This is a genomic window from Pseudomonas sp. AP19 (assembly GCF_001728855.1).
In the GTDB taxonomy this organism is placed as follows: Bacteria; Pseudomonadota; Gammaproteobacteria; order Pseudomonadales; family Pseudomonadaceae; genus Aquipseudomonas; species Aquipseudomonas fluorescens.
The window spans coordinates 283,495-339,844 of record NZ_LXJP01000002.1 but is presented as its reverse complement, the minus strand read 5'-3'; the positions used below and the strand labels follow the sequence as shown (position 1 = coordinate 339,844).

54 protein-coding genes (2 of these 54 running past the window's edge) are annotated in these 56,350 nt (G+C 60.8%); 41 read left to right on the top strand and 13 right to left on the bottom strand.

Features of this window, described 5'->3' with window-relative positions; translation table 11 throughout:
* The 14 genes from cobO to A7D21_RS03455 form a co-directional block, all read left to right on the top strand.
* Positions 1-511, top strand: the 3' portion of a protein-coding gene (gene cobO, locus A7D21_RS03515) for a cob(I)yrinic acid a,c-diamide adenosyltransferase (RefSeq protein ID WP_053257354.1). The gene continues 101 nt to the left of window position 1, outside the view; the window shows 511 of its 612 coding nt (coding positions 102-612); its start codon lies beyond the left edge, outside the window; the stop codon is at positions 509-511.
* Positions 508-1,911, top strand: coding sequence for a cobyrinate a,c-diamide synthase (locus A7D21_RS03510; RefSeq protein ID WP_069551075.1), 1,404 nt, complete (start codon positions 508-510; stop codon positions 1,909-1,911). The genes cobO and A7D21_RS03510 overlap by 4 nt, the downstream gene beginning before the upstream one ends.
* Positions 1,908-2,558, top strand: a complete 651-nt coding sequence (bluB, locus tag A7D21_RS03505) for a 5,6-dimethylbenzimidazole synthase (RefSeq protein WP_069551074.1) — start codon at positions 1,908-1,910, stop codon at positions 2,556-2,558. Before A7D21_RS03510 ends, bluB begins: the two co-directional genes overlap by 4 nt.
* Positions 2,555-3,463 carry an adenosylcobinamide-phosphate synthase CbiB gene (gene cbiB, locus A7D21_RS03500; protein ID WP_069551073.1) on the top strand — a complete coding sequence of 303 codons (909 nt, stop codon included), beginning with the start codon at positions 2,555-2,557 and terminating at the stop codon, positions 3,461-3,463. The genes bluB and cbiB overlap by 4 nt, the downstream gene beginning before the upstream one ends.
* Positions 3,456-4,445 carry a threonine-phosphate decarboxylase CobD gene (gene cobD / locus A7D21_RS03495; protein WP_069551072.1) on the top strand — a complete coding sequence of 330 codons (990 nt, stop codon included), beginning with the start codon at positions 3,456-3,458 and terminating at the stop codon, positions 4,443-4,445. The genes cbiB and cobD overlap by 8 nt, the downstream gene beginning before the upstream one ends.
* Positions 4,442-5,893: a cobyric acid synthase gene (locus A7D21_RS03490; RefSeq protein WP_069551071.1), complete on the top strand. Its 1,452-nt coding sequence runs from the start codon at positions 4,442-4,444 to the stop codon at positions 5,891-5,893. The genes cobD and A7D21_RS03490 overlap by 4 nt, the downstream gene beginning before the upstream one ends.
* Positions 5,894-5,966: 73 nt before the next feature.
* The gene (gene cobU, locus A7D21_RS03485) at positions 5,967-6,488 is read left to right on the top strand and encodes a bifunctional adenosylcobinamide kinase/adenosylcobinamide-phosphate guanylyltransferase (protein ID WP_069551070.1); all 522 of its coding nucleotides are present in this window, start codon (positions 5,967-5,969) and stop codon (positions 6,486-6,488) included.
* A complete protein-coding gene (cobT, locus tag A7D21_RS03480) occupies positions 6,485-7,540 on the top strand; it encodes a nicotinate-nucleotide--dimethylbenzimidazole phosphoribosyltransferase (protein WP_069551069.1) in 1,056 nt (351 codons plus the stop codon). Before cobU ends, cobT begins: the two co-directional genes overlap by 4 nt.
* Positions 7,537-8,112: an alpha-ribazole phosphatase family protein gene (gene cobC / locus A7D21_RS03475; protein ID WP_069551068.1), complete on the top strand. Its 576-nt coding sequence runs from the start codon at positions 7,537-7,539 to the stop codon at positions 8,110-8,112. The genes cobT and cobC overlap by 4 nt, the downstream gene beginning before the upstream one ends.
* A 2-nt stretch (positions 8,113-8,114) precedes the next feature.
* Positions 8,115-8,843, top strand: a complete 729-nt coding sequence (locus A7D21_RS03470; protein ID WP_053257345.1) for an adenosylcobinamide-GDP ribazoletransferase — start codon at positions 8,115-8,117, stop codon at positions 8,841-8,843.
* Between the two features lie 42 nt (positions 8,844-8,885).
* A complete protein-coding gene (locus A7D21_RS03465) occupies positions 8,886-9,290 on the top strand; it encodes a MarR family winged helix-turn-helix transcriptional regulator (protein WP_053257344.1) in 405 nt (134 codons plus the stop codon).
* 54 nt (positions 9,291-9,344) lie between these two features.
* Positions 9,345-10,553 (top strand): MFS transporter, encoded by a 1,209-nt coding sequence (locus A7D21_RS03460; RefSeq protein ID WP_053257343.1) that lies wholly within the window; start codon positions 9,345-9,347, stop codon positions 10,551-10,553.
* Positions 10,550-10,672, top strand: a complete 123-nt coding sequence (locus A7D21_RS36115) for a hypothetical protein (RefSeq protein ID WP_255311474.1) — start codon at positions 10,550-10,552, stop codon at positions 10,670-10,672. The genes A7D21_RS03460 and A7D21_RS36115 overlap by 4 nt, the downstream gene beginning before the upstream one ends.
* A gap of 33 nt (positions 10,673-10,705) precedes the next feature.
* Positions 10,706-11,254 (top strand): glutathione peroxidase, encoded by a 549-nt coding sequence (locus A7D21_RS03455; RefSeq protein ID WP_053257342.1) that lies wholly within the window; start codon positions 10,706-10,708, stop codon positions 11,252-11,254.
* A 62-nt stretch (positions 11,255-11,316) separates the two neighbouring features.
* On the opposite strand, the gene A7D21_RS03450 is transcribed toward A7D21_RS03455, so the two are convergent.
* The 4 genes from A7D21_RS03450 to A7D21_RS03435 all read right to left on the bottom strand — a co-directional run bounded on the left by A7D21_RS03450 (position 11,317) and on the right by A7D21_RS03435 (position 14,497).
* Positions 11,317-12,618 (bottom strand): OmpP1/FadL family transporter, encoded by a 1,302-nt coding sequence (locus A7D21_RS03450; RefSeq protein ID WP_053257341.1) that lies wholly within the window; start codon positions 12,616-12,618, stop codon positions 11,317-11,319.
* 146 nt (positions 12,619-12,764) lie between these two features.
* On the bottom strand, positions 12,765-13,247 hold the full coding sequence (locus A7D21_RS03445; protein ID WP_053257340.1) for a hypothetical protein: 483 nt from the start codon (positions 13,245-13,247) through the stop codon (positions 12,765-12,767).
* Between the two features lie 276 nt (positions 13,248-13,523).
* A complete protein-coding gene (locus A7D21_RS03440) occupies positions 13,524-13,748 on the bottom strand; it encodes a hypothetical protein (RefSeq protein WP_007898912.1) in 225 nt (74 codons plus the stop codon).
* Positions 13,749-14,191: 443 nt separating this feature from the next.
* Entirely contained in the window at positions 14,192-14,497 is a 306-nt protein-coding gene (locus A7D21_RS03435) for a hypothetical protein (protein WP_053257339.1), read from the bottom strand.
* A 461-nt stretch (positions 14,498-14,958) separates the two neighbouring features.
* On the opposite strand from A7D21_RS03435, the gene A7D21_RS03430 reads away from it, so the two are divergent.
* Both A7D21_RS03430 and rmuC read left to right on the top strand, forming a co-directional pair.
* Positions 14,959-15,282, top strand: a complete 324-nt coding sequence (locus A7D21_RS03430; RefSeq protein WP_069551067.1) for a hypothetical protein — start codon at positions 14,959-14,961, stop codon at positions 15,280-15,282.
* 175 nt (positions 15,283-15,457) lie between these two features.
* A complete protein-coding gene (gene rmuC, locus A7D21_RS03425) occupies positions 15,458-16,822 on the top strand; it encodes a DNA recombination protein RmuC (RefSeq protein WP_169875352.1) in 1,365 nt (454 codons plus the stop codon).
* 102 nt (positions 16,823-16,924) lie between these two features.
* On the opposite strand, the gene A7D21_RS03420 is transcribed toward rmuC, so the two are convergent.
* From A7D21_RS03420 to A7D21_RS03410, 3 genes are all read right to left on the bottom strand, one after another.
* The gene (locus A7D21_RS03420) at positions 16,925-20,395 is read right to left on the bottom strand and encodes a PAS domain-containing hybrid sensor histidine kinase/response regulator (RefSeq protein WP_053257336.1); all 3,471 of its coding nucleotides are present in this window, start codon (positions 20,393-20,395) and stop codon (positions 16,925-16,927) included.
* A 144-nt stretch (positions 20,396-20,539) separates the two neighbouring features.
* Positions 20,540-20,923 carry a YbaN family protein gene (locus tag A7D21_RS03415; protein WP_053257335.1) on the bottom strand — a complete coding sequence of 128 codons (384 nt, stop codon included), beginning with the start codon at positions 20,921-20,923 and terminating at the stop codon, positions 20,540-20,542.
* Positions 20,924-20,943: 20 nt separating this feature from the next.
* Positions 20,944-21,531 (bottom strand): YecA family protein, encoded by a 588-nt coding sequence (locus A7D21_RS03410; protein WP_053257334.1) that lies wholly within the window; start codon positions 21,529-21,531, stop codon positions 20,944-20,946.
* Between the two features lie 276 nt (positions 21,532-21,807).
* Between A7D21_RS03410 and recQ the strand changes: the two genes are divergently transcribed.
* Complete coding sequence (gene recQ / locus A7D21_RS03405; RefSeq protein ID WP_053258024.1) at positions 21,808-23,934, top strand: DNA helicase RecQ; 2,127 nt, start codon at positions 21,808-21,810, stop codon at positions 23,932-23,934.
* A 121-nt stretch (positions 23,935-24,055) separates the two neighbouring features.
* A complete protein-coding gene (locus A7D21_RS03400; RefSeq protein ID WP_053257333.1) occupies positions 24,056-24,490 on the top strand; it encodes a MarR family transcriptional regulator in 435 nt (144 codons plus the stop codon).
* A gap of 87 nt (positions 24,491-24,577) precedes the next feature.
* Here A7D21_RS03400 and A7D21_RS03395 read toward each other — a convergent pair whose 3' ends face one another.
* Positions 24,578-26,767: a patatin-like phospholipase family protein gene (locus A7D21_RS03395; protein WP_069551066.1), complete on the bottom strand. Its 2,190-nt coding sequence runs from the start codon at positions 26,765-26,767 to the stop codon at positions 24,578-24,580.
* Between the two features lie 83 nt (positions 26,768-26,850).
* Between A7D21_RS03395 and A7D21_RS03390 the strand changes: the two genes are divergently transcribed.
* Positions 26,851-27,138, top strand: coding sequence for a SelT/SelW/SelH family protein (locus A7D21_RS03390; protein WP_053257331.1), 288 nt, complete (start codon positions 26,851-26,853; stop codon positions 27,136-27,138).
* Between the two features lie 3 nt (positions 27,139-27,141).
* Here A7D21_RS03390 and A7D21_RS03385 read toward each other — a convergent pair whose 3' ends face one another.
* Together A7D21_RS03385 and A7D21_RS03380 are read right to left on the bottom strand one after the other, a co-directional pair.
* A complete protein-coding gene (locus A7D21_RS03385; RefSeq protein ID WP_069551065.1) occupies positions 27,142-28,026 on the bottom strand; it encodes a DMT family transporter in 885 nt (294 codons plus the stop codon).
* A gap of 99 nt (positions 28,027-28,125) precedes the next feature.
* Positions 28,126-28,875, bottom strand: coding sequence for an AraC family transcriptional regulator (locus A7D21_RS03380; protein ID WP_069551064.1), 750 nt, complete (start codon positions 28,873-28,875; stop codon positions 28,126-28,128).
* 137 nt (positions 28,876-29,012) lie between these two features.
* On the opposite strand from A7D21_RS03380, the gene A7D21_RS03375 reads away from it, so the two are divergent.
* Entirely contained in the window at positions 29,013-29,822 is an 810-nt protein-coding gene (locus A7D21_RS03375) for a UDP-2,3-diacylglucosamine diphosphatase (protein WP_053257328.1), read from the top strand.
* Positions 29,823-29,946: 124 nt separating this feature from the next.
* On the opposite strand, the gene A7D21_RS03370 is transcribed toward A7D21_RS03375, so the two are convergent.
* From A7D21_RS03370 to phhA, 3 genes are all read right to left on the bottom strand, one after another.
* Positions 29,947-31,140, bottom strand: a complete 1,194-nt coding sequence (locus tag A7D21_RS03370) for an amino acid aminotransferase (protein ID WP_069551063.1) — start codon at positions 31,138-31,140, stop codon at positions 29,947-29,949.
* Entirely contained in the window at positions 31,140-31,496 is a 357-nt protein-coding gene (locus tag A7D21_RS03365; protein ID WP_017134918.1) for a 4a-hydroxytetrahydrobiopterin dehydratase, read from the bottom strand. The genes A7D21_RS03370 and A7D21_RS03365 overlap by 1 nt, the downstream gene beginning before the upstream one ends.
* Positions 31,497-31,600: 104 nt before the next feature.
* A complete protein-coding gene (phhA, locus tag A7D21_RS03360) occupies positions 31,601-32,392 on the bottom strand; it encodes a phenylalanine 4-monooxygenase (protein ID WP_069551062.1) in 792 nt (263 codons plus the stop codon).
* A gap of 258 nt (positions 32,393-32,650) precedes the next feature.
* On the opposite strand from phhA, the gene A7D21_RS03355 reads away from it, so the two are divergent.
* The 21 genes from A7D21_RS03355 to fliH form a co-directional block, all read left to right on the top strand.
* Positions 32,651-34,213 (top strand): sigma-54-dependent transcriptional regulator, encoded by a 1,563-nt coding sequence (locus A7D21_RS03355; RefSeq protein ID WP_053257325.1) that lies wholly within the window; start codon positions 32,651-32,653, stop codon positions 34,211-34,213.
* A 269-nt stretch (positions 34,214-34,482) separates the two neighbouring features.
* Positions 34,483-35,223: a flagellar basal body rod protein FlgF gene (locus tag A7D21_RS03350; RefSeq protein WP_053257324.1), complete on the top strand. Its 741-nt coding sequence runs from the start codon at positions 34,483-34,485 to the stop codon at positions 35,221-35,223.
* A gap of 69 nt (positions 35,224-35,292) precedes the next feature.
* A complete protein-coding gene (gene flgG, locus A7D21_RS03345) occupies positions 35,293-36,078 on the top strand; it encodes a flagellar basal-body rod protein FlgG (RefSeq protein ID WP_053257323.1) in 786 nt (261 codons plus the stop codon).
* A gap of 53 nt (positions 36,079-36,131) precedes the next feature.
* A complete protein-coding gene (flgH, locus tag A7D21_RS03340; RefSeq protein WP_053257322.1) occupies positions 36,132-36,827 on the top strand; it encodes a flagellar basal body L-ring protein FlgH in 696 nt (231 codons plus the stop codon).
* A gap of 27 nt (positions 36,828-36,854) precedes the next feature.
* Positions 36,855-37,943, top strand: a complete 1,089-nt coding sequence (locus A7D21_RS03335; protein ID WP_162232029.1) for a flagellar basal body P-ring protein FlgI — start codon at positions 36,855-36,857, stop codon at positions 37,941-37,943.
* Between the two features lie 10 nt (positions 37,944-37,953).
* Positions 37,954-39,213: a flagellar assembly peptidoglycan hydrolase FlgJ gene (gene flgJ / locus A7D21_RS03330; protein WP_053257320.1), complete on the top strand. Its 1,260-nt coding sequence runs from the start codon at positions 37,954-37,956 to the stop codon at positions 39,211-39,213.
* Positions 39,214-39,223: 10 nt separating this feature from the next.
* Entirely contained in the window at positions 39,224-41,260 is a 2,037-nt protein-coding gene (gene flgK, locus A7D21_RS03325) for a flagellar hook-associated protein FlgK (protein WP_053257319.1), read from the top strand.
* Positions 41,261-41,274: 14 nt separating this feature from the next.
* Complete coding sequence (locus tag A7D21_RS03320; RefSeq protein WP_069551061.1) at positions 41,275-42,858, top strand: flagellar hook-associated protein 3; 1,584 nt, start codon at positions 41,275-41,277, stop codon at positions 42,856-42,858.
* 276 nt (positions 42,859-43,134) lie between these two features.
* Positions 43,135-44,064: a ketoacyl-ACP synthase III gene (locus A7D21_RS03315; RefSeq protein ID WP_053257317.1), complete on the top strand. Its 930-nt coding sequence runs from the start codon at positions 43,135-43,137 to the stop codon at positions 44,062-44,064.
* A 265-nt stretch (positions 44,065-44,329) separates the two neighbouring features.
* The gene (locus A7D21_RS03310; protein ID WP_053257316.1) at positions 44,330-45,775 is read left to right on the top strand and encodes a flagellin; all 1,446 of its coding nucleotides are present in this window, start codon (positions 44,330-44,332) and stop codon (positions 45,773-45,775) included.
* A 75-nt stretch (positions 45,776-45,850) separates the two neighbouring features.
* Positions 45,851-46,210, top strand: a complete 360-nt coding sequence (locus tag A7D21_RS03305) for a flagellar protein FlaG (RefSeq protein ID WP_069551060.1) — start codon at positions 45,851-45,853, stop codon at positions 46,208-46,210.
* Between the two features lie 80 nt (positions 46,211-46,290).
* Positions 46,291-47,703: a flagellar filament capping protein FliD gene (gene fliD, locus A7D21_RS03300; RefSeq protein ID WP_053257314.1), complete on the top strand. Its 1,413-nt coding sequence runs from the start codon at positions 46,291-46,293 to the stop codon at positions 47,701-47,703.
* 144 nt (positions 47,704-47,847) lie between these two features.
* Complete coding sequence (gene fliS / locus A7D21_RS03295) at positions 47,848-48,237, top strand: flagellar export chaperone FliS (RefSeq protein WP_053257313.1); 390 nt, start codon at positions 47,848-47,850, stop codon at positions 48,235-48,237.
* A gap of 24 nt (positions 48,238-48,261) precedes the next feature.
* A complete protein-coding gene (locus A7D21_RS03290) occupies positions 48,262-48,558 on the top strand; it encodes a hypothetical protein (RefSeq protein ID WP_053257312.1) in 297 nt (98 codons plus the stop codon).
* A gap of 170 nt (positions 48,559-48,728) precedes the next feature.
* On the top strand, positions 48,729-50,204 hold the full coding sequence (locus A7D21_RS03285) for a sigma-54 dependent transcriptional regulator (RefSeq protein WP_069551059.1): 1,476 nt from the start codon (positions 48,729-48,731) through the stop codon (positions 50,202-50,204).
* Between the two features lie 110 nt (positions 50,205-50,314).
* The gene (locus tag A7D21_RS03280) at positions 50,315-51,526 is read left to right on the top strand and encodes a PAS domain-containing sensor histidine kinase (RefSeq protein ID WP_053258023.1); all 1,212 of its coding nucleotides are present in this window, start codon (positions 50,315-50,317) and stop codon (positions 51,524-51,526) included.
* Between the two features lie 7 nt (positions 51,527-51,533).
* Positions 51,534-52,913, top strand: coding sequence for a sigma-54 dependent transcriptional regulator (locus tag A7D21_RS03275; RefSeq protein WP_069551058.1), 1,380 nt, complete (start codon positions 51,534-51,536; stop codon positions 52,911-52,913).
* 145 nt (positions 52,914-53,058) lie between these two features.
* Entirely contained in the window at positions 53,059-53,388 is a 330-nt protein-coding gene (gene fliE / locus A7D21_RS03270; protein ID WP_016972029.1) for a flagellar hook-basal body complex protein FliE, read from the top strand.
* 16 nt (positions 53,389-53,404) lie between these two features.
* Positions 53,405-55,180: a flagellar basal-body MS-ring/collar protein FliF gene (gene fliF, locus A7D21_RS03265; RefSeq protein ID WP_069551057.1), complete on the top strand. Its 1,776-nt coding sequence runs from the start codon at positions 53,405-53,407 to the stop codon at positions 55,178-55,180.
* Positions 55,173-56,189 (top strand): flagellar motor switch protein FliG, encoded by a 1,017-nt coding sequence (fliG, locus tag A7D21_RS03260; protein ID WP_053257308.1) that lies wholly within the window; start codon positions 55,173-55,175, stop codon positions 56,187-56,189. Before fliF ends, fliG begins: the two co-directional genes overlap by 8 nt.
* Before the next feature lie 10 nt (positions 56,190-56,199).
* On the top strand, positions 56,200-56,350 hold the beginning of the coding sequence (gene fliH, locus A7D21_RS03255; protein WP_053257307.1) for a flagellar assembly protein FliH. Its footprint extends 614 nt past the window's final position; only the first 151 of its 765 coding nucleotides appear in the window; it begins with the start codon at positions 56,200-56,202; the stop codon falls past the right edge of the window.

The following is a 56,350-nucleotide window of genomic DNA, read 5'->3' as shown; positions in this document are numbered from 1 at the left end:
ATTGCTGCTGGTACTGACCGGCAACGGTAAAGGCAAGAGCAGTTCGGCATTTGGCATGCTGGCCCGCGCCATGGGCCACGGCATGCAGTGCGGCGTGGTGCAGTTCATCAAGGGGCGCCACAGCACGGGCGAAGAATTGTTCTTCCGGCGTTTCCCAGAGCAAGTGCGTTTCCACGTGATGGGCGAAGGCTTCACCTGGGAAACCCAGGACCGCCAGCGCGACATCGCCGCCGCGGAAGCGGCCTGGGCAGTTTCCCGCGAATTGCTGCAGGACCCGTCCATCGGCCTGGTGGTGCTGGATGAACTGAACATCGCCCTCAAGCACGGTTACCTCGACCTGGATCAAGTGCTCACCGACCTGCAAGCTCGCCCGCCGATGCAGCACGTCGTGGTCACCGGCCGTGGGGCCAAGCCTGAACTGATCGAAATGGGCGACACCGTCACCGAAATGGGCATGCTCAAGCACGCGTTCCAGGCGGGCATCAAGGCACAGAAGGGCGTCGAACTTTGAATCAGCCCCGTCATTGCCCGGCCGTACTGATCGCCGCACCGGCGTCCGGCCAGGGCAAAACCACCGTCACCGCTGCCTTGGCGCGCTTGCACCGCAACCTGGGGCGCAAGGTGCGCGTGTTCAAATGCGGCCCGGACTTTCTCGACCCCATGATTCATGAGCGTGCCAGTGGTGCGCCGGTGTATCAGTTGGACATGTGGATGGTCGGCGAGCAGGAAAGTCGCCGCTTGCTGTGGGAAGCAGCGGGTGAGGCCGACCTGATCCTGATCGAAGGCGTCATGGGCCTGTTCGACGGCACGCCCTCCAGCGCCGACCTGGCGCGGCACTTCGGGGTGCCGGTGCTCGGGGTGATCGACGGCACCGCCATGGCCCAGACGTTCGGCGCCCTGGCCTTGGGCCTGGCGCGCTATCAGCCGGACTTGCCGTTCGCTGGCGTGTTGGCCAACCGCGTCGGCACCCTGCGCCACGCACAGTTACTGGAAGGCAGCCTCACCGAAGGCCTGCGCTGGTACGGCGCGTTGTCTCGCGAAACCGGGATTGAATTGCCCAGCCGCCATCTCGGCCTGGTGCAGGCCAGCGAACTGAATGACCTCGACGTGCGCCTGGACGCCGCCGCCCAAGCCCTGGGCAGCAGTTGTGAAGTTGCGTTGCCGCCGCCGGTGACCTTCGCCGCACCGCACGTGATCGAGGCCGAACCGTTGCTCGCCGGCGTGCGCATTGCGGTGGCCCGCGACGAAGCCTTTGCCTTCACCTACGGCGCCAGCCTCGACTTGCTGCGGGCGATGGGCGCCGAATTGCGCTTCTTCTCGCCGATCCATGATCGCCAATTGCCCGAAGCCGACAGCGTGTACCTGCCGGGTGGCTACCCGGAACTGCATCATCGGGCATTGTCTGAAAACACCCCGATGCTCGACGCGATTCGCGCCCACCACGGCGCCGGTAAACCGTTGCTCGCCGAATGTGGCGGCATGCTGTACCTGCTGGACTCGCTCACCGATGTCGAGGGTACCCGTGCCGAACTGGTTGGCTTGCTGCAGGGGGACGCGGTGATGCAGAAGAAGCTCGCGGCCCTGGCCCTGCAAAGCGTCGAGTTGCCGGAAGGCGTGCTGCGCGGCCACACCTATCACCACTCCCTGACCAGCACCGAGTGGCAGCCGATTGCCCGCGGCCTGAGCCCCAACGGCGGGCGCGGTGCCGAAGCGGTGTACCGCCAGGGGCGGATGACCGCCTCCTACGTGCACTTTTATTTCCCGTCCAACCCGACGGCGGTGGCCGCATTGTTTGCGCCGGGCCCTGATACCGCTGTCGCAGGCCAGCCAGCGCCGACATCGACCGGGTTCACCGATCACCCTGTGGACGCGGCGGTGCGACGATTCGACGTGCTCGCGAAGAAGCCATGACCGACAACGCCTTCCCTCAAGCCGACCGCGACGCCGTTTACCGTGTCATCGCCGAACGCCGCGACATGCGCCACTTTACCGGCGGCAGCGTCGCCCCCGCTTTGCTGCAGCGCCTGCTCCAGGCTGCCCACCAGGCGCCCAGTGTCGGCTTGATGCAGCCCTGGCGGTTTATCCGCATCAGTGACCGCCGGTTGCGTGGGCAGATTCAACAATTGGTCGAAGAAGAGCGCGTGCGCACCGCCGAGGCATTGGGCGAGCGTTCCGATGCGTTCATGAAGCTCAAGGTCGAAGGCATTCATGACTGCGCCGAGGTGTTGGTGGCAGCGCTGATGGATGATCGCGAGCGGCACATTTTTGGCCGTCGCACCTTGCCGGAAATGGACATGGCATCGTTGTCCTGTGCGATCCAGAATCTCTGGCTGGCCGCCCGCGTCGAAGGCCTTGGCATGGGCTGGGTCTCGCTGTTCGAGCCGCAGGCCCTGGCCGACCTGCTGGGTTTGCCGGCCGGTGCGAAACCCTTGGCGGTGCTATGCCTGGGGCCGGTAGCCGGGTTCTATCCGGCACCGATGTTGCAGCTCGAAGGCTGGGCTGAACCACGGCCGCTGAGTGACATGTTGTATGAGAATGTGTGGGGAGTGAGTCAATGAGTGTGGCCTTGCTGTGTGTCGCTGCCGTAGCGCTGGATGCGCTGTTGGGCGAGCCCAGGCGCTGGCATCCGCTGGTGGCATTCGGCAATTTCGCCGAGCGCATCGAGCAACGTTTCAATACCGGAGGCCGCGGCTGGCGCAGCCATGGCGTGACCGCGTGGGTTATCGCGGTGGTGCCGCTGACCCTGCTGGCCACGGCGTTGTCGTGGGCGCCTTACATCGGTTGGGTGCTGGAGATTTTGGCGCTGTACTGTGCGCTGGGGATGCGCAGCCTCGGCGAGCACGTGATCCCGGTGGCCCAGGCCTTGCGCGGTGATGACCTGGATGAGGCGCGCAAACGCGTGAGCTATCTGGTCAGCCGCCAGACCAGCGAGCTGGACCGCACCGAAGTCGCCCGCGCCGCCACTGAGTCGGTGCTGGAGAACGGCAGCGACGCGGTGTTTGCCGCGCTGTTCTGGTTTGTGGTCGCCGGTGTGCCGGGCGTGGTGTTGTATCGCCTGAGCAATACCCTCGACGCCATGTGGGGCTATCGCAATGAACGCTTTGAGCGTTTCGGCTGGGCGGCGGCCAAGATCGACGATGTACTCAACTACATTCCTGCGCGGCTGGTGGCGTTAACCTACGCCGTGCTCGGCAAAACCCGCCTGGCGCTTAAATGCTGGCGCACCCAGGGCCCCACCTGGGACAGCCCCAACGCTGGCCCGGTGATGGCGGCTGGCGCGGGCGCGCTGGGTGTTGAACTGGGTGGCGCGGCGATTTATCACGGCGAATTGCATCAGCGTCCGCCATTGGGCGAAGGCCCGGCAGCCGATGCCGATTCGATTGAGCGAGGCTGGCAACTGGTGCAGCGCGGCGTATGGTTATGGCTGCTGATCCTCTGCGCGGGGGCGCAATTTTATGCTTGAACATGGTGGTCGCCTGCGTAAAGCAGTGATTCAGTACGGCATCGCCGAGGCCGATTGGCTTGACCTGTCCAGCGGCCTGGCGCCCTGGCCCTGGCCGATCCCCGAAATCCCGTTGCGGGCCTGGGCGCGCTTACCGGAAACCGATGATGGCCTGGAGCAGGCGGCCAGCGAGTATTACGGCGCTGCACAGGTGTTGCCGGTCGCGGGTTCCCAGGCGGCGATCCAATTGCTGCCGCGCTTGCGTCGCTCCGGCAAGGTCGGGGTGTTGTCACCGTGTTATGCCGAGCACGCTGAAGCCTGGCGTCGTGCGGGTTACGTGGTGCGCGAAGTGCAGGAGCAGGAAGTCGACTTCTTTCTCGACGGCCTCGACGTGCTGGTCGTGGTTAATCCGAACAACCCCACTGGCCTTAGCCTGAGCCCGCAACGCCTGCTGGACTGGCACGCGCGGCTGGCCCAGCGCGGCGGTTGGCTGGTCGTGGATGAAGCCTTTATGGACGTCACTCCGCAACTGAGCCTGGCCAGTCACACCCATCAAGTCGGCCTGATTGTTTTGCGCTCGTTCGGCAAGTTCTTTGGTTTGGCCGGTGTTCGCCTGGGCTTTGTGTTGGCCGAACGCAAGCTGCTCAAGCTATTCGCCGACCAGCTCGGCCCGTGGGCGGTCAGTGGGCCGACACGGGTGCTCGGCCAAGTCTGCCTGCGCGATATGGCCGGGCACGCCCGCCAGCGTGAGCGCTGTATCGAAGCGGGCCAACGGTTGTTTGACCTGCTTGAGCGCCATGGCTTTCAACCTCACGGTGGCTGCGCGTTGTTCCAGTGGCTGATTACACCGCACGCCGAACGCATGCACGAATTCATGGCCCAGCGCGGCATCCTGCTGCGCCTGTTTGTCCACGACAGCAGCCTGCGCTTTGGTTTGCCCGGCACCGAGGCGCATTGGCTGCGACTCGATGAAGCCCTGGCCGCCTACAAGGCAGCCACATGAGTACGCTGATGGTGCAAGGCACCACCTCCGACGCGGGCAAAAGCACGCTGGTGACCGCGCTGTGCCGCTGGCTGATTCGCCAGGGCGTCGCGGTGGTGCCGTTCAAGCCCCAGAACATGGCCCTCAACAGTGCCGTGACTGCCGAGGGCGGCGAGATCGGCCGAGCCCAGGCGGTGCAAGCCCAGGCTGCCAATCTAGCGCCTCATACCGATATGAACCCGGTGCTGCTCAAACCCAACAGTGATACCGGCTCCCAGGTGATCATCCACGGTCGAGCGGTCACCACCATGAATGCCGTGGCCTATCACGACTATAAAGCCATCGCGATGCAAGCCGTGCTGGCCTCCCATGCGCGGTTGAGCGAGGCCTACCCAGTGGTGATGGTGGAAGGCGCGGGTTCCCCGGCGGAAATTAACCTGCGCGCCAATGACATCGCCAACATGGGCTTCGCCGAAGCGGTGGATTGCCCGGTACTGCTGATTGCCGATATCAATCGTGGTGGCGTGTTTGCCCATCTGGTCGGCACGCTGGAGTTGCTTTCGCCCACCGAGCAGGCGCGGGTCAAGGGCTTCATCATCAACCGTTTTCGCGGCGATATCGCCCTGTTGCAGCCCGGCCTGGACTGGCTGGAAGCCCGCACCGGCAAACCGGTGGTGGGCGTTTTGCCCTACGTGATGGACCTGCACCTGGAGGCCGAAGACGGTATCGACGCGCGTCAGATCGACAAGGCGGCGCAGGTATTAAATGTGGTGGTGCCGGTGTTGCCGCGAATCAGCAATCACACCGATTTTGACCCGCTGCGCCTGCATCCTCAGGTAGATCTGCAATTCATCGGGCCGGGCCAGCCGATTCCGGCCGCCGATCTGATTATCCTGCCGGGCTCAAAAAGTGTGCGCAGCGATTTGGCGTACCTGCGCGCCAATGGCTGGGACACTGCCGTGGCTCGGCATTTGCGCTACGGCGGCAAGGTGCTGGGTATCTGCGGCGGGTTGCAGATGCTTGGTGAGCAGGTGCATGACCCGCTTGGGCTGGAAGGGCCGCCTGGGTCAAGCGATGGCTTCGGGTTGCTGGCGTTCAGTACGACGCTTGCCGAAGAGAAACAGTTGCGCAATGTGCGTGGGCGCTTGTTGCTGGAGGACGCAGCGGTCAGTGGCTATGAGATCCACGCGGGCGTGACCTCCGGCCAAGCGCTGTCGAACCCCGCCGTGCTGCTGGAAGACGGCCGCAGTGACGGCGCCCAGAGTGAGGACGGCCAGATCTTCGGCACGTATTTGCATGGTTTGTTCGAGACCCCGGCCGCGTGCACTGCGTTGTTGCGTTGGGCGGGGCTGCAGGATGTGCAGGCGGTGGATTATCACGCGCTGCGTGAGCGCGATATCGAGCGCCTGGCGGACCTGGTGGAGAACCATCTGGACACCGATTTATTGCGCACGTTATGCGGGGTTTAACGGTGTGCCTGTCATCCCAATGTGAGCGCGGGCCTGCAGCAGAATATTCGCCGGCCCGAAGAGGTGGTTTTCCATGTATCAGTTGATCCTCGGCGGCGCCCGCTCCGGCAAGAGTCGTCTCGCTGAACAGCTCGCTGCTGATAGCGCGTTGCCCGTCATCTATATCGCCACCAGCCAACCGCTGGACGGCGAAATGAACGCGCGCGTCGCCCTGCATCGCCAGCGCCGTCCCGATCACTGGGGCCTGATTGAAGAGCCCATCGAACTGGCGCGCGTGCTGCGGGAAAACGCGTCGCCCGATAGCTGCCTGCTGGTGGATTGCCTGACGCTGTGGCTCACCAACCTGCTGATGCTCGAAGACCCGGCACGCCTGGCACTTGAGCGTGATTACCTGCTGGAAACCCTGGCCTCGCTGCCGGGTGAAATTATTTTTGTCAGCAACGAGACCGGTTTGGGTGTCGTGCCGCTGGGCGAATTGACTCGCCGCTATGTGGATGAAGCCGGTTGGCTGCATCAAGCCTTGGCCGAGCGATGTCAGCGTGTTGTCCTGACGGTTGCCGGCCTGCCCCTGACGTTGAAAGGTACTGCGTTATGACTGACACCTGGTGGCTCAACCCCTGCAAGACCGTCGACGCGTCGGCACACGAACTCGCCCTGGCTCGCCAGCAGCAACTGACTAAACCGGCCGGCTCTCTCGGCCAATTGGAAGCCTTGGCGGTGCAGCTGGCCGGCCTGCAAGGCCAGGTCAAACCGTCAGTGGACTCGCTGTGGATCGCCATTTTTGCCGGCGACCATGGCGTGGTTGCTGAAGGCGTGTCGGCCTTTCCCCAGGAAGTGACCGGGCAAATGCTGCATAACTTTGTGACCGGTGGCGCGGCCATCAGTGTGTTGGCGCGCCAGCTGGATGCGCAGCTCGAAGTGGTCGACCTCGGCACTGTGACGCCGTCGCTGGATTTGCCGGGTGTGCGCCACCTGAACATCGGCGCGGGCACGGCGAATTTCGTCAACGGCCCGGCGATGACCGAGGCCCAGGGCCGCCTGGCGTTGCAAGCCGGGCGCGACAGTGCGCTTCGTGCAGTGCAAAGCGGCGCGCAGCTGTTTATCGGCGGCGAAATGGGGATTGGCAACACTACTGCCGCCAGTGCGTTGGCGTGCGCGTTGCTCGGTTGCAAGGTCAGTGACCTGACAGGCCCGGGCACCGGATTGAATGCCCAGGGCGTCAGCCACAAAGTCGCGGTCATCGAGCGCGCGCTGGCGCTGCATGCCGGGCAGCGTGGCGACGCGCTGCACACCTTGTTCAACCTCGGTGGGTTTGAAATCGCCGCGCTGGTCGGCGCCTACCTGGCCTGTGCCCAGGAAGGCATCGTGGTGCTGGTGGATGGGTTTATCTGCACCGTCGCCGCGTTGGTCGCCACGCGTTTGAACCCGGCGTGCCGCGAATGGCTGGTGTTTGGGCATCGGGGGGCTGAGCCGGGTCATCGGCATGTGCTGCACAGCCTCGACGCCGAACCCCTGCTGGAGCTGGGCCTGCGCCTGGGCGAGGGCAGTGGTGCGGCGCTGGCGGTGCCGTTACTGCGCCTGGCGTGCGCGCTGCACGGGCAGATGGCGACGTTCGCAGAAGCGGCCGTGGCAGATCGCCCGGTATGACGTTGCACCTGGACCTGCTGCGTCACGGCGAAACCGAGTTGGGCGGCGGCCTGCGCGGCAGCCTGGACGACGCGTTAACCGCCAAGGGCTGGGAGCAGATGTGCGCCGCCGTGGCCGAGCAGGGGCCGTGGGATCGGCTGATCAGCTCGCCGTTGCAGCGTTGCGCGTTGTTCGCACGTGAGTTGGGCGCCCGCCTCAATGTGCCGGTGAGCCTGGAAACGGCGCTGCAGGAACTGCACTTCGGCGCCTGGGAAGGGCAAAGTGCAGCGGCGTTGATGGAAACTGACGCTGAAGGGTTGGGCTTGTTCTGGGCCGATCCCTACCGTTTCACGCCGCCCGAGGGCGAGCCTGTCAGTGAGTTCTCCGCGCGTGTCCTCGGCGCCGTGTCACGCTTGCATCAGGCGTATGCCGGTGAGCGTGTGTTGTTGATCAGCCACGGTGGCGTGATGCGCCTGCTGCTGGCGCGGGCGCGCGGTTTGCCGCGCGAGCAACTGTTGAACGTCGAGGTCGGTCACGCTGCGCTGTTCAGTCTGCAGGTCGCTGCCGATGGTGTGTTGAAGGAAGGAATCTGACGATGCTGCCGTTCTGGATCGCCCTGCAATTTCTCAGCAGTCTGCCGATTCGTTTACCGGGCATGCCGCCGCCACGGGAAATGGGGCGCTCCTTGCTCTTCTATCCGCTGGTGGGTGTGTTGTTCGGCGTGCTGTTGTGGGGCCTGAATGCTGTATTGATGGGCGCGCCGCTGTTGCTGCATGCGGCACTGCTGTTGACGGCGTGGGTGCTGCTCAGTGGCGGCCTGCACCTGGACGGCCTGGCGGACAGCGCCGATGCCTGGCTCGGCGGTTTCGGTGATCGTGAGCGCACGCTGAGCATTATGAAAGACCCCCGCAGCGGACCGATTGCCGTGGTTACGTTGGGCTTGGTGTTGTTGCTCAAGTTCACGGCATTAGTAGCCCTGATCGAGCAGCATAACGGCGCGGCGCTGATTCTCGCGCCGCTGATCGGGCGTGCTTCGATGTTGGCGCTGTTCCTCACGACGCGCTACGTGCGTGCAGGAGGTTTGGGCCAGGCACTGTCGGATCACTTACCGAGGATCGTCGGCCAACAGGTGCTGATCCTCAGCGGTCTGGCCTGCATCCTGATCGGCGGTTTCAGTGGCGGTATTGCCGTTTTGCTGGCTGCGCTGTGCTTCATCGGCCTGCGCCAGCTTATGGTCAATCGGCTCGGTGGCACCACCGGCGACACGGCGGGCGCGCTGTTGGAGCTTCTGGAAGTCGCGGTTCTGGTGGGCTTGGCGCTGTAACACTTTCTTGCATTTCCTCAACTCCGGGTATATACACGCTCTATGCTTGCCTCCCAATGTTTATGCACCAACCTGCGACGCGCCGCCCGTGGCGTCAGCAGGCACTACGACGGCGCTCTCGACGGCTTCGGGATCAACGTCGCCCAGTATTCCTTGCTATGCAATCTGCAACGCCTCGACCAACCGAGCATTTCCAGCCTGGCCGAAGCCATGGGGCTGGATCGCAGCACTTTGGGGCGTAACCTGCGGGTGCTGGAAGGAGAGGGGCTGGTGCAGTTGGTCGAGGGGGATGACCTGCGCAACCGCCTGGTGCTGTTGACGCAAGCCGGCGAAGACCGATTGGCTGCCGCCTTGCCGGCGTGGGAAGCGGCGCAGCAAAAGTTGATTGATCGGTTGGGCGCCGAAAAGCGCGAGACGTTGTTGGCCTTGCTGGATGAACTCGCCTGAGCGCGAGTTTTTTTGACTACACGCGGGTATATACCCGCGAGCGGAGAATAAGAAATGACCTCGATGTGGCGCACCAGTGGATGGGTTCTTTTAGGCAGTGCGCTGATCCTGGCGTTGTCCTTGGGCGTACGGCATGGCTTTGGCCTGTTCCTGGCGCCGATGAGCAACGAATTCGGCTGGGGCCGTGAGACCTTTGCCTTCGCTATCGCCCTGCAGAACCTGATCTGGGGCCTGGCGCAGCCGTTTACCGGGGCTTTGGCCGACCGTTTCGGCGCTACCAAAGCGGTGTTTGTCGGTGGCGTGCTGTACGCCGTGGGGCTGGTGCTGATGGGCATGTCCGATTCGGCGTGGTCGTTGTCGCTGAGTGCCGGGTTGCTGATCGGGATTGGCCTTTCGGGCACCTCGTTCTCGGTGATTCTCGGTGTGGTCGGCCGCGCCGTACCGCCGGAAAAACGCAGCATGGCCATGGGCATCGCAAGCGCCGCAGGTTCCTTCGGTCAGTTCGCCATGGTGCCGGGCACCTTGGGGTTGATCGGCTGGCTGGGGTGGTCCGCCGCCTTACTGGCGTTGGGCCTGATGGTGGCGTTGATCTTGCCGCTGGTGGCGATGCTCAAGGACAAGCCGCTGCCGGTGATGGCCGGTCAGCAGACCCTGCGCGAAGCGTTGAAGGAGGCCTGCTCTCACTCTGGTTTCTGGCTGCTGGCGTTCGGCTTTTTCGTCTGCGGTTTCCAGGTGGTGTTTATCGGTGTGCACCTGCCGGCGTATCTGGTCGACCAGCATTTGCCCGCAACTGTAGGCACCACAGTGCTGGCCTTGATTGGTTTGTTTAACGTGTTCGGCACTTACACCGCCGGCTGGCTCGGCGGGCGTATGTCCAAGCCGCGTTTGCTGACGGGCCTGTACCTGTTGCGCGCGGTGGTGATCGTGTTGTTTCTGTGGGCGCCGGTCACTGAAGTCACGGCTTACCTGTTCGGCATGGCCATGGGTTTCCTCTGGCTGTCGACGGTGCCGCTGACCAACGGCACCGTCGCGACCTTGTTCGGCGTGCGCAACCTGTCGATGCTGGGCGGCATTGTGTTCCTGTTCCACCAGCTCGGTTCCTTCCTCGGCGGTTGGTTGGGCGGGGTGGTCTATGACCGAACCGGCAGCTACGATTTGATCTGGCAGGTGGCGGTGCTGCTGAGCCTGCTCGCTGCGGCCCTGAACTGGCCGGTACGCGAGCGGCCGGTGGCACGCTTGCAGACGCAGATGGAGGCGGCATGAGTTTCAACCGGTATTGGCTTGGCGCAGCAGTGGTGGCGACGCTTCTGCTGCTTTTAGCCTGGTGGGGTTGGCAGCGTGGCGGGCTGGCGGTGATGCAGTTGGGCATGTCGATCTGTTAAGTTCGTAACCTGGAAACTTTCAAGGACAACGACATGCAGATGCGCTGGCTTGCAGTACCCATCCTGATGGCGATTGGCAGTGTTGCCATGGCCGCCGATTGCCCACCGTTGCTGGCGGGTGAGTTGCCCAAGCTGCGGGCCAAGGAATCCATTGATTTGTGCCAGCGCTTCGCCGGCAAACCCCTGGTGATCGTCAATACCGCCAGCTTCTGTGGGTTCGCGCCACAGTTTAAAGGCCTCGAAGCCTTGTACCAGCGCTACAAGGGCCAAGGGCTGGAAGTGATCGGCGTGCCGTCCGATGACTTCAAGCAGGAAGCCAAGACGGGTGAGGAGACGGCCAAGGTCTGTTACGTGAATTACGGCGTGACCTTCACCATGACCGAGCCGCAAAAGGTCAAAGGGCCGGATGCGGTGCACTTGTTCAAGATTCTCGCGCAGCAGAGCAGTGCGCCGAAGTGGAACTTCTATAAGTACGTGGTGGATCGCCAGGGCAAGGTGATTGCCAACTTCTCCAGTTTGACCAAGCCCGACAGCCCGGATTTGATCAAGGCGGTGGAAGAGGCATTGGCCTCCAAACCCTGATCGTCGGCCATTAAAAAGCCCCGCTTCCTTGGCAGGAAAGCGGGGCTTTTTTACGGCTTGAATCAGAACTTGTACGTCACGCCCAGGCCAAAGCCGTTGGCGCTGTTTTCGTACTTGGACGCGTAGGTCTGACCCAGCGCGTTCTGCTTGTTCACCTTGACCGGCTCTTCCTTGAGGTAGGAGTAAGCGAGGTCGACAGTCATGTTATCCATCACCGCGTAGCCCAGGCCGACACTGAAGATCGTCCGGTCACCGGTAGGAATACGCGGCGAACGGTCAGTGTTGTTGGTAGGCGACTGGTCGAAAGTCAGACCGGTACGCAGTACCACTTGCTTGGTGAGCTGGTACGAGGTACCCAGGGCGTAGGCCCAGGTGTCGTGCCAGTTTTGCGGCTCTTTGATCTGACCGACGATCTGAGGTGCAAGTGCACCACCGGCTCGGGTCACGCCTTCGTTGTTGACGGTAATGTCTTTCAGGCGGCTCCAGCGGGTCCAGGTTGCACCGCCGTAGACCTTCCAGGCATCGCTGAGGTCTTGAGTGACCGAAGCGTCCCAGGATTCCGGGGTGTCAACTTTCAGCGACGCATCGTAGCGGCCTGCGCCCAGGTAGGCAGCTGGAACGCCAGTGCCCGGGGTTACGTCGGTGTGGCCTTCGAGCTTGTATTTCACTTTCGAGTGATAAGTCAGGCCAACGCGGGTGGTGTCGGTGGCTTGCACCAGGATACCGGCGTTGAAACCAAGGGCGGTATCGTCGCCTTTGACTTTGACTTTGCTGTCACCGGTGCCGGCCAGGCCAGGGAGCGGCAGCAAGCCCAGGTTTGGCTGCGATTCAAGGGTGCCGGAAATACGGTTGATGGTTGGACCAAAACCGATCGACACCTTGTCATTGAAGGCGTAGCTGACCGTTGGCTGGAAGGTAATGACCGCCACTTCACTTTTGCTGCCGAAAGCACGGCCCTGGAAGCCACGCTCGTAGTCAGTCTTCAGGCCGAACGGTGCGTACACACCGAAGCCGACTGCCCACTGGTCGTTAAGTTTGTTGGTGTAGAAACCAAAAGGGACTGCGGTGAACGGCACCATGTCGCCTTTGTTACTGCCGCGCGAGCGACCGCTGGCGTCTTTGATGTCGGTTGTTGCATCGATGGCTGCAACACCACCAGTGATTTGCTGGCCTTCAAGGCGAGCCATACCGGCCGGGTTACCATAGACGGTGCTGGCGTTATCGGCAGAAGAAGAGCGGCCTGCGAAACCCGTACCCATGCCGGCGACGTCTTGTTCGTTGAGGGCGAAGCCGCTTGCGAACAGTTGGGAGGATGCCATGGCAACGGCGAGGCTAAGTGTGGTCTTGAGCATTACTTTTTTCATTATTAGAACTCCGTGGTGATCACCGCTGCGGAAAGTATCAATAAATTTAAGTTAGCGCTATAGGCTGTAATGCCGAAGATAGAGCGGTTTTGTAGGACAATCCGACCAAAATCAACGTTTTTAGCCGAATCTTGCAAAACGCCTGATCAACAAGTGACCTGATTCATGGGTGAAACACAGGTTTGCCAGGCTTGAGTGAAATCTCGCAGCCGTCCTTGAGGGTGAAATATTTCCTTCCAGATACGCGCCATTGCTACTACATCACCCGGTTGCGGCAGTGTCGGGCGATGCTGTTCGACCAGCAGCCAGGCGATGGCGGTGGCATAACGCAGGTTCACCGTAAGTTCCACCTGGGGCGCACTGAGAAATGCATGTTGGCTGGCGAGACCGCGCACCAGGCTGGCGCGCTCGGGGTCGCGAGCGAGGTAGTCGTCCCAGAGGGCGCGATGACGAGGTTCGGTGATGCTGTACAGGCCGTGGCCGCGCCTGTCATGCAGGGCTGAACCGAGTTCCGACTGGCTGGCGGCAATGCCCAGCAGCAGGGATTCGGCTGTCGGATGATGGCGGCCGAGGTAAATCAACGTCGGCCTGATCACATAACGACACAATTCGCTGGCGGCGATACCCATACAGGCCTCAATCCATGAAAGTGGTTGACGAAACCTGAGAGGGGGAGCTTGGCAGCGGTGAATCGGACTCAGGCTCGTCGCAAGCGGATCATGCCGCTTGAGTTGAAGTGTAGTGTCATATTCACGATGTAAAGGACTGTTTTTAAAACATCTTCTTCATTTAGTTATAACGTTTATATCTATTCGTACTTAGTAAAAACGGCGGGACTTAAAAGCCAGGCAATAAAAAACCCTGCTTTTTAAACAGGGTTTTTGTATTTCAGCGACTCGGGTCGATCAGGCAACCAGTGCCTGACGGGTACGCTCGATCACAGCCTGCAGCGGTTCTGCGCTGGAGTATTGATCGGGGTACAGGCGTTCGCTGTGACGAGCGATGCCGTGTTCGTTGACCAGGGTGAAGCTGAAGCAGCCTTTGCGAGCGGCCATGATCAGGCAGTTCATTGGTGCAAAAGCGTTGGTAAGGGTGCGAATGGCATCCTGAGTGTGGATTTGAGTGGACATATTATTGGTGTTCCTACAAATGACACGGATAAGAACCGTGCAACGTTAAAACGTTCCAGTAACGTCGATCACCATTGATCGAACGAAGAACCCGACTGGAACAAAGCAGCCAGTTTGAAGCGCTAATAAGTTAGGCGCGCTTGGGCTGGCAGGTAGGTACTTAGGAGGGCAGGCAACACAACAGGGGCAAAGGTTCTGGGCCCAGGGTGAAGATCCTGATCAATTTGCAGGTTGGTTCGGTCAGAGTATTGAAACTTCGCGACACCCTTTGCTTGTTCAAAGGCTGTGTCGTCGCAAGTGATACCTGGAAACCATCGAGGTGGTCGATCCCGTGTTGTTCAAGGGAGTTGTTCGACCAGAATTGACTTTCAGCTTGGTACTAACGCCGCGGATAGTAACGGATTGAAACAGGGAAGGGAAGTGTGCTAACCAAAAAACTTTAATCAGCCGCCTAACAACCCGCGATACACCAGCACGGTTGTTGCCGCCGCCAGTGAGCAGCCCAGCCCATACGCCGCCAGGGTCAGGCGCCAGGAACGGCCGGTCTCGATCACGTTCATCACGTCGCGCATGTCATTGATCCGGCCTTCTCCCAGCTCGATGCACAGGCTCACGGCGGTAAACGCTGCCGATAACAGGATGGCAATGGCAAACAAAGCACCATCGGGCGAGGGCAGGGCCGCGTTGATGCCCAGTGAGGTCGCACAGATGGCGAGCAGCAATAAGGCGAATAACAGGATTCCTTTCATCTGCCCCTACATGATGGTGGCGTCCTCGGTCGACCAGTGTGGCGAGCCGGGGCCGTTTTGAAAAGGCCCTTGGTTTGGCTTGTCGGTAACATTCTTTGGGCGGTTTGACGCAAAAAATGCCCGCGATATAACCAGTGGGTCGGTACTTGTGCACATTAGTTGCCAGGTGTGTAACCACTCTGTCAACCGCCTCGAAGCGCCCGCATTTGCCTGCAATGAAAATTTAAGTCAATGAAAAATATCGCTTTTTTTTATTGGTGAAAAAATCGTCAGTTTGACTGCGGCCCCCGTTCCATGGGGCTTTGGGCGAGTTAAAGGCGGGTTGTCCACTGAGTTATCCACAGCTTCTGTGGATTGTCCCAAGCGCTTGCTCTAGAACGGGCGTGTGGGTTTTTTCCGGCTTTACCTCTGCGAAAAAAAGAGTAGAGTGGCGCGCCTTCCGTTCTGTCCCACAGTGCTTTATGAAGTTTCGCTCAGTATCACCTTCTGTTACCGACACCCCTCACACTGTTACCGCGCCCAAGCGTTTCTCCTTGAAAGTTGCCTTGTGGCTGCTCGACAGCCCGCGCCTGGGGCATAACACCAGCGTCAAGCACTTTGCCGGGCGTTTGCTCAAGCAGCCTGCACGTGAAGGGGTGGTTGCCGCGCAGAGCCGCCTGGGCCAATTGATGTGCCGTGAGTGCGGCAACGCCCGCGACCGTCGCATCGGTCACGACTTGTTACGGCTGGCCGCCCGCGCCGGCGACCGTCGCGCCCAGCGCGAACTGGGGCAGGTCGAAGACTGAGCTGTCCTCAAGCTCTGCGCTTGGTTAACCTTGCTCTTTTTCGGTGATGGCAGAAATGGCTATGGTTTTTGACTGGACCAGTATTGCCGTGGGGCTTGCTGGCGCTGCAGTGCCTTTATTGGCCGTATGCTGGCAGATTCAACGGCGGCTGACCGCGCGCATGGCGGGCTGGGAACTGCTTGAAGAGCGCCTGGCCACTGCGCAACTGGCCCAGGAAGGACTGGCGGCGCAACTCGACGCCAGCCGCGACGAGATCAGTGACCTCAGCCAGGCCAACGCTGCCAAACAAGCTGACCTGGCCGCCGTGCGCCGTGAGGTCGAGCTGCTTCAGATTGATCGCGACAACGCTCGCGACGCGGCCCACGCCTGGAACCTCGATCGCAGCGCCAAAGAAACCGAGCTGCGTCGTCTCGACGCGTTGTCAGCGGCCTTGCGCGCCGAGCTGCGCGAACAGCAGGAAAGCCATCAACAACGCCTTGCCGACCTGCAAGGCTCGCGTGACGAGCTGCGCGCGCAGTTCGCCGAGCTTGCAGGGAAGATCTTCGACGAGCGCGAACAGCGTTTTGCCGAAACCAGCCAGGAACGCCTGGGCCAGTTGCTCGACCCGCTCAAGGAACGCATTCAGTCCTTCGAAAAGCGTGTGGAAGAAAGCTATCAAAATGAGGCGCGTGAACGCTTTTCCCTGGCCAAAGAGCTTGAACGCCTGCAGCAACTGAACTTGCGTCTGTCCGACGAAGCCACCAATCTCACCCGCGCCCTCAAGGGCCAGAAAACTCAGGGTAATTGGGGGGAACTGATCCTTGAACGCGTGCTGGAACATGCCGGGCTTGAGAAAGGCCGCGAGTATCAGACCCAGGTCAGCCTCAAAGGCCCGGATGGCGAGCGTTTTCAGCCAGACGTGTTGATCATGTTGCCCGGCGACAAGCAGGTGGTCGTCGACTCCAAGGTCAGCCTCACGGCTTATCAGCAGTACGTTGCGGCGGAGGATGATGGGATGGGGCAGGCAGCGCTCAAGCAGCATGTGCTGTCCCTGCGCAATCACGTCAAGGGCTTGGCTGGCAAGGATTACAAGCGCCTGGAGGGCCTGCACAGCCTGGATTTTGTTCTTCTATTCGTCCCTATCGAGGCGGCGTTCTCCGCCGCGCTCCAGGCTGAGCCGAACCTGTTCCAGGAAGCCTTCGACCGTCATATCGTCATCGTCAGCCCGACCACGTTGCTGGCCACCCTGCGGGTGATCGACAGCCTGTGGAAGCAGGAACGCCAAAGCCAGAACGCGCGGGAAATCGCCGAGCGGGCCGGCTGGCTCTACGACAAGTTCGTGCTGTTTATCCAGGACCTGGATGAGGTGGGCAACCGTCTGCAACAGCTGGATAAAGCCTACAGTGCAGCACGGAACAAGCTGACGGATGGGCGCGGAAATCTCGTCAGCCGTACCGAGCAATTAAGGTTGCTTGGCGCCCGCGCCAGTAAAAGCCTGCCGGCTGATTTGCTTGAGCGGGCGATGACCGATGCAGACGGTGTGGCGCATCTGCCGGAATAAGTGCGGCGGATGCGCTAGCGGGCGTGTCGGCGATAACGCGGGTGGCTGGTCCACCGCGATCGCCGGCAAGCCAGCTCCCGCAGAGGCGTGTGTGCAGCGTTCCTACAGCGGGAGATGCCGACTCAACAGCGCCCGCAACGCTGCAGGCTTGACTGGCTTGGCCAGGTAATCCAACCCCGCCGCGTGCACCTCGGCCACCATCTCCGGCCGGCCGTCCGCGCTGATCACCACCCCGGGAATCGGCTCCGCCAATTGCGCGCGCAGCCAACCCATCAACTCGGTGCCGGTCTCGCCATGGTCCAGGTGGTAATCCACCAGGGCCAGTTGCGGGCGTACGCCCTCGGCCAGCAGCGCCGCACATTGCGCCTGGTCGGTGGCGGTCCACACTTCGCAACCCCAACGCGTCAGCAGGCTGCGCATGCCAATCAGGATGCTCTCTTCGTTATCCACGCACAGCACCTGCGCACCGCTGAGTGGCAAACCACTGTCCTGCGCGGCCTTGACCTGCGGGCTGGCCTGGTTGCGCGCCAGTGGCACACTCACGCTGAACACGCTGCCTTTGCCCGGCCACGAGCGCACGCTCAGTTTATGGTCGAGCACACGGCACAGGCCGTCGGCGATCGCCAGGCCCAGGCCCAGACCTTTTTCGGCGCGTGTCTGGTGGCTGTCCAAACGCTTGAACTCTTCGAAGATGACCGTCTGTTTATCCAGCGGAATGCCGGGGCCACGGTCCCAGACCTCCAGGCACAGTTCGCCTTGGCGTCGGCGTACCCCAAGTAGCACTGGACCGTCGGCATAGCGGAATGCGTTGGTCAGGAAATTCTGCAAGATCCGGCGCAGCAATTTGATGTCGCTGTCCACCCGCAAGCGACTGCCGCGCAGGCGGAAACGCAGGCCTTGCTCGCGGGCCAGTGCCTTGAATTCTGCGCCGAGGGTGTCGAACAGTTCATTGAGTACAAAGGGCTGTCGCTGCGGGTTGATCTTGCCGTTTTCCAGGCGTGAGATATCCAGCAGGTCGCTGATCAGGTCTTCGGCGGAGCGCAGCGAGCTGTCCAGGTGCTGCACCAACTGCTGCGCCTCCCGGGACAAACCGTCGTTCTGGTGGGAGAGGGCGGCAGAGAACAGCCGAGCGGCGTTGAGCGGTTGCATCAGGTCATGGCTCACTGCTGCCAGAAAGCGCGTCTTCGACTGGCTGGCGGATTCGGCCACGCCTTTGGCATCGGTGAGCGCCACATTCAGTTGCGACAGTTCATGGGTGCGCTCGGTGACCCGTTGCTCCAGGCCCTCGTTGGCCTCGGTGAGTGCCTGCTCGGCTTCCCGGAACGCGGTGATGTCGGTAAAACTCATGACAAAACCGCCGCCGGGCATTGGGTTGCCGATCAGCTCAATCACGCGTCCATTCGGGAACAAACGCTCGGACGTGTGGGCGCGGCCCTGGCGCATCCAGTGCAGGCGTCGTGCTACGTGCACTTCGGCTTCGCCCGGCCCGCACAGGCCGCGTTCGGCGTTGTAGCGAATGATGTCGGCAATCGGTCGCCCTACACTGATCAAACCTTCCGGGTAGTTGAAGAGTTCCAGGTAACGCCGGTTCCAGGCCACCAGCTTGAGTGACTGGTCGACCACGCTGATGCCTTGGGTGATGTTTTCGATGGCGCCCTGCAGCAGCGCGCGGTTGAACTGCAGCACCTCGGAAGCTTCGTCGGCGATCCGTACCACGTCCTCCAGCTGCATTTCCCGCCCTTCAATCGCAGCTTTTACGACAGCACGTGTCGAAGATGCACCGAGCACGCCGGCCAATAGCCGTTCGGTGTGGGCGATCCAATCGTTATCGGCATTCTGGTTGGGGTTAAACCCTTTGCCCTGGCGATAGGCGAAGCGGATAAAACTCTGCTGGGCGCGTTCTTCACCCACAAAGCGCGCGGCGAGGCTGAGTAAGTCGCTGATCTGCACGGACAACATTGAGCGCGCACTGGCGCGCTGGCTGATTTCCTGGCCAATAAAACGCCCGGCCTGCCAATGTTCGGAAACCCGTGTGCGCGACAGCATCGACACCCAGACAAATAGCGTGAAGTTCCCCGCCAGGGAAAACACGGTGCCCAATGTGAGTGAGGTGACGGATAGACCAAATGGGTGCGAATGCATCCACGTCAGCCCGGGGAAAAGGCTGAACGACCAACCAAGACTTTTCGCGGTCACCGGCAGGACCAAGGTGTAGAACCACAAAAAGGTGCCCGCCGCCAACCCGGCAAACACGCCACGCCGGTTGGCCTGCTTCCAGTAAAGCGCGCCGAGCATCGCCGGGGCCAGTTGGGTGACGGCGGCGAAAGCGATCTGGCCGATGGTCGCCAGGCTCGCGGTGGAGCCAAGCAGGCGATAGCTCACATAGGCCAGCAACAGGATGATCACAATGCTGACCCGGCGTACCGACAGCATCCAGTGGCGGAACACTTCAAACGGCCGCTCGGCGCTGGAGCGGCGCAGCAGCCACGGCAGCAACATGTCGTTGGAGACCATGGTCGACAGCGCAATACTCGCGACAATCACCATGCCGGTAGCCGCCGACGCGCCGCCGATAAATGCCAATACCGCGAGGGCGGGATGCGCCTGGGCCATGGGCAGGCTGATGACGTAGGAATCCGGCAATACCGAGCCGGGCAATAGCATTTTGCCGCCGAGTGCGATGGGAATGACGAACAGCGCGGCGAGGATCAAGTACGCCGGGAACACCCATTTGGCGAGGCGCAAATCCTGCGGGTCGATGTTTTCCACCACGGTGACGTGAAACTGCCGGGGCAGGCAAATGATTGCCATCATCGCCACACCGGTTTGTACCACCATCGACGGCCAGTTGACGGTTTCTTTCCAGTATTCATCCAGGCGTGGTTCGAGCATCGCCTGGCTGAACAGGTCGCCGAAACCGTCGTACAGGCCGTAGGTGACAAACGCGCCGACGGCGAGAAAGGCGAACAGCTTGACCAGGGATTCAAACGCAATCGCCAGCACCATGCCACGGTGGTGTTCGGTCGCGTCGAGGTTGCGGGTACCGAACACAATGGTGAACAGCGCCAGCACCAGCGACACAATCAGCGCGGTGTCCTGAGCGCGGGTGCCGGTGGTGTCGGGGCCGGACCCGATCAGCAGGTTCACGCCGAGCACGATGCCTTTGAGTTGCAGGGCGATGTAGGGCAGCACGCCAACCAGGCAGATCAGCGCCACCACCACGGCCAGGGATTGGGACTTGCCGTAGCGCGCGGCGATAAAGTCGGCAATGGAGGTGATGTTTTCCTGCTTGCTGATCAGAATCATCTTCTGCAGCACCCAAGGTGCCAGCACCAGCAGCAGGACCGGTCCCAAGTAAATCGGTAAAAAGGCCCACAGTTGTTCGGCGGCCTGGCCTACGGCGCCGAAGAAAGTCCAACTGGTGCAGTAGACGGCCAGCGAAAGGCTGTACACCCAGGCGCGCACCCGTGGTGGCAGCGGCGCGTGGCGGCGGTCACCGTAGAAGGCGATGGCAAACATAATGGCCATATAGGCCAGGGCAACGGCGGCGATCAGCCCGCTGGACAGCGTCATGGTAACTCCGAGCGTAAGAACACCCGGGCATTCCAGGCCCGGTTGGACAGTCTCGCATGATGCTCGGGGTTAGTCAGTGTCGACCAAGGTCGTGTTTAGGCTCTGGCGGGCAAACCCGTCTCCCACACAGGGCAGCGCCCACCGTTATCGCGGTGGCAAGGTTTTCTGGCGCAAGATATAGAGCGTTACCAGAACGGCACTGGTCAGCATAAAGCCGCGAGCCCACGGCAGTGGCACCAGGTAACAGGAGAAACCGATGCTCAGCCACATCAAGCCGATTGCATAGACCTTGCCCTTGAGCGGAATACCATTGCCGTCCAAGTAGTCTTTGATCCATGGGCCCAGGCGCGGGTGTTCCACCAGCCAGTGGTAGAAACGTGGGGAGCTTCGAGCGAAGCAGGCGGCGGCGAGCAAGAGGAAGGGCGTGGTCGGCAATACCGGTAGGAAAATGCCGACAACCCCCAGCGCTACGCTCAGCCAGCCGATGGCCAGCAGCCCGTAACGCAGGAGCAGCGAGCGATTGCCCATGGGTGCCACGGGCAAACGACTCAGTGGTGACGTGGCTTGAGGATCGCCGGTTTTTCGTCAGGTGCGTTGCACAGCAGGTACAAGGCGGTCAGGGCTTCCGGGATCTGGACGATCATGTCGTCCATCAGGTTGGCGTCGGCGGCGATGTCGGAGAATTCCGGCTGGTCATCGAACAGGCCCGAACCGACCATGATCGGCAGCAGCATTTCGCTGACTTCTTCTTCGGCGGTTTCGAACCAGGCGGCTTCGCGCAGGAACACCCCTTCCATGAACCCGATGCACCAGCCGCGCAGGTCGGAATCATCCGGCTCTTCGCCCAGGTCGAGGTCGCAGGGCAGTTCGAATTCCTCATCGGCAGCCAATTGGCGACCGATGTGGGCCTTGAGGGCCAGCAGGGTGGATTCGATTTCCTCACGCTGGGCGGCGTCGGCGTAGTGAGGTTCTTCGGCGAACAACGCGTCGATCCATTCACGGTCAGGCACGACTTCGGAGCAAATCGACAGGGCGGTCAGGTAGCCGTGAGCGGCCACGTAGTCCAGCGCCTCGTCATGCAGCTCATCGGCGTCGAGGAAGGCTTGCAGGCGGGTTAGTTGCTCAGCGAAGGACATTGAAGGACTACCTTGGGAATAAACGATGCTGAATTCTAGGCTTTCTTGAGCGCCCAGGCCAGCCACACTGCATATTTGCCAGGTTTTAGATAGCGGCCGCTATTCGTCAGTGGCGCCCTGTGCGAGGTAACGCTCGGGTATACTGCCGCGTTTTGTGATGCCCCTGCAGGCCAAGCGCCAATCCGAGAAAACTTCGCTTACGGATTATTTCCCGTGACCCCGCGTTTTTTCGGCCAGCCTGTACAGAGGGATTTCGGCACCATTTTGGAGTTTTACATGCTCGAGCAGGCTCAACGCGTCCTCAAGGACATCTTCGGCTACGACAGTTTTCGTGGCCGCCAGGGTGCGATCATTGAGCGCGTGGCCAGTGGCGGGGATGCCCTGGTCCTGATGCCTACCGGCGGTGGTAAATCGCTGTGCTTCCAGGTGCCGGCCCTGTTGCGTAACGGCTTGGCCGTGGTGGTGTCGCCGCTGATTGCGTTGATGGACGATCAGGTTGCCACCCTTGAGGAACTCGGCGTTGCCGCGGCGTCCTTGAACTCCACCCTCAGTGCCGAGCAACAGCGCGACCTGGCGGCGCGAATCAAGCGCGGTGAAGTGAAGATGCTGTACCTGGCCCCCGAGCGTCTGGTGCAGCCGCGCATGCTGGCTTTTTTGCAGAGCCTGGAGATCGCGCTGTTCGCCATCGACGAAGCCCACTGCGTGTCGCAATGGGGCCACGATTTCCGTCGCGAATATCTGCAACTGGGCCAGTTGGCCGAGCTGTTCCCTGACGTGCCGCGTATTGCGCTGACTGCCACCGCCGACAAACGGACCCGTGAAGAAATCGTCGAGCGCCTGCATTTGCAGAATGCCGAGCGCTTCCTGTCGAGCTTCGACCGACCGAATATTTTCTACCGCATCGTGCCCAAGGAGCAGCCGCGCAAGCAGTTGCTGGCGTTCCTGTCCGAGCGGCGCAGTGATGCGGGCATCGTGTATTGCCTGTCGCGCAAGAAGGTGGATGAAGTGGCCGCGTTCCTCTGTGAGCAAGGCTACCCGGCGCTGCCGTACCACGCGGGCCTGCCGAATGAAACGCGCTCCGCGCACCAGAAACGCTTCCTCAACGAGGAAGGCCTGATCATGGTCGCGACCATCGCCTTCGGCATGGGCATCGACAAATCCAACGTGCGTTTTGTGGCGCACATGGACCTGCCCAAATCCCTTGAGGCGTACTACCAGGAGACCGGTCGCGCCGGCCGTGATGGCTTGCCCGCAGATGCCTGGATGGTCTATGGCCTGCAAGACGTGGTGATGCTCAAGCAGATGCTGCAGAACTCTGAAGGCGATGAGCGCCACAAGCGCCTTGAGCAGCACAAGCTCGACGCCATGCTGTCATTGTGCGAAGAGACCCGCTGCCGCCGTCAAACATTACTGGCGTACTTTGACGAGGACATGCCCGAGCCGTGCGGCCACTGCGACAACTGCGTGGATGGCGTGCAGACCTGGGACGCCACCGAGCCGGCACGTCAGGCCCTTTCGGCCATCTACCGCACCGGCCAGCGTTATGGCGTTGGCCATCTGGTGGATGTATTGCTGGGCAAGGACAACGAAAAGGTGCGCAGCTTCGGCCACGAAAAACTCTCGGTCTACGGCGTCGGTAAGGCCCGTGCAGAAGGTGAGTGGCGGTCACTGTTCCGGCAGATGGTCGCGCGCGGCTTGGTGGATATCGACCTGGAAGGTTATGGCGGCCTGCGCCTGAACGACAGTTGTCGGCCGCTGCTCAAGGGCGAAGTGAGCCTTGAGCTGCGTCGCGACCTCAAGCCGCAGACCACCGCCAAAAGCAGCACCAGCCAGGCCAGCCAGCTGGTGCGTGGCGAAGAGCGCGAGCAGTGGGAAGCCTTGCGCACCTTGCGGCGCAAATTGGCGCAAGAGCACAGTGTGCCGCCTTACGTTATTTTCCCCGACTCGACCTTGCTGGAGATGCTGCGCGAGCAGCCGACCACGATGGCCGAAATGGCCCGGGTCAGCGGCGTCGGTGCGCGCAAGCTGGAGCGCTACGGGCAGGCCTTCCTCGAAGTGCTCGGCGGCCAGGCCGAAGCGCCGAAGGAAGTTGCCGATATTCGCCACGAACTGATCAGCCTGGCGCGTGCCGGCATGACCCCGATCCAGATCGCCGGCCAACTGCAATGCTCGGAGAAAAACGTCTACACCTTGCTGGCTGAATCCATTGGCAAGCAGCAGTTGTCGCTGGAGCAGGCCCTTGATTTGCCGGAAGATCTGCTCGGCGAAATCCAGGACGCATTCCTCGACGGAGAAGGCGAACTGCCACCTGTTGCGGAGATCGCGCCGTTGTTTACCGGGCGTGTTCCGGAAGGGGTTTTGTACTGCGTGCGTGCCGCTTTGCAGTCGGAATTCGAAATTTAATGTGCCAATTACGACAATGTAACGAATCAGTACATAGCAACTCTTGCCTCATGGCATGGCTCATGCTTAGCTGACTAATAATTAGCCATACTTTATTTTCAGTCTAAATCACGAGTTTTTTATGCCTTTAACCGATCAACACCGCTTTGGCATGCAGTTGGCGCAAATGTCCCGAGGTTGGCGCGCCGAGCTGGACCGCCGTTTGGCGGGCTTGGGCTTGTCCCAGGCACGTTGGCTGGTGCTATTGCACCTGGCCCGTTTCGAGGAAGCACCGACCCAACGTGAGTTGGCACAAAGTGTCGGGGTAGAAGGCCCGACCCTGGCACGCCTGCTCGACAGCCTGGAAGGCCAAGGCCTGGTGCAACGCCAAGCCGTACTGGAAGACCGGCGTGCCAAGCGCATTCTGCTGTGTGACACCGCCCGCCCTCTGATCGAACAGATTGAAACCATTGCCACGGCCTTGCGCCATGAACTGTTTGTGGGCGTGGATGAAGAGGATTTGCGCGTGTGCATGCGAGTCCACGGGCATATTTTGGCGAATCTGGAAAAGCCCTGAGGTAGCGCCTGACTGATGCCGGGCAGGGTCGTTGTGGCGAGCCTGCTCACCGCACAGGCGCCTCCCACATTCGATGTGTGCCGGGCTCTAGAAGGTCTGGCCCAGGTTCAGGTACACCGCCTGCTGCTTATCATCATTGAACCCATAGCTGAAATTCAGCGGCCCCAGCGGCGTATCAAACCCGAGGAAAATACTCGCGGCGTTGATATACCCACTGTCGAACTGATTGTCGTTGTTCCACGCCCGCCCGCGTTCCAGCGAAGCGCCGAGGTACAGCGGGAAATCCAGTGGCAGGTACGAGCGCGGTGTCAGCCGGCGGTAGTACACCGCCCGCATCAGCGCAATGTTCTGCCCCGAGATCGAGTCTTCGCGAAAGCCCGATAATTGCCGCGCACCGCCCAGCAGGAAGCTGGAAATCACCACGTCGGATTTATCCAGCGTGCGCCCGTAGCGCCCGCCCAGTATCAACGTGTCCGGGCCGTGGCTCATGGCCTTATCCAGCTTGAACTCCCATTGGCGGTAGCGTTGGTCCGAGCCCAGGCCGGGTGCGAACTCGCGGAAGGCCAGGCCAATGTCTTCGCCGGAGTGGGGGAAGTACACGTTGTCCAGCGAGTCGAAGGAGTATTTCAGCTCATAGAAGCCCTCGCTGAAGCTCACGCTTGGCAGGTCGCGCTCGCCAATGCGCACATCTGCCTTGCCCCAGGCTTCGCCGACGCCGAAGCGAATTTCGCCGTTGTTACCAATCTGGCGCCCCACATTCAGGCCAAAACCGTAGCGTTCCAGGCGATATTCGGCGATGGGGTCGCTGTCCAGAACCAGATCAACGTTCTGCGCCTGAGCACTGAGATAAGGCGCGACGAAGTAGCGTGAGCCCACATCCAGTGGCTGGAAGAACTCGCTGTACAGTTCCTGACGGTCACCAATCTGCACCCGTGTCAGCCATTCGGCGCCGAGACGGTTAATGCCGTTCATGCGGTAACTGGCACCGAGGTTGTAGGCACTGGCGCCGCGCATGTCATCCGACAGGCTGAGGCCCAGGCGCAAATAATCGGTGCCGCTGCGTTTGCCGCGTGCGCTGATGACCAGGGTGTTCTCGCGGCCTTTTTTCACCACGCGGTATTGCACCTGCTCGAAGTAATCCAAGCCGTACAACGTGCCCATGTCGGTTTGCAGGCGGTCCAGGTTCAGCGGCTCGCCCAGGGTTTGGCGGATGTAATAGCGGATCACGTCATCGCTGACTTTTGAGTCGTTCTCCACGTTGATCGCAGTGATGATCGGCGTGCGTTCGCCCGGGGTGCGCGCCTCCACCAGTTGCGGGTCGACCGGTTCGGCGGGGCGCAGGTGTGCCAGGCGTATATCGAGCGCGCGGGTGGCGCGGTAGCCGGCGTCGATCATGTCCTTGGCGCGGCCAAAGTCCGTCACGCCATAGGCGGCCAGGGGCGGCTGGATCAGCACGTCCTTCGGATGCAGGGCCTTGAGTTGCTCCTCGGAATTGCGCCGGGTCATCAGGGTGATGGACTGGTTGAGCACGTCGACGACGGTCGCCAGTTGTTTGCGTGAACGCAGAGGCGTACCGATATCCACCACGATAGCAATGTCGACACCCATCTCCCGGGCTACATCCAGCGGGATATTGTCGGTCATGCCGCCGTCCACCAGCAGCCGCCCGTCCAGCTCCACCGGGGCAAACACGGCGGGGATCGACATGCTGGCGCGGATGACCTGAGGCAGGTGGCCTTTGTTGAACACGACTTTTTCGCCGGTGGTGATGTCGGTGGCCACTGCGCGGAACGGGATCGGCAGTTTGTCGAAATTACGCGTGTTGCTGGCGTGCGCGAACATGCTTTCCAGCAGCAGAGCCAGGTTCTGGCCCTGGATCACGCCGAGCGGCAGGCCCAGACTGCCGTCGTCGCGGAAACTGAGTTTTTGTTTGACCAGGAAATCCCGGTCATCCTGTTTGCGTCGAAACGGCACATCCTCCCGCGGTGGCGCATCGGACAACGCCTGCTGCCAATCGATATTCAGCGCGAGCTTTTCCAGCTCATCTATCTTGTAGCCCGAGGCGTATAAACCGCCAATCACCGCGCCCATGCTGGTGCCGGCAATGGCATCGATCTGAATACCTTGCTCTTCCAGGGCCTTGAGCACGCCTATATGCGCCAGGCCACGGGCGGCGCCGCCGGACAACACCAGGCCGATTTTCGGGCGGGGTGTTTCCACGGCGTTGGCAAGGAGTGGCAGCAGGCACAGGAAAAGGCAGGACAACAGGCGGCGCATCATGTATCTCGGGCTGGGCGATAAAGGCCGGTATTATAGCCACTCGATCCTCCCAGCCTGTTATGCCAGGAACCTCTCAAATTATGTCTGCAAGCAAACCCGAGATCGTCATTACGTATTGCACCCAGTGCCAGTGGCTGCTGCGCGCCGCGTGGCTGGCCCAGGAGTTGTTGAGCACGTTCTGCGACGACTTGGCGCGCGTGACGCTGGAACCCGCCACCGGTGGCGCGTTTCGCATCACCTGTGACGGCGTGCAGATCTGGGAGCGCAAGGCCGACGGTGGTTTCCCGGAAGCCAAGGTGCTTAAACAGCGCGTACGCGATCAGATCGACCCGCAGCGGGATTTGGGCCACAACGATCGAAACGCGTGAAGGTCATGCGGTTGCAGCGGGCTGTTTGGCCTGGCTGGCACTGCCCATCAACCCCGACAGTACGATGGCGATGATGATCAGTGCGCCCCCCAGCAGCATGCGCAACGTCGGGGTTTCGGCAAACAGCAGCCACGCCGCAGTGATGCCGTAGACCGGCTCCATGGCAAACACCACCGACGCCGTACGTGCCTTGATCACGGCGAGGCTGGCGACAAACAGGCTGTGGGCCAGGCCGGTACAGAAAACCCCCAACAGCCCGATCCACAACCAGTCGATGGCCCGCACCTGCGCCAGCCCCGGCGCGGCCAAGGGCAACAGGCAGGCCGCAACTACAACGTTCTGGCACAGCGCTGCCTGCACCGCCGGAATGCGCCCGGAACTGGCGCGATTGTTCAGCGACAGCAGTGAAAACAATAGCCCAGAGACAATGCCCCACAGCAAGCCGCCGGTGGCTGCACTGGCGAGGTTGAAGTCCGGCGTCACCAGCACCAGGCCGATGCTGACCAGTACCACCAGCAGGATTTCATTGGCGCGAATGCGCTCGCGGAAGATCAGCCCTTCGAGCATCACCGTAAAGGCCGGGAATGCGGTAAAGCCGAGCGTGGCGACGGCGACCCCGGCGACTTTGACCGCAATGAAGAAAGTCACCCAGTGCGCCGCCAGCAACACGCCGCTGACCAGCAGCCGACGCCAGTCGCGCATCTGCAGCTGTTTCCAGGGGGTATTGCTGGCGAATCGCGCAAACACCGCCAGGGCAAGCACGGCAAAGGCGGCGCGGCCAAACACAATGGTGGCGGGCGAGGCGGCCGCCAGCTTGCCGAATACGCCGGTAAGGCCAAACATCAATGCGCCGATATGCAGGGCGCCGAGGGCTGAACGGGGAGTCATTGCGATCCTTGAACCAACGGGGTGTCAGCGTCGCAGTCTAGAGGGTCGAGGGCGCTGGTGTCTGTCGCGACGCTCGCGATGATTAACGCAGGGCTCTTGTCAGGCGGCCCGACGCAACGCGCCGGGTGAGGCGCCGAATTCGCGCAGCATGGCCGCAGAGAATGCGCTCTGCGAGGCATAGCCGACACGTGCGGCGATCTCGCCAATGGCCAGGGCAGTCTCACGTAAAAGCCCGAGCGCCATGTGCAAACGACGGCTGCGTAGATAGTCCATCGGCGTTTGTCCGCACTCTGCCATGAAGCGTGCATGCAGGCGCGGCACTGAGAGCTCGGCGATCCGCGCAAGGTCGGCAACCTGCAGCGGGCGCGCCGCGTGCCGCTCGATGTGGGCGTTGAATGCCGCATAGGGCAGGCGCTTGCCCTGCATCGGGCGGGCCAGCGGGTGGTTAAGGCTGGCCAGTAACAACACCGCGCCTTGCTGGACGATCAGCGGATCATCCACCGGGCTGTGCGCCAGCCATTGCACCAACTGGCTTTGCCGGGAATCCAGAGCCAGGCGCGCCGGTTGATCGAGCAGGCGGCGGCTGGCGTCGGCATGTTCGCCCAGGGATTGCACCACCCAGTGTTCGGTGGGCACATCCAGCACCAGGCAGCGGCTGCCGTCGCGACTGCCGCAGGTATGGTGGGCGGAGAACGGCAGCACCATCACGCTGCTTTCGTGCACCTGGCTGCCACGGCCGTCGACTTCCAGGTCCAGGTGCCCGGACAGGCCGAACACCAACTGCGCATGGTCATGGCTGTGGGCGAGGGGGGCTTCGATGTAGTGGCGCAGCGTGAGGGTCGGTCTCATCGCGGTCTCCTGGGCAGCATGGCGCCAGTCTACAACGCTTTGCGGCAGGCGAGCGCTGTCATCAGACTGACGCAGGTCTGTCATGGGCTATTAATCGCAAGGGTGCAAGCTCGCGAAAACACCGTCGAGGGACGCCCATGACCAGTGCCGAATTCGTTAAGCCCAGCCGTAAGCAACGGGTGCGGACCCTGTGGATTTCCGACGTGCACCTGGGCACCCGGGATTGCCAGGCCGAGCACCTTTCGCAGTTCCTCAAGGGTTACCACGCCGACAAGGTGTACCTGGTCGGCGATATCATCGACGGCTGGAAGATGCGCGGCGGCATGTATTGGCCCCAGGCCCACACCAACGTGATCCGCCGGCTGCTGACCATGGCCAAGCGCGGCACCGAGGTGATTTATGTCACCGGCAACCATGACGAATTTCTACGCCGTTATTCCAAGCTGATCCTGGGCAATATCCAGTTGGTGGACGAGGCGGTGCACGTCACCGCTGATGGTCGCCACCTGCTGGTGATCCACGGCGACCAATTCGATGTAATCACCCGTTACCACCGCTGGTTGGCATTTCTCGGTGACTCGGCTTACGAGTTCACCCTCACGTTGAACCGCTGGCTCAATCACTGGCGTGCGCGCTATGGCTATGGCTACTGGTCGCTGTCGGCGTACCTCAAGCACAAGGTCAAAACGGCGGTGAGCTTTATCAGTGATTTCGAAGAGGCGATCGCCCACGAAGTGACCAAGCGTGAACTGCATGGCGTGGTCTGTGGGCATATCCACCATGCGGAGATTCGTAAGGTCGGTGAGGTGGATTACCTCAACTGCGGGGATTGGGTGGAGTCATGCACGGCATTGATCGAGCATTGGGATGGGCATATCGAGTTGTATCGGTTGGCGGATGCGCAGGCAAAAGAGGCACAGCTAAAAGCTGAAATGGTCGCGGGCTAAAGCCGGGCGCGATCCAAATGTGAGAGCGGGCTCGCTCGCGAATGCAGTGTGTCAGTCAATGCATCTGACGACTGATTTACCGCATTCGCGAGCGAGCCCGCTTCTGCATTTACTTGCGGTCGCTTCAGTTGGAAACGTCGGCGATCGCCTGTGCGAGCAGGCTCAAGCGTGTCGCATCGATACCTGCGACGTTAGCGCGCCCCGAACTGACCATGTACACGCTGTGCTTCTCCCGCAGGTGTTTCACCTGCTCGGCACTCAGGCCGGTATAGGAAAACATCCCGCGCTGCGCACCGATGTGCGCAAACCGTTCGGCCAACCCGTGTGGCGCCAGCGCCTCCACCAACCCGGAGCGCAACTGTGCAATCCGCGAACGCATGGCTTCGACTTCGCCGCTCCATACCTGCTTGAGCGCGGCATCGCCGAGGATGGTCGCGACCACTGCGGCGCCATGATCCGGCGGTGTCGACCACAAGTTACGCGCGATATTGGCCAGTTGGCTGCGCACGTCCGTGAGTTTTTCGGCATCTGCCGCACACACGATCAATGCACCCACACGGTCGCGGTACAGTCCGAAGTTTTTCGAGCAGGAACTGGTGATCAGCACTTCCGGCAGTTCGGCTGCCAGCAGCCGTACCGCCCATGCGTCCTGCTCCAGACCGTCGCCGAAGCCCTGGTAAGCAAAGTCGATCAACGGCAGCAGTTGGCGCTCGCGCACGATTTTCAACACTTGGCGCCAGTCATCCTGGGACAGGTCGAAGCCGGTCGGGTTGTGGCAGCACGCGTGCAGCAACACCACATCGCCCTTCGGTACTGTGGAGAGCGTCGCCAGCATCGCTGCCACGTCCAGGCGGTTGTCCGCACCCACGTACGGGTAATGGCTGACCTTCAGGCCGGCCTTGGCGAAGATGGTTTCGTGGATCGGCCAGGTCGGGTTGCTCAACCACACGCCACGGCCGGGCAGGCTGTGGGCGATAAAGTCGGCGCTCAGGCGCAGGGCGCCGGTGCCGCCCGGGGTCTGGGTCGCACCGGCACGGCGTTCGCGGATCAACACTGAATCGGCGCCAAGCACCAGTTCGCTGATCAACGTGCCGAACGCCGCGTTGCCGTGCCCGCCGATGTAGGTTTTGGTGGTTTGAGTGTCGACCAGGCGCTGTTCGGCGAGTTTTACCGAATGCGGAATCGGTGTCAGGCCCTGGTCATCCTTATAGACGCCCACGCCCAGGTCGAATTTGTTCGGGTTGCTGTCCTGGGCATACAGGTCCATCAAGCCCAGGATGGGGTCGCCGGGCACGCGGCCAATGGCATCGAAATGCATTACTTGCGGCCCTCGGCGTCCTTGGCCACTTCGTCGGTGCGCGCGGCCATGATGAAGTCGTTGCGGTGCAGGCCCTTGATCGAGTGGCTCCACCAGGTCACGGTGACTTTGCCCCACTCGGTGAGCAAGCCTGGGTGGTGGCCTTCGGCTTCGGAGATTTCACCCATGGCGTTGGTAAAGGCCAGGGCGAATTTGAAATTCTTGAACAGGAAAACTTTTTCCAGCTGCATCACGCCGTCGCGGACTTCGATGTTCCAGTCGGGAATCTGCTTGATCAGTACCGGCAGCTCTTCGTCGCTGACTTGCGGGGCGTCGGCGCGGCAGGCTTCGCAGTGGGCTTGGTTCAAGGTGGTCATGTGTGTGTCCTGAATTCGAGTGTTTGAAAAACGGTCGTCAGTAGCGTCACCCTAAAGCAACGCGGGGCCGGGGAACAGACTCACCTGGCCTCAAAACCTAAGGTTCACGCCGCTTTGGGTTTGGGTGGGAATTTGGGGGCGTGAAGCCCCAACTGCATCCCGCGCTCGACCATGCCCATGATGTCTTCCTGCGCCACTTCGAACAGGCGCTTGAGCTCGGGCAGTACGAAGTACAGCGGTTGCAGGATGTCGATACGGTACGGCGTGCGCATGGCTTCCAGCGGGTCGAAGGCTTGATGCTCGGGCTCATCCGACAGGCAATACACGCTCTCCTTGGGCGACGACAAAATGCCGCCACCGTAGATGCGCCGACCTTGCGGCGTATCCACCAGGCCAAACTCGATGGTCATCCAGTACAGGCGCGCCAGGTACACCCGTTGTTCCTTGGTTGCTGCCAGGCCGAGCTTGCCGTAGGTGTGGGTGAATTCGGCAAACCAGGGGTTGGTCAGCAGCGGGCAGTGGCCGAAGATCTCGTGGAAAATATCCGGCTCTTGCAGGTAGTCCAGTTCTTCACGGGTACGAATAAAGGTCGCCACGGGAAACTGTTTGCTGGCGAGCAATTCGAAGAAGGTCTGGAAGGGGATCAGCGCCGGCACGCGGGCAACTTGCCAGCCGGTGGTTTCGGCCAGCACTTGGTTGATTTCACCCAGTTGCGGAATGCGGTCCAGAGGCAGGCCGAGCTTGTCGATGCCGTCCAGGTATTCCTGGCAGGCGCGACCTTCGATGACTTTCAGCTGGCGAGTGATCAGGGTGTTCCACACCGCATGTTCTTCTGGCGGGTAGTGGATAAAACCTTGCGCATCGGGCTCGCGGGCCACGTATTGCGTCTGCTTCATACGGCTCTCCTGCTTAGGCATTCGTTCTTGTTATGTGCGGCGTATGCCCTATTGATAACGCGGAAGACGGCGGATTCCATCCGGCTCTGGCCTAACCCTGTAGGAAAAGTTACTGAATTTCGTAAAGTATTCGTTACGATCGTGCGGGTCTTCTGTGTCTTGGGCTGTGAAAAGTGCACGCACTGTCACATAATCTTGACGACTATCTGCGCCCAGCGGCAAAAAGACGCGGCGCCTTCCCACCTTTCGGGCCTTTTCATGCGTATCAAAGTGCACTGCCAGAACCGCATCGGCATCCTGCGGGACATCCTCAACCTGTTGGTGGAGTACGGCGTCAACGTCGCCAAAGGCGAAGTGGGCGGTGAGCATGGCAACGCGATTTACCTGTTTTGCCCCAACCTGGTGAACATGCAGTTCCAGGCATTGCGCCCGCAATTCGAAGCGATTGCCGGGGTTTTTGGTGTCAAACGAGTAGGGCTGATGCCCAGCGAGCGTCGGCATATGGAGCTCAACGCGTTGCTCGGTGCGCTGGAGTTTCCGGTGCTGTCCATCGACATGGGCGGCTCCATCGTCGCCGCCAACCGTGCGGCGGCGCAGTTGCTCGGGGTGCGGGTCGACGAGGTGCCGGGGATTCCATTGTCGCGTTATGCCGAGGACTTCGACCTGCCGGAGCTGGTGCGCGCGAGCAAGTCGCGGATCAACGGCTTGCGGGTCAAGGTCAAGGGCGACGTATTCCTGGCGGACATCGCGCCGCTGCAATCTTCCGAGCACGATGACAGTGAAGCCATGGCCGGCGCGGTGCTGACCCTGCACCGCGCTGACCGGGTGGGGGAGCGTATCTACAATGTGCGCAAGCAGGAGCTGCGCGGTTTCGACAGTATTTTCCAGAGCTCCAAGGTCATGGCGGCGGTGGTTCGTGAGGCACGGCGCATGGCGCCCTTGGATGCGCCGCTATTAATAGAAGGCGAAACCGGCACTGGCAAAGAGTTGCTGGCGCGCGCCTGCCACCTGGCCAGCCCACGTGGGCAATCGCCGTTGATGGCACTCAACTGCGCCGGGCTGCCAGAGTCGATGGCGGAGACCGAACTGTTTGGTTATGGCCCTGGCGCGTTCGAAGGCGCCCGTGCGGAAGGCAAGCTCGGGCTGCTGGAACTCACGGCGGGCGGTACGTTGTTTCTCGATGGCGTGGGGGAAATGAGCGCGCGGTTGCAGGTGAAGTTGCTGCGTTTTCTGCAGGACGGTTGCTTTCGCCGAGTGGGCAGCGACGAGGAGGTCTATCTGGATGTGCGCGTGATCTGCGCCACTCAGGTCGATTTGTCCGAACTGTGCGCCCGGGGTGAGTTTCGCCAAGACCTGTATCACCGCCTGAATGTGCTGTCGTTGCACATCCCACCCTTGCGTGAATGCCTGGATGGTTTGGCGCCGCTGGTTGAGCATTTTCTCGATCAAGCCAGCCGGCAGATTGGTTGCCCACTGCCCAAGTTGGCACCGGCGGCCATGGATCGACTCAGTCATTACCATTGGCCGGGTAATGTGCGGCAGTTGGAAAACGTGCTGTTTCAGGCGGTGTCGTTGTGCGAGGGCGGCACGGTCAAGGCGGAGCATATTCGCTTGCCGGATTACGGGGTGCGTCAGCCGCTTGGCGATTTTTCGTTGGAGGGCGGGTTGGACAACATCGTCGGGCGTTTCGAAAAAGCAGTACTGGAAGCCTTGTATGCCGAGCACCCGAGCAGCCGTCAGTTAGGCAAGCGCCTCGGTGTGTCCCACACCACCATCGCCAATAAATTGCGTGATTACGGCATTCTTAAGGGCGATAAATAAGGCACCAGGCTAAACACGGTTTAAAACTGTGGGAGCAGGCAAGCCAGCTCCCGCATTTGTTATTTGTCATCTTCAAGGCCTGTGCTTGCCGCAGGCGGCAGTAGTCCGCCGTTTTTTCGACTCTCTCCAGGCCTTGAAATCCTCCTGCCTGCCCGCAAACCCCCGCGCTGCCTGGACTTTCCTGTCTTTTTGAAAGTTGGTTCGCAAATTGCTTAAGCCTCATCAGTACAACGGTGGGCGGCAAGCGTCCGTCAGAAAGAGGATAGAGCGTGGACAAGTACCTTTATGTGGCAATGACCGGCGCCAGCCAGAATGCACTGGCGCAGAAGGCCCATGCCAACAATCTGGCGAACATCTCCACCAACGGTTTCCAGCGTGACCTTGAGCAGGCGCGTTCGATGCCGGTGTTTGGTGACAGCTTTCCGGCGCGTGCGTTTGCGATGACCGAACGGCCGGCCACCGATTTCTCCCCGGGCGCGATGATCGAAACCGGTCGTGACCTCGATGTGGCGGTTAACGGCAATGGCTGGATGGCCGTGCAAACCCCGGATGGCAGCGAAGCCTACGTACGCAGCGCCAGCATGAACGTCGATGCGTTGGGCGTGCTGCGTGCCGGTAACGGCATGCCGATCATGGGCAACGGTGGCCCGATTGCGGTGCCGCCCCAGCAAAAAATCGAAGTGGGTGCCGACGGCACCATCAGCATCCGCGCCATGGGCGAAGGCCCACGGGTGATGGCTGAAGTGGACCGCATCAAGCTGGTCCAGCCGGACCTCAAGAACATGACCAAAGGTCTGGACGGCACCATCCACACCAAGGATGGCCAGCCGGCCCAGGCCGACGCGAACGTGAAGTTGACCTCGGGCTTCCTGCAGGCGAGCAACGTCAATGCCGTTGAAGAAATGACCGCTGTGCTGTCGCTTTCCAAGCAGTTCGAGCTGCACATCAAGATGATGAACAGCGCCAAAGAAGACGACCAGGCCATGACCCGCGTATTGGCGATGAGCTGATAGCCGTCCCTGACTGAACACTAATTTTGCAGCGCAGCGCCAACAAACAGGCGCACGAAGGAGAACAGCATGCTTCCGGCTCTATGGGTTGCCAAAACAGGTTTGTCCGCCCAGGACACCAACCTGACGACCATTTCCAACAACTTGGCGAACGTATCGACCACGGGCTTCAAACGTGACCGCGCCGAGTTCCAGGACTTGCTCTATCAGATCAAGCGCCAGCCAGGCGCCCAGTCGACTCAGGACAGCGAGCTGCCGTCGGGCCTGCAACTGGGTACCGGTGTGCAAATCGTTGGCACCCAGAAGAACTTCACTGCCGGTAACCTGCAGCAAACCGGGCAGCCGCTGGACATGGCCATCAACGGCAAAGGTTTCTTCCAGATCCTGCAACCGGACGGCACCACCACCTACACCCGTGACGGCACGTTCCACCTGGACGCCAATGGCCAGGTCGTGACCGCCAACGGCTTTGCCTTGGAGCCGGCAATCGTCGTGCCCGCCAACGCCCAGACCTTCACCGTCGGCAACGACGGCACCGTGTCGATCACCGTGGCCGGCAACCCGGCTTCGCAAGTGATCGGCAACCTGCAAACCGCCGACTTCATCAACCCGGCCGGCCTGCAAGCCATCGGTAACAACCTGTTCCTGGAAACCGCTTCCAGTGGCGCGCCGCAAATCGGCACCCCTGGCCTGAACGGTTTCGGCACCACCCTGCAAAGCACCCTGGAAACCTCCAACGTCAGCACGGTTGAGGAGATGGTCAACATGATCACCACCCAGCGCGCCTACGAGATGAACTCCAAGGTGATTTCCACCGCCGACCAGATGCTTTCGTTCGTAACGCAGAATCTGTAATCAAGTCTATGGGGCGCCTTCGACGGCGCCTGCAACACCGTGAGGTAAGGGTCATGAATCGCTATGTTTCTGTTCTGGCATTGAGTGGGATCGCCGTGCTCGCGGGCTGTGTCGCCCCGACGCCAAAACCCAATGACCCGTACTACGCGCCGGTGCTGCCGCGCACGCCGTTGCCTGCGGCGGCCAACAATGGCTCGATTTACCAGGCCGGTTTCGAACAGAACCTGTACAGCGACCGCAAGGCGTTCCGCGTGGGTGACATCATCACCATCACCCTGAACGAGAAAACCCAAGCCAGCAAAAACGCCAACTCGCAGGTGGGCAAGACCAGCAAGACGGGCATTGGCCTGACCTCGTTGTTCGGTGCCGTCCCCAATACCAATAACCCGTTGGGCAGTGGTGACCTGAGCTTGAGTGCCGGCTACAGCGGCGACCGCGCCACCAATGGCAAGAGCGCGGCAGGGCAGGGTAACAGTCTCACCGGTTCGATCACCGTGACCGTCGCGGATGTGTTGCCCAACGGCATTATCGCCATCCGTGGCGAGAAGTGGATGACCCTCAATACCGGTGATGAGTTGGTGCGTATTGCCGGGATGGTGCGGGCCGATGACATTGCCACTGACAACACCGTGCCGTCGACACGCATTGCCGATGCACGCATTACCTACTCGGGTACAGGTTCGTTTGCTGATGCCAGTCAGCCGGGCTGGTTCGACCGTTTCTTCCTTAGCCCGCTGTTCCCTTTCTAGGTGACCACTTTGAAATTCAAACAGCTGATGGCGGCGGCACTCCTGCTTTCCTTAAGCGCTGTCGCCCAGGCCGAACGCCTCAAGGACATCGCGAGCATTTCCGGTGTGCGTTCCAACCAGTTGATCGGTTACGGCCTGGTGGTCGGGCTCAATGGCACGGGTGACCAGACCACCCAGACCCCGTTCACCCTGCAGACCTTCAATAACATGCTGTCGCAGTTCGGCATCAAGGTGCCGGCGGGCTCAGGCAACGTGCAGCTGAAAAACGTCGCCGCCGTGTCCATCAGTGCTGACTTGCCGGCGTTTGCCAAGCCGGGCCAGGTGGTGGACATCACCGTATCGTCGATCGGTAACTCGAAAAGCCTGCGCGGCGGCACGCTGTTGATGACGCCGCTCAAGGGTATCGACGGTAACGTCTATGCCATCGCCCAGGGCAACCTGGTGGTGGGCGGGTTTGATGCCGAGGGCCGTGACGGCTCGAAAATTACCGTGAACGTGCCGTCTGCCGGACGGATTCCTGGTGGCGCCATGGTGGAGCGCACCGTGCCCAGCGGTTTCAACCAGGGCAATAGCCTGACGTTGAACCTCAACCGTTCCGACTTCACCACTGCCAAGCGCGTGGTCGACAAGATCAACGACATGCTCGGCCCAGGTGTGGCGCAGGCTATCGATGGCGGCTCGATCCGTGTGACCGCACCGTTGGACCCAAGCCAGCGTGTCGATTACTTGTCGATCCTGGAAAACCTTGAGGTCGACCCGGGCCAGGCGGTGGCCAAGGTCATCATCAACTCGCGTACCGGCACCATCGTGATCGGCCAGAACGTCAAAGTGTCGCCGGCAGCAGTGACCCATGGCAGCCTGACCGTGACCATCACCGAAGACCCCATCGTCAGCCAGCCTGGGCCATTGTCCAATGGCCAGACGGCGGTAGTGCCCCGCTCGCGGGTCAACGCTCAGCAAGAAGCCAAGCCGATGTTCAAGTTCGGCCCCGGCACCACCCTGGACGAGATTGTCCGCGCGGTGAATCAGGTGGGCGCGGCCCCAGGCGACTTGATGGCGATCCTCGAAGCTTTGAAACAGGCCGGCGCTTTGCAAGCCGACCTGATTGTGATCTGAGGCCATCGCCATGGACATGCGCAAGAGTGGGATCAGCAGCACGGCGGACTCGGGGTCTTACTCCGACTTGAACCGGCTTAACCAGCTCAAGGTCGGTGCCGACAAGAACAGCGATGGCAACATGCGCAAAGTGGCCCAGGAGTTCGAGTCGTTGTTCTTGAGCGAGATGCTCAAGTCCATGCGCTCGGCGACCGAGGCCCTGGGCAAGGACAACCCGCTGAACACCCCGGCGGCCAAGCAATATCAAGAAATGTACGACCAGCAGCTGGCGGTCTCGATGTCCCGCGAAGGCGGCGGTATCGGCTTGGCCGACGTGCTGATGCGGCAGATGCAGAAGAACAAACCGGTGGATGCCCAGGCCGCTACCTTGCAGGGCCCGGCGGCTGCCGAGCCGGTCAAGAAAGTGGACGTGCCGACGGAAATCGCGGCGGGTACCCAGGCGAATGGGCCGCTGGGTCGCTCCAACGGGCAGCGGCCTCTGTGGGCGTTCCGGGTGGCGGTGCCTGAAGGCACCAACAGCCATGCCAACGACGTGGCGCTGATGAACCAGCGCCGTATCTCCTTGCCAAGCAAGCTGACGGATCGCCTGCTCGTTGGCATCGTGCCAAACGCTGCCGCTACTACCACTCCGGCAAGCGCGCCACTGCGTAACAGTGTCGCCGCCGACACGGTGATCAACAGCTCGGCGCGCAGCTTTGCCGTACCGAGCGGGCGCATGCAAGTTTATGGGCGCGCTGTTGCCCAGCCACCCTTGGCACCGGCGAAGAAGGCCTTCAGCTCGCAGGATGAATTTGTCGCGACCATGCTGCCGATGGCCAAGGCGGCCGCCGCGCGTATCGGTGTTGATCCGAAGTACCTGGTGGCCCAGGCCGCACTGGAAACCGGTTGGGGTAAGTCGGTGATGCGCGCCGAAGACGGCAGCAGCAGCCACAACCTGTTCGGTATCAAGGCCGGGCAGAGTTGGCAGGGGGCCCAGGCCCGCGCAATCACCAGTGAGTTTCGCGATGGGGCGATGGTCAAGGAGACGGCGCATTTCCGTTCCTATAACTCTTACCAGGACAGCTTCCATGACCTGGTGACACTGCTGCAAAGCAATGATCGCTATAAAGAAGTTGTGAAATCAGCCGACAACCCGGAGCAGTTTGTACGCGAGTTGCAGAAAGCCGGTTATGCAACCGACCCGGCTTACGCCAGCAAGATTTCGCAGATCGCCAAAACGATGAACAGTTACCAGAATTACGCAGCCGCTGGCGCTACCACACATTTATAAGGTCTGAATCATGAGTTTGCTCAGTATCGGGATGTCAGGGCTCAACGCCGCTCAAGGATCGCTGTCGGTCTTGAGTAACAACATTGCCAACGTCAACACCCCGGGATACTCGCGTCAGCAGACCACTCAGAACGCCAATGCCAGCAACCCCTATGGCGGTGTGTTTATCGGCAGCGGCACCACGCTGGCGGATGTGCGCCGCATTTATAACGATTTTTTGGGCGCCGCCTATCAGAGCAGCACGGCGCTCAATAGCGATGCCACTGCCTATGCAGGCCAGGCCGCTGCGATTGACAAGACCCTGTCGGACAAGTCCACCGGCATGTCTGCGGTGCTCAGCGCGTTTTTTGCCTCCCTGCAGACTGCCGCGGCAAACCCCAGCGATGTGTCGGCACGCCAACTGCTGGTGACCAGCGCGCAGACCTTGAGCAACCGTTTCAACGCGATTTCCACGCAATTGACTCAGCAGAAAGAAGGCATCAACGCCCAGTTGACCACCATGAGCGATCAGGTCAACAAGCTGACGTCGTCGATTGCGTCGCTGAACGGGCAGATTTCCCAGGCGCAAGGCACCTCGACCACCGCGCCGGCCAATCTGCTGGATGCGCGTAACGAGGCGGTACGTTCGCTCAACGAACTGATTGGTGTCACGGCCACCGAGAAGAACGGCCAGGTCAGCATCACCACCGGCACCGGTCAGTCGCTCGTCGAGGGTAATGTCGCCAACACGATTTCAGCCGTGCCCAGCAAGACCGACAACAGCCAGTACACTATCCAGCTGAACATGGGCGACACACCCATGGACATCGGTAATGTGGTTTCCGGCGGCAGCATTGGCGGCTTGTTGCGTTACCGCAGTGATGCGCTGATGCCGGCCATCAACGACCTGGGCCGCATCGCCATCGCCACGGCGGACAGCGTCAACAGCCAGTTGGGTCAGGGTTTGGACCTCAATAGCGATTTCGGTTCTTCGCTGTTCAGCGACATCAACAGTGCCGCAGCGATTGCTCAGCGTAGCCAGGCCGCCTCGGGCAACAGCGCAGGCTCCGGCAACCTGAACGTGACAATTGCCGACAGCAGCAAGCTGTCGACCTTCGACTACAAAGTCACCTTTACCAGCGGCAACCAGTACAACGTGGTGCGTTCCGATGGCAAAGCCATGGGCTCGTTCGACACCACCACCACACCGCCGCCGGTGATCGACGGGTTCACCCTGGCCTTGAATGGCAAGGGGCCGGTCGCTGCCGGTGACAGCTTCAAGGTCAGCCCGACCGCCACAGGGGCGAGCAACATTGGTGTCGATCTCAAAGACCCGAACAAACTTGCATTCGCTGCGCCGTTGGCGGGAAATGCCAGCAAAACCAACACCGGCACCGGCGCGTTTACGCAACCGACCTTGACCGTGCCGATTGATATCAACGGCGGCGCCGCCACTGCGCAATTGCGTGCCGGGATTGAAAACTCGATGCCGGTGAAGATGGTGTTCGGCAAGCCTGCGGCAGACGGCACCCAGTCCTACACGGTCAACGACGCCCAGGGCAACGCAATCGGCACCGGCAGCATCATCCCGGGGCAGGGCAACAAGGTCACCGTCAATGTGCCGATGCGCGATGCGACTGGCACGTTGATTCCAGGCAAGAGCTTCAGCTTTGATACCACGGTGTCCGGTGCGCCCGCCAATGGCGACAGCACGACCTTTTCGTTCAATAGCGGCGCGACCTCCGATGGCCGCAACGCCCAGCAATTGTTGGGGTTGCAGACGAAAGCGACGGTCGGCGCGGTGGATGGCAACGCAGGCGTGAGCCTGGTCAGTGCCAATAGCCGGCTGGTGTCGCAAGTGGGCTCCAAGGCAGCCCAGGCCAACACCGACAGCACCGCCACCGGCGCCTTGCTGGCGGCGAACAAGGCGGCCAGCAACTCGGTGTCCCAGGTCAACCTGGATGAGGAAGCGGGCGACATGATCAAGTTCCAGCAGTACTACACCGCATCGTCGCAGATCATCAAGGCTGCGCAAGAAACCTTCAGCACACTGATTAACGCCCTTTAAAGGAGTCTGGAACGATGCGTATCTCTACACAGCAGTATTTCGACACCAGCTCCAGTAAGTATCAGGATAACTATTCGGGTGTGGTGAAGGCCCAGGACCAGGCGAGTTCCGGTGTGCGTGTGCAGACCGCCTCGGATGACCCGGTAGCCGCCGCCCAATTGTTACTGCTGCAACAACAGAAAGACATGCTGGGGCAGTACAACGGCAATATCACGAGCTTGCAAAACTCGCTGACCAACGAAGAAAGTGTCCTGGCGAGCATCAACACCACCCTGCAAAGCGCGCAGGGCCTGGCATTGCAGGCCGGTAATCTCAACCTCAGCGATGATGACCGCAAGGCGATCGCGAGCCAGATAGGCGCGCTTGAAGACCAGGTGTTGGGCCTGCTCAACACCAAGGACTCCAGCGGCAACTACATGTTTTCCGGGACCAAGACCGACACGCCGCCCTACAGCCGTAACAACGATGGCACCTACACCTACCAGGGTGATGAGACGCCGCTGAGCCTGCAAGTGTCGAGCAACCTGACGGTCTCTGCGGGAGATACGGGCAAGACCTTGCTTGAGAGTTCTTCCAACACCGGCCGCACCCAGGCCACCCTGTTGCCGCCTGCGGTGAATGACGGCAAGGTCGCGATCTCGGCGGGCCTGATCACTTCCGGCACCGCTTACACCAAGAGTTTTTCCGATGGTCAGCCCTATAAATTGACCTTCTCCAGCAGCACCCAATACAGCGTGAGCGACAAGGACGGTAATGACGTTACCGCCGAGATCACCGGTAACGGCACGTTTGACTCCACCAAGGAAGGCGCTTCGAGCGTCAACCTGCGCGGCGTGAAATTCGATATCAGCTTGAACCTGGGGCCGGATGTCGCCTCGGGTGCGCCTGCGGATGCATTGGTGACGGGCAAGGCGTTCACCCTGGAAAGCAAGCCGGACACGTTCAGCAGCTCGCGTACGGCCAGCAACCCGTCCACGGCGCAACTGACCGGCGGCCGGGTCACGGATCAGCCGACCTACGCCAGTACTTTTCCCAACTCGGGTGCGGTGATCAAGTTCACCAGCGGCAATGCCTACGATGTGTATGCCCAGCCGTACACGCCGAACAGCAAGTCGATTGCCTCGGGCACCATGGCCACCGGCGCGACGTCGATTACCGCTGCCGGGGTGACGTTCGATGTGAGCGGTACGCCAGGGGCGGGTGATCAGTTTTCCATCGGTGCCACCAGCAACAAAAATATGAACGCCCTGGATACCTTGGGCCAACTGCGCAAGGCCTTGCTGGTCCCGGCGGATGGCAACCAGGTCGCCAAGAACAACCTCAAAGACGTGTTGAACACCACCATCGGCAACCTGACCAACGCTTCGGCGCAGATTGACCAGGTGCGTGGTTCGATTGGTGCGCGCCAGAATGCGCTGGATATTCAAGGCCAGGAAAACACCAGCCTGGGCTTGGCCAACACCTCTACCATGTCATCGCTGGCCAACGTCGATATGGGCCAGGCTGCCATTGACCTGACTTTGCAACAGACTATGCTGCAAGCCTCGCAACTGGCCTTCGTGAAAATCTCCCAGTTGAGCCTGTTCAGCCGGATGTAATCGGCGCTAGCACCAGCGGCCCAGCCTGGAAACAGGCTGGGCCGTTGTCGTTTCTGCTGCCGGGAATGTTGCAGGGTTTTGCACAAAGCGCACAAAATTGAGTGACCTGTGAGTCATAAAGCGCATCTTCACTGTATCGTGTGAAAAGGATAAGTCGTCGTCGGGTCTTTACGCGGCGGCTTTTAGCGAATTTTTATGGGGTTACCCCCTTTATTGTCAGCGCTCCCGGCGTAGCCCGAGGGGTGTTATCCAGCTATTTAGTATTGGGAAGCCACAATGATTGGCATAAAAAGCATCGCCAGTTACGTGCCAGCAGACGGGGTTGATAACTACGCCCAGGGCGCCAAATTCGCCAAGGATGAAGATTTCATCATCGGCAAGATCGGTTCGGCGTTCCTGCCGCGCAAGGATGCTGCGCAGGAAACCTCTGATCTGTGTGTCGAGGCAGTCAACGCGTTGTTTGCGGCTAACCCGGATTTGAAGCGCGAATCCATCGACGCGCTGATCGTTGTGACGCAAAACGGCGACGAAGAGGGTTTGCCCCACACCGCCGCCATCGTCCAGGACAAGCTGGGCCTGCCGACCCATGTGGCTGCGTTTGATATTTCCCTGGGCTGCTCCGGTTACGTCTACGGCATCTATGCGATGAAGGGCTTCATGGAAGCCACCGGCCTGAAAAACGGCCTGCTGATCACCGCCGACCCGTATTCGAAGATCGTCGACCCGGAAGACCGCAACACCACCATGCTGTTCGGCGATGCCGCCACCGCCACCTGGATGGGTGAAGACGCGCCTTGGTTGCTGGGCAAATCGAAGTTCGGTACCGACGGGTCCGGCGCGCCGCACTTGAAGGTCAGCGACGGCGTGTTTTTCATGAACGGCCGCCAGGTGTTCAACTTCGCGTTGCTCAAGGTGCCGGCGCATTTGCACGAGCTGCTCAACGAGTCTGACCTCAAGGCTGACGAAATCGACGCGTTCTGCATCCACCAAGGCAGTGCGGCGATTGTCGACGCCGTCGCGCGGCGTTTCGAAGATGCGCCCGTGGAGAAGTTCATCAAGGACATGGTCGAGACCGGCAACACCGTGTCTTCGAGCATTCCGCTGCTGCTGGAAAAGCACATGATCGACGGCGACTGGAAGCGGGTTGCCATCAGCGGGTTCGGTGTAGGCCTGTCGTGGGGTTCGGCGATTCTCTATCGTCCGTGATGCCTTGATAGGTTGCACAAAAAAACGCCCAGGCTTGAAAAAGCCTGGGCGTTTTTTATTTGGCGCCAGAAACCCAGCATTTGTTGGGCATTGAGCTATCGTAAACGCTTGAATTACAAAGGGTGGCCCGGTGCTAGTAAAAAAAATCAAAAAAGTCCTCAAGCAACTTGCATTCACGACGATAACTATTACGAAGGTTCTCTAGGCCACACCCGGCGGTTGCCAGGGCCGGAAGCCGCAGTACACCACCCACGAGGATTTCGTCATGGCATTAACAGTAAACACCAACCTTGCTTCGTTGACCGTTCAGAACAACCTGAACAAGGCTTCCGGCGCCCTGCAAACCTCCATGCAGCGTCTGTCCTCCGGCCTGCGTATCAACAGCGCCAAAGACGATGCGGCCGGCCTGCAAATCTCCAACCGTCTGACCAGCCAAATCAACGGCCTGGGCGTTGCGATCAAAAACGCCAACGACGGCAGCTCGATTGCTCAGACCGCTGAAGGCGCCATGCAGCAGTCCACCAACATCCTGCAGAGCATGCGTACCCTGGCTCTGCAATCCGCCAACGGCTCGCCAAGCGCTGAAGACCGTAAGTCGAACCAGGCTCAATACGCTGCTCTGACTGCTGAATTGACCCGTATCGCTACCACCACTACGTTCGGTGGCAAGAACCTGCTGGACGGTTCGTTCGGTACGACTTCGTTCCAGGTCGGCGCCAACGCCAACCAGACCATCGACATGAGCATCGGTAACGTTGCCGCCAACAACATTGGTTCGCAGCAGCTGAAAACTCAATCCCTGACGCCTTCGGCAACAGGTATTGCCGGCGGCGCGATCACCGTTACCGGTGGTGGCCAGTCCGCAACCGTTACCCTGGCAGCTGGCGCTTCTGCCAAGCAGATCGCTGCTCAAATGAACGGCGCTGTCGGCGGCCTGGCTGCTACCGCCAGCACCGAAGCTCAGTTCACCGTGAACGCGGCTACCATTGGTGCGGCTACTCCTCCGAACGCTAACTTCACCCTGCAAGTGGGCAGCGGTGCAGCCGTTCAGTTCACTGGCGTGACCAAAACGTCCGACCTGGCTGACCAACTGAAGTCCAACGCTGCCAAGCTGGGCATCAGCGTTAACTACGATTCGTCGACCAACGCTCTGTCGGTCAAGTCCGACACCGGTGAGAACCTGACCTTCAACGCTGGTGACGGCGGTGCTGCTGGTATCTCGGTTGCAACCAAAGACGGCACCGGTACCTACGGTACTGCTACTGCACTGGCCGCCACCGCGATCATTGCTACCGGTGCTGTTTCGCTGAACTCCTCCAGCAGCTACGCGCTGAACGGCGCTGGTGTAGCCGGTGTGTTCGCTGCCGGTGCTGCTACCGCTGCCAACTCCACCAAAACCACCGTCAACAACACCGACGTTACTACCGCTGCCAACGCGCAAAACGCGATCGACGTGATCACCCAGGCGATCTCGGACATCGACTCCCAGCGTGCCGGCCTCGGTGCTGTACAAAACCGTTTCGACAACACCGTTGCCAACCTGCAGAGCATTGCAGACAACTCCAGCGCCGCTCGCGGTCAGATCCAGGACGTTGACTACGCTGCAGAAACTGCTCAGCTGACCAAGCAACAAACCCTGCAACAGGCTTCCACTGCGATCCTGTCCCAGGCCAACCAACTGCCTTCCGCTGTACTGAAGCTGCTTCAGTAATAGCCATCGGTAGATGACTGACGGAAGGGCGCGTTTACGTGCCCTTTTGTCTTTTGCGTGATGAGGAGACTGGACATGGACATGAGCGTCAAGTTGAACCTGTCTTATCCGGCAGTGGCGCCGCAAAGTGCTCCTGCTCCCGTAAGTACCGACCCGCAGAAAACCAAGGTGGACCCTACGGTCGCCACGGTCCAACCCAAGCAGGACTCAAAGCCGTCCGACCTTGAACAGGCGGTCACGGATATTCGCAAATTCGTCCAGGCTGCCCAGCGCAACCTGGATTTTTCCATTGATGACACCACCCATCAGGTGGTAGTCAAGGTCATTGCGACCGACAGCGGCGAGGTGATTCGGCAGATTCCTTCGGAAACTGCGTTGAAACTCGCACAAAGCCTTCACGACGCCAGCAGCGTATTGTTTGACGCCAAAGTCTGAGCTGGCATGAATTTTGTTGCTGAAGCTGCTTGAGGCGTCGTACGTCAAGAAAGCGCCAGCCCCGGATCAGGAGAACAGTCATGGGTGATATTACGGTTAGCGGCCCAGTTACGAACATCGATACCCAGTCGATCGTGACGGCATTGGTGAACGCGGAACAGGCACCCAAGCAGTCGCAGATCAACAAGCAGACGCAAACGTCGACCGCCCAGCTGTCCTCGATCGGCAAGATTCAAGCGGCACTGGATGCGTTCCGCGGCGCCATGGACAACATGGCCAAAGACGCCAGTATCGGCGGTTTGTCGGCAACGACCTCGGATAACAACGTATCGGCCATCACGCTGGGCGCCGGTGCCTCCGCGGGCAGCTACCAGTTGGTGGTCAATCAGTTGGCGACGGCCTCGAAGGTCGCTACCCAGACTTTTGCAGCCGGGGCGAAGGCTGTCGTCAATACCGGCACTACGTCGACCACCCTGGAGATCTCCCAGTCGGGCCAGAGCTATGGTGTGAGCGTTCCGCCAGGTGCGACGTTGCAGCAGGTGCGTGACTCGATCAACGCGCAATACAGCAGTGCTGGCTTGAGTGCCAACATCCTGACTGACGCCACCGGTTCCCGTTTGGTCATGACGTCGACCAATACCGGTGTCGGCACCGACATTACCCTCGGCGGTAACTCCGGCCTGGAAGCCGGAACCTCGGTTGTGACCGTGCCGCAGAACGCGAAGTACACCATTGACGGTACCGCTCAGGAATCCAAGAGCAATACCCTGGGCGACGCGATCAGTGGTGTGAGCATCAAGTTGACGGCAGTGTCGCCTCTGCCTGCCGGTTCTACAGATCCGCTCCCCCCTGGCTCAACCGTTACGCGCCTGAGTTCGACCATTACCATCGCGCGAAGCACCGACACCCTCAAGAGTTCGGTCAAGGGCTTTGTCGACACCTATAACGCCCTGATGACCGCGATCAACACTGAGACCGCGGTGACCACCAATGCCGACGGTTCCATCACGTCGGCTGCGCTGACGGGCGACGCCACTCTGCGTACTCTGACCTCGGCCGTTCGTAGCGAACTGAACGCATTGGGTGGCACGGGCTCTTTGAAATCCCTGGCCCAGTTTGGTGTGAACACTGACCAGAAGACCGGCAAGCTGAGCATCGACGATAAGTTGTTCGGTGCCGCGATCGCGACCAACCCCACTGACATTGGCGGCATTTTCAACGGTGACAAGGGGCTGCTGGCACGGATGAAAACCGCGACCGACAGCTATGCGCTCAGTGGTACCGGGGTTCTCGCTACGCGTACATCGACGCTGTCGGCAAACATCAAGGACCTGCAAAACCAGCAGGACACCCTGACCGCGCGCATGGCGGCCTTGAAGACGAGCCTGACCGCCAAATACACCACGATGAACAACTTGGTCGCGCAGCTTACCAGTCAACGTTCCAGCGTCATGACCACGCTTAACGCGCTGAATAATCCGAAGACCAGTTGATCCTCAATGAGGCCGTCCGGCAATGTGCTTAACGTTGTCGGGCGTGACCTTCGCCAGACCATCGGCTTAAAGTTTTTTGCGACGCCGTCGACATAATAATCAGAGCCCATCTTTTTTAGCTGTTGCCTGTCACGAGGTAGAAACATGAATCCCATGAGAGCCCTTCGCCAATACCAGAAGGTCAATTCCCATGCCCAAGTCTCCGAGGCCAGCCCGCACCGTCTTGTTCAGATGTTGATGGAGGGCGCACTCGATCGCATGGCGCAGGCCAAGGGCGCCATGGCTCGTGGTGATATCGCGCAAAAAGGCCTGCTGCTGGGCAAGGCGATCGACATTCTGATCGGTTTGCGTGACGGCCTGAATCCGGAAAAAACCGATGATCCGGCGGCGTTGCAGCAACTGGATAATCTGTATGCCTACATGACCACGCGCTTGCTGGAAGCCAACAGCAAAAGCGATGTCGCCATGATCGACGAAGTAGCCGGCCTGATGATTACGCTCAAGGAAGGCTGGGACGGTATTGCAACACTGTAGGCCGCCAGGCCTGAGGATGATGTCATGAGCCACGCCCTGCAACGGATTGACGAAACCCGCGAAGCCTTGGTCGATGCATTGGCCGAACGTAACTGGGACGCTATCGGCGAACTGGATATGGGATGCCGTGCGGTGATTGATGAGGCGCTCAATAATGCGCCGGTGGACGAAGACGCCCTGCGGGAAAAACTGGAGAGTTTGCTGGCGGTATATCAGCAATTACTTGAGGTGACGACGGGCGAGCGCCAGGCGATTTTCGAAGAGATGTCGCAGATCAACCGAGCGGAAAGTGCGTCAAAGGTTTACCATCTGTTCGGCTGAATGGGCTCGGTTAGTCCGAACGGCGCGTCATATATTTGACTGTGCCAGCATTTTTGACTTAACTAGTGCTGTTTTCAGATTTCAGACGTCTAGTAAGGTAAGAAGTCTTACAAGCGTCTAGATTGCCCTCACTCTGGGGCAGAGCGTTTTACTAGGGAAGTTGCTATTGCATGTGGCGTGAAACCAAAATTCTGCTGATTGATGACGATAGCGTCCGCCGCCGCGATTTAGCGGTCATTTTGAATTTTCTTGGCGAAGAAAATTTTCCCTGCGGCAGCCACGATTGGCAGCAGGTGGTCAGCTCATTGTCATCGAGCCGTGAAGTCATTTGTGTGCTGATCGGGACGGTAAACGCTCCTGGCGCGGTGCTTGGCCTGTTAAAGACACTGTCGACCTGGGATGAGTTCCTTCCGGTGTTGCTAATGGGTGATATTTCTTCCGTAGACCTGCCGGAAGACCAGCGCCGCCGTGTGCTCTCCACCCTGGAAATGCCGCCTAGCTACAGCAAATTGCTCGACTCCCTGCACCGTGCCCAGGTCTATCGCGAGATGTATGACCAGGCGCGTGAGCGCGGCCGTCATCGTGAACCCAACCTGTTCCGCAGCCTTGTCGGCACCAGCCGTGCGATCCAGCACGTGCGCCAGATGATGCAGCAAGTGGCCGATACCGACGCCAGTGTTTTGATCCTCGGCGAGTCGGGCACCGGCAAGGAAATGGTCGCGCGCAACCTGCACTATCACTCCAAGCGCCGCGACGGACCCTTTGTGCCGGTCAACTGCGGGGCAATCCCCGCAGAGCTGCTGGAAAGCGAATTGTTTGGCCACGAGAAGGGGGCCTTTACCGGGGCAATCACCAGCCGTGCCGGGCGTTTTGAATTGGCCAATGGCGGTACGCTGTTCCTCGACGAAATCGGCGACATGCCACTGCCGATGCAGGTCAAGCTGTTGCGCGTGCTGCAGGAGCGCACCTTCGAGCGCGTGGGCAGCAACAAGACCCAGAGCGTCGACGTGCGCATCATTGCGGCCACCCACAAAAACCTCGAAAGCATGATCGAGGTGGGCAGCTTCCGTGAAGACTTGTACTACCGCCTCAACGTATTCCCGATCGAGATGGCGCCACTGCGTGAGCGGGTGGAAGACATCCCGCTGCTGATGAACGAACTGATTTCGCGCATGGAGCACGAAAAGCGCGGCTCGATCCGCTTCAATTCCGCCGCGATCATGTCGCTGTGCCGTCACGGCTGGCCGGGCAACGTTCGTGAACTGGCCAACCTGGTCGAGCGCATGGCGATCATGCACCCCTATGGCGTGATCGGCGTGGTCGAGTTGCCGAAGAAATTCCGCTACGTCGATGACGAAGACGAGCAGTTGGTCGATAGTCTGCGCACCGACCTCGAAGAGCGTGTCGCGATTAACGGCCACACGCCGGACTTCGGTTCCAGCGCCATGCTGCCGCCGGAAGGCCTGGACTTGAAGGACTACCTCGGAAGCCTGGAACAAGGCCTGATCCAGCAGGCCCTGGACGATGCCAACGGTATCGTCGCGCGTGCCGCCGAGCGCCTGCGCATCCGTCGCACCACCCTGGTGGAGAAGATGCGCAAGTACGGTATGAGTCGTCGGGAAGGTGATGAACAGGCGGATGATTGACGCCTGTTTTTCAAGTGACTGAAAACTAAGCCTATTTTTTTAGGCACGGGTATTGCTACAGCCCTCGCAACGTTCCGTTTAACTGACGGTCAGCCAAGCGAGAGAGCATGATGCCCCACGCCGCCCAACTTTCTACAGCCCCTGCTATCCCGGGGCTCGTTCCGTCTGCAGAGCCGCTTACCCGGCAGGGTCTTGAACAGGCGTTCTCGCAGTTCAGCCAGATGTCGAGTCAACTGACCGACTCTTACAGCTTGCTGGAAGCCCGGGTGTCCGAGCTCAAAGGCGAGCTGGCGGTGGTGAGCGCCCAGCGTATGGAAGAGCTGGCCGAGAAAGAGCGCCTGGCCAACCGTCTGCAAAATCTCCTCGACCTGTTGCCCGGTGGCGTGATCGTCATTGATGAAATGGGCCATGTCCGCGAAGCCAACCCGGCCGCGCGCGACCTGTTGGGCGAACCGCTTGAGGGTGAGCTGTGGCGCCATGTCATCACCCGTTGCTTCGCACCGCGTGAGGACGACGGTCACGAAATCTCCCTGAAGGACGGCCGTCGCCTGTCCATCGCCACGCGCTCTCTGGACGCCGAGCCCGGCCAGTTGGTGCTGCTCAACGACCTGACTGAAACCCGTCACCTGCAAGACCAACTGGCGCGCCATGAGCGCTTGTCGTCGTTGGGGCGGATGGTCGCTTCGTTGGCGCATCAGATCCGTACGCCGCTCTCGGCGGCGTTGATCTACGCCAGTCATTTGACTGATGAGCAACTGCCGGCCGCTACCCACCAACGATTTGCCGGCCGCCTCAAGGAGCGCCTGCATGAATTGGAGCACCAGGTGCGCGACATGCTGGTGTTTGCCCGTGGCGAATTACCGCTGACCGACCGCATCACGCCGTCCGAGCTGCTGCAGTCGCTGCAATCGGCGGCGGCGACGCATATCCATGATGTCAATGTGCGCTGGCAGTGCGACAGCCACCTTGGCGAGTTGCTGTGCAATCGCGACACGCTGGTCGGCGCTTTGCTCAACCTGATCGAAAACGCCACCCAGGCCAGCGGCCCCGGTGCGCGACTCAAGGTGCACCTGTACAGCCGCGGGCAAACCTTGCGCCTGTGTATCAGCGACAGCGGCAGTGGCATCGACCCCGTGGTGTTGCGACGCCTGGGCGAACCGTTTTTTACCACCAAGACGAACGGCACTGGCCTCGGCCTGACCGTGGTCAAGGCGGTGGCACGGGCCCATCAGGGAGAATTGCAGCTGCGTTCCCGGTTGGGGCGTGGCACCTGTGCATTGATGACCTTGCCGCTGTTTTCCAGCGCGGCAAGCGCGGAGTAAAAGGACTATGGCTATCAAGGTTTTATTGGTGGAAGACGATCGCGCCCTGCGTGAAGCATTGGCTGACACGCTGCTGTTGGCGGGCCATGACTACCGGGCGGTCGGCTCTGCCGAGGAGGCCTTGGAGGCTGTTGAGCAAGAGTCCTTCAGCCTGGTGGTCAGCGACGTGAACATGCCCGGTATGGACGGCCATCAGTTGCTCGGCCTGCTGCGCGCGCGTCAGCCGCAACTGCCGGTGTTGCTGATGACCGCCCATGGCGCGGTCGAGCGCGCGGTGGATGCCATGCGCCAGGGCGCGGCGGATTACCTGGTCAAACCGTTTGAACCCAAAGCCTTGATCGAGTTGGTCGCGCGGCATGCCTTGGGCGTGATCTCGGCCGCCGAAGGCGAAGGCCCGATTGCCTTCGAGCCGGCCAGTGCACAGTTGCTGGACTTGGCCGCCCGTGTGGCGCGCAGTGATTCAACCGTGCTGATCTCCGGCGAGTCCGGCACCGGTAAAGAGGTGCTGGCACGCTATATCCACCAGCAATCGGGTCGCGCCAAGCAACCGTTTATCGCCATCAACTGCGCGGCCATCCCCGACAACATGCTCGAAGCCACGTTGTTCGGCCATGAAAAAGGCTCGTTCACCGGCGCCATTGCGGCCCAGGCCGGCAAGTTCGAACAGGCCGACGGCGGCACTATCCTGCTCGACGAGATTTCCGAAATGCCCCTGGGCCTGCAAGCCAAGCTGCTGCGGGTGTTGCAGGAGCGTGAAGTAGAGCGCGTCGGCGCGCGCAAGCCGATCCAGCTGGATATCCGCGTAGTCGCCACCACCAACCGCGACCTCGCGGGCGAAGTAGCGGCGGGGCGCTTTCGGGAAGACTTGTTTTACCGGCTGTCGGTCTTCCCTCTGGCCTGGCGCCCATTGCGTGAACGCCCGGCGGACATCATCCCGCTGGCCGAGCGCCTGCTGAACAACCACGTCAAAAAAATGAAGCACGCCCAGGCCCGGCTGTCGGCTGAAGCCCAGGCCTGCCTGATCAGCTACCCATGGCCCGGCAACGTTCGGGAACTCGACAATGCGATCCAGCGTGCGTTGATTTTGCAGCAGGGCGGTTTGATCCAGCCCCAGGATTTCTGCCTGGCCATGGGCAGTGGCGCGGCCCCCTTGCCGAGCCTTGCGCCGGCGCCCGTGGCGGTCGCCGAAGCCGAGTCGGGCGGTGCGTTGGGGGACGACCTGCGGCGCCGCGAATTCCAGATGATCATCGACACCCTGCGTGCCGAACGCGGCCGCCGCAAAGAAGCGGCCGAACGCCTGGGGATCAGCCCGCGCACCTTGCGCTACAAGCTGGCGCAGATGCGCGACGCCGGGATGGATGTGGAAGCCTACCTTTTCGCGACCTGAGAATCGCGCCCTACAAAAAGCCTAGGCTGACAGGGTTTGTCGCCTTTTCTTACGAACCGCTATGGATTTGGCACCCTTGTTGCTACCACCCCTAGTAACCGCTGCGTAGTGTCAAAAAATTGCGGGTCGTCGGAGAGAGAAGGTCATGAGCCAGGGTATTGAGTTCAATCGGTTGATGTTGGATATGCGCTCCATGCAAATGGATGCCATGGCTCAACCGAAATCCGTCGCGCCAGCGCCGGAATTGGGCCAAAGCAGTTTTGCCGACATGCTCGGTCAGGCAATCAACAAAGTCAGTGATACCCAGCAAGCCTCGAATCAATTGGCTACCGCCTTCGAAATCGGCAAAAGCGGCGTGGACCTCACCGATGTGATGGTCGCCTCGCAAAAGGCCAGTGTTTCCTTCCAGGCCTTGACCCAAGTGCGTAACAAGCTGGTTCAGGCTTATCAAGACATCATGCAGATGCCGGTTTAAGGACGAGATTTAAGTCATGGCAGAAGCAGTCGTGGACAACGTACCCGCCAAGACAGACGGCAAGCCGCCGCTGTTTGGTTTGTCGTTCCTGGAAAACCTCTCCGAAATGACCATGTTGCGTCAGGTGGGCCTGATGGTCGGCCTGGCTGCCAGCGTGGCGATTGGTTTTGCCGTGGTGCTGTGGTCGCAGCAACCTGATTACCGCCCGCTGTACGGCAGCCTGGCCGGCATGGATTCCAAGCAGATCATGGAAACCCTGGCCGCCGCCGACATCGCCTATACCGTAGAACCCAACTCCGGCGCGTTGCTGGTCAAGGCCGATGACGTCGCCCGTGCACGCATGAAGCTGGCCGCCGCCGGCGTGACGCCGTCCGACAGCAACATCGGTTTTGAAATCCTCGACAAGGACCAGGGCCTGGGTACCAGCCAGTTCATGGAAGCCACCCGCTACCGTCGTGGCCTGGAAGGCGAGTTGGCGCGCACCATCTCAAGCCTCAACAACGTCAAGGGCGCCCGCGTGCACCTGGCGATTCCGAAGAGCTCGGTGTTTGTCCGTGACGAACGCAAGCCGAGCGCCTCGGTGCTGGTCGAGCTGTTTTCCGGCCGTTCCCTGGAGCCTGGCCAGGTGCTGGCGATCATCAACCTGGTGGCCACCAGCGTTCCCGAACTGAGCAAATCGCAAATTACCGTCGTCGACCAGAAGGGCAACCTGCTGTCGGACATGGCAGAAAATTCTGCGCTGACCCAGGCCGGCAAGCAGTTCGATTACAGCCGTCGCATGGAAAGCATGCTCACCCAGCGCGTGCATAATATTTTGCAGCCGGTGCTCGGCAACGACCGCTACAAGGCTGAAGTGTCCGCCGACGTGGACTTCAGCGCGGTCGAATCGACCTCTGAACAGTTCAACCCGGACCAGCCGGCCCTGCGCAGCGAGCAGTCGACCAGCGAACAACGCACCGCCAGCAATGGCCCGCAAGGTGTGCCGGGTGCCCTGAGCAACCAGCCGCCGGCACCGGCTTCGGCGCCGCAAACCACGGGCGGCGCTGCCGCGACCGCCGCTGCGATTCAGCCTGGCCAGCCATTGTTGGACGCCAACGGTCAGCAGATCATGGACCCGGCCACCGGCCAGCCGATGCTCGCGCCATACCCGGCGGACAAGCGTAACCAGTCGACCAAGAACTTCGAGCTCGACCGTTCCATCAGCCACACCAAACAGCAGCAGGGCAAAATCAATCGCCTTTCGGTGTCGGTGGTGGTCGATGACCAGGTCAAGGTCAATGCCGCTGACGGTGCGGTGACCCGTGCGCCGTGGAGTGCCGACGAATTGGCGCGCTTCACTCGCCTGGTACAGGACGCCGTTGGTTTTGACGCCAGCCGGGGTGACAGCGTCAGCGTGATCAACATGCCGTTCTCGGTCGAGCGTGGCGAAGTCATTACCGACCCTGCGTTCTACACACAGCCGTGGTTCTGGGACATCGTCAAGCAAATGCTGGGTGTGTTGTTCATCCTGGTGCTGGTGTTCGGCGTGCTGCGTCCGGTGCTCAACAACATCACCGGCCACGGCAAGAAGCAGCTTGCCCTTGCAGGAAGCGACGTCGAGTTGGGTGGCATGGGCGGCCTGGACGGCGAACTGGCCAACGACCGCGTCAGCCTGGGCGGCCCGCAAAGTATTCTGTTGCCAAGCCCGAGCGAAGGCTATGACGCTCAGCTGAATGCAATCAAGAGTCTGGTAGCAGAAGACCCGGGCCGTGTGGCTCAGGTCGTGAAAGAGTGGATTAACGCAGATGAATGATCGAGCCGCTGTTGCCAAGCTCACCAAGGTCGATAAAGCCGCAGTCCTGCTGCTGTCTTTGGGTGAGACCGACGCCGCACAAGTGCTGCGCCACATGGGCCCCAAAGAGGTTCAGCGCGTGGGCGTGGCCATGGCGCAGATGCGCAATGTGCACCGTGAGCAAGTCGAGCAGGTGATGAGCGAGTTCGTCGAAATCGTCGGCGACCAGACCAGCCTGGGCGTCGGTTCCGACAGCTATATCCGCAAGATGCTCACCTCGGCCCTCGGCGAAGACAAGGCCAACGGCCTGATCGACCGCATCCTGCTGGGCGGCAACACCAGTGGCCTGGACAGCCTGAAATGGATGGAGCCGCGCGCCGTGGCCGACGTGATCCGCTACGAGCACCCGCAGATCCAGGCCATCGTGGTTGCCTACCTCGACCCGGACCAGGCCGGTGAAGTGCTCGGCCACTTCGACCATAAAGTGCGCCTGGACATCATCCTGCGCGTGTCGTCGCTGAACACGGTGCAGCCGGCCGCGCTGAAAGAACTCAACACGATTCTCGAGAAGCAGTTCTCGGGCAACTCGAATGCCTCGCGTACCACCCTGGGTGGCATCAAGCGCGCGGCCGACATCATGAACTTCCTCGACAGTTCGGTCGAAGGCCAGTTGATGGACTCGATCCGCGAGATCGACGACACCCTGTCCGGCCAGATCGAAGACCTCATGTTCGTGTTCAACAACCTCTCCGATGTCGACGACCGTGGTATCCAGGCGTTGCTGCGTGAGGTGTCGTCCGACGTTTTGGTGCTGGCCCTCAAGGGGTCGGACGAAGGCGTCAAAGAGAAGATCTTCAAGAACATGTCCAAGCGCGCGTCCGAACTGTTGCGCGACGACCTGGAAGCCAAAGGCCCGGTACGCGTCAGCGACGTGGAAACCGCCCAGAAGGAAATCCTCACCATTGCCCGCCGTATGGCCGAAGCCGGAGAAATCGTTCTCGGCGGGAAGGGCGGCGAAGAAATGATCTAAGGCGCTGCGCATGTCGAACAAAGATGAGACGCCCAGCGATCTGATTCGCGCGCGGGATGTCGGCGGGTTCGACATCTGGTCGTTGCCCAGTTTCGACCCGCATGTGCCGGAGCCGGAACCTGCGTATGTCGAAGAGCCGCCTGCGCAAATGGAAGAGGTGC

Excerpts from the sequence above, each read along its gene's own strand:
- A7D21_RS03420 (WP_053257336.1), bottom strand. The coding sequence starts at position 20,395 with ATGACGCTGTCCAGCGGGCTGATCGCCGCCGTTGCCCTGGCCTATATG.
- A7D21_RS03445 (WP_053257340.1), bottom strand. The coding sequence starts at position 13,247 with ATGGGTATCGCCGCCAGCGAATTGTGTCGTTATGTGATCAGGCCGACG.
- A7D21_RS03320 (WP_069551061.1), top strand. The coding sequence starts at position 41,275 with ATGCGTATCTCTACACAGCAGTATTTCGACACCAGCTCCAGTAAGTAT.
- A7D21_RS03305 (WP_069551060.1), top strand. The coding sequence starts at position 45,851 with ATGGACATGAGCGTCAAGTTGAACCTGTCTTATCCGGCAGTGGCGCCG.
- A7D21_RS03290 (WP_053257312.1), top strand. The coding sequence starts at position 48,262 with ATGAGCCACGCCCTGCAACGGATTGACGAAACCCGCGAAGCCTTGGTC.
- A7D21_RS03450 (WP_053257341.1), bottom strand. The coding sequence starts at position 12,618 with ATGAAAAAAGTAATGCTCAAGACCACACTTAGCCTCGCCGTTGCCATG.
- A7D21_RS03390 (WP_053257331.1), top strand. The coding sequence starts at position 26,851 with ATGTCTGCAAGCAAACCCGAGATCGTCATTACGTATTGCACCCAGTGC.
- A7D21_RS03310 (WP_053257316.1), top strand. The coding sequence starts at position 44,330 with ATGGCATTAACAGTAAACACCAACCTTGCTTCGTTGACCGTTCAGAAC.
- recQ (WP_053258024.1), top strand. The coding sequence starts at position 21,808 with ATGCTCGAGCAGGCTCAACGCGTCCTCAAGGACATCTTCGGCTACGAC.
- flgH (WP_053257322.1), top strand. The coding sequence starts at position 36,132 with ATGAATCGCTATGTTTCTGTTCTGGCATTGAGTGGGATCGCCGTGCTC.
- fliE (WP_016972029.1), top strand. The coding sequence starts at position 53,059 with ATGAGCCAGGGTATTGAGTTCAATCGGTTGATGTTGGATATGCGCTCC.
- A7D21_RS03275 (WP_069551058.1), top strand. The coding sequence starts at position 51,534 with ATGGCTATCAAGGTTTTATTGGTGGAAGACGATCGCGCCCTGCGTGAA.
- fliD (WP_053257314.1), top strand. The coding sequence starts at position 46,291 with ATGGGTGATATTACGGTTAGCGGCCCAGTTACGAACATCGATACCCAG.
- flgG (WP_053257323.1), top strand. The coding sequence starts at position 35,293 with ATGCTTCCGGCTCTATGGGTTGCCAAAACAGGTTTGTCCGCCCAGGAC.
- A7D21_RS03280 (WP_053258023.1), top strand. The coding sequence starts at position 50,315 with ATGCCCCACGCCGCCCAACTTTCTACAGCCCCTGCTATCCCGGGGCTC.
- fliS (WP_053257313.1), top strand. The coding sequence starts at position 47,848 with ATGAATCCCATGAGAGCCCTTCGCCAATACCAGAAGGTCAATTCCCAT.
- A7D21_RS36115 (WP_255311474.1), top strand. The coding sequence starts at position 10,550 with ATGAGTTTCAACCGGTATTGGCTTGGCGCAGCAGTGGTGGCGACGCTT.
- flgJ (WP_053257320.1), top strand. The coding sequence starts at position 37,954 with ATGGACATGCGCAAGAGTGGGATCAGCAGCACGGCGGACTCGGGGTCT.
- A7D21_RS03365 (WP_017134918.1), bottom strand. The coding sequence starts at position 31,496 with ATGACCACCTTGAACCAAGCCCACTGCGAAGCCTGCCGCGCCGACGCC.
- fliF (WP_069551057.1), top strand. The coding sequence starts at position 53,405 with ATGGCAGAAGCAGTCGTGGACAACGTACCCGCCAAGACAGACGGCAAG.
- A7D21_RS03465 (WP_053257344.1), top strand. The coding sequence starts at position 8,886 with ATGCTTGCCTCCCAATGTTTATGCACCAACCTGCGACGCGCCGCCCGT.
- A7D21_RS03370 (WP_069551063.1), bottom strand. The coding sequence starts at position 31,140 with ATGCATTTCGATGCCATTGGCCGCGTGCCCGGCGACCCCATCCTGGGC.
- flgK (WP_053257319.1), top strand. The coding sequence starts at position 39,224 with ATGAGTTTGCTCAGTATCGGGATGTCAGGGCTCAACGCCGCTCAAGGA.
- A7D21_RS03400 (WP_053257333.1), top strand. The coding sequence starts at position 24,056 with ATGCCTTTAACCGATCAACACCGCTTTGGCATGCAGTTGGCGCAAATG.
- A7D21_RS03470 (WP_053257345.1), top strand. The coding sequence starts at position 8,115 with ATGCTGCCGTTCTGGATCGCCCTGCAATTTCTCAGCAGTCTGCCGATT.
- A7D21_RS03490 (WP_069551071.1), top strand. The coding sequence starts at position 4,442 with ATGAGTACGCTGATGGTGCAAGGCACCACCTCCGACGCGGGCAAAAGC.
- A7D21_RS03410 (WP_053257334.1), bottom strand. The coding sequence starts at position 21,531 with ATGTCCTTCGCTGAGCAACTAACCCGCCTGCAAGCCTTCCTCGACGCC.
- A7D21_RS03430 (WP_069551067.1), top strand. The coding sequence starts at position 14,959 with ATGAAGTTTCGCTCAGTATCACCTTCTGTTACCGACACCCCTCACACT.
- fliG (WP_053257308.1), top strand. The coding sequence starts at position 55,173 with ATGAATGATCGAGCCGCTGTTGCCAAGCTCACCAAGGTCGATAAAGCC.
- A7D21_RS03380 (WP_069551064.1), bottom strand. The coding sequence starts at position 28,875 with ATGAGACCGACCCTCACGCTGCGCCACTACATCGAAGCCCCCCTCGCC.
- A7D21_RS03385 (WP_069551065.1), bottom strand. The coding sequence starts at position 28,026 with ATGACTCCCCGTTCAGCCCTCGGCGCCCTGCATATCGGCGCATTGATG.
- bluB (WP_069551074.1), top strand. The coding sequence starts at position 1,908 with ATGACCGACAACGCCTTCCCTCAAGCCGACCGCGACGCCGTTTACCGT.
- A7D21_RS03285 (WP_069551059.1), top strand. The coding sequence starts at position 48,729 with ATGTGGCGTGAAACCAAAATTCTGCTGATTGATGACGATAGCGTCCGC.
- A7D21_RS03375 (WP_053257328.1), top strand. The coding sequence starts at position 29,013 with ATGACCAGTGCCGAATTCGTTAAGCCCAGCCGTAAGCAACGGGTGCGG.
- A7D21_RS03440 (WP_007898912.1), bottom strand. The coding sequence starts at position 13,748 with ATGTCCACTCAAATCCACACTCAGGATGCCATTCGCACCCTTACCAAC.
- cbiB (WP_069551073.1), top strand. The coding sequence starts at position 2,555 with ATGAGTGTGGCCTTGCTGTGTGTCGCTGCCGTAGCGCTGGATGCGCTG.
- A7D21_RS03395 (WP_069551066.1), bottom strand. The coding sequence starts at position 26,767 with ATGCGCCGCCTGTTGTCCTGCCTTTTCCTGTGCCTGCTGCCACTCCTT.
- phhA (WP_069551062.1), bottom strand. The coding sequence starts at position 32,392 with ATGAAGCAGACGCAATACGTGGCCCGCGAGCCCGATGCGCAAGGTTTT.
- A7D21_RS03460 (WP_053257343.1), top strand. The coding sequence starts at position 9,345 with ATGACCTCGATGTGGCGCACCAGTGGATGGGTTCTTTTAGGCAGTGCG.
- cobU (WP_069551070.1), top strand. The coding sequence starts at position 5,967 with ATGTATCAGTTGATCCTCGGCGGCGCCCGCTCCGGCAAGAGTCGTCTC.
- A7D21_RS03435 (WP_053257339.1), bottom strand. The coding sequence starts at position 14,497 with ATGAAAGGAATCCTGTTATTCGCCTTATTGCTGCTCGCCATCTGTGCG.
- A7D21_RS03315 (WP_053257317.1), top strand. The coding sequence starts at position 43,135 with ATGATTGGCATAAAAAGCATCGCCAGTTACGTGCCAGCAGACGGGGTT.
- cobC (WP_069551068.1), top strand. The coding sequence starts at position 7,537 with ATGACGTTGCACCTGGACCTGCTGCGTCACGGCGAAACCGAGTTGGGC.
- cobD (WP_069551072.1), top strand. The coding sequence starts at position 3,456 with ATGCTTGAACATGGTGGTCGCCTGCGTAAAGCAGTGATTCAGTACGGC.
- A7D21_RS03455 (WP_053257342.1), top strand. The coding sequence starts at position 10,706 with ATGCAGATGCGCTGGCTTGCAGTACCCATCCTGATGGCGATTGGCAGT.
- A7D21_RS03355 (WP_053257325.1), top strand. The coding sequence starts at position 32,651 with ATGCGTATCAAAGTGCACTGCCAGAACCGCATCGGCATCCTGCGGGAC.
- A7D21_RS03335 (WP_162232029.1), top strand. The coding sequence starts at position 36,855 with ATGGCGGCGGCACTCCTGCTTTCCTTAAGCGCTGTCGCCCAGGCCGAA.
- cobT (WP_069551069.1), top strand. The coding sequence starts at position 6,485 with ATGACTGACACCTGGTGGCTCAACCCCTGCAAGACCGTCGACGCGTCG.
- A7D21_RS03415 (WP_053257335.1), bottom strand. The coding sequence starts at position 20,923 with ATGGGCAATCGCTCGCTGCTCCTGCGTTACGGGCTGCTGGCCATCGGC.